The organism is Arthrobacter sp. MP_M4, from assembly GCF_035984855.1.
In the GTDB taxonomy this organism is placed as follows: Bacteria; Actinomycetota; Actinomycetes; order Actinomycetales; family Micrococcaceae; genus Arthrobacter.
In genome coordinates this window covers 1-57,671 of sequence record NZ_JAXCHX010000009.1, presented here as the reverse complement: position 1 = coordinate 57,671, position 57,671 = coordinate 1, and the positions used below count along the sequence as shown (strand labels likewise).

Annotated in this window: 52 protein-coding genes, 1 other RNA gene and 1 riboswitch (1 of these 54 running past the window's edge); of the genes, 30 read left to right on the top strand and 23 right to left on the bottom strand. The window is 64.9% G+C overall.

Annotated features, from left to right (window positions below):
- The 5 genes from RCH15_RS09170 to RCH15_RS09150 all read left to right on the top strand — a co-directional run.
- Positions 1–22, top strand: the end of a protein-coding gene (locus RCH15_RS09170; RefSeq protein WP_326960235.1) for an ABC transporter permease. The gene continues 848 nt to the left of window position 1, outside the view; 22 of the gene's 870 nt are visible here — the last part of the coding sequence; its start codon lies off the left edge, out of view; the stop codon is at positions 20–22.
- Between the two features lies 1 nt (position 23).
- Complete coding sequence (locus RCH15_RS09165) at positions 24–779, top strand: ABC transporter ATP-binding protein (RefSeq protein ID WP_326960233.1); 756 nt, start codon at positions 24–26, stop codon at positions 777–779.
- Between the two features lie 111 nt (positions 780–890).
- On the top strand, positions 891–2,840 hold the full coding sequence (locus tag RCH15_RS09160) for a DUF6541 family protein (RefSeq protein ID WP_326960231.1): 1,950 nt from the start codon (positions 891–893) through the stop codon (positions 2,838–2,840).
- A gap of 163 nt (positions 2,841–3,003) precedes the next feature.
- Positions 3,004–4,080, top strand: a complete 1,077-nt coding sequence (locus tag RCH15_RS09155; protein ID WP_326960229.1) for an ABC transporter substrate-binding protein — start codon at positions 3,004–3,006, stop codon at positions 4,078–4,080.
- Between the two features lie 36 nt (positions 4,081–4,116).
- The gene (locus RCH15_RS09150) at positions 4,117–6,267 is read left to right on the top strand and encodes an acyltransferase family protein (RefSeq protein WP_326960227.1); all 2,151 of its coding nucleotides are present in this window, start codon (positions 4,117–4,119) and stop codon (positions 6,265–6,267) included.
- On the opposite strand, the gene RCH15_RS09145 is transcribed toward RCH15_RS09150, so the two are convergent.
- The 4 genes from RCH15_RS09145 to RCH15_RS09130 form a co-directional block, all read right to left on the bottom strand.
- On the bottom strand, positions 6,248–7,846 hold the full coding sequence (locus RCH15_RS09145) for a glycosyltransferase family 39 protein (protein WP_326960225.1): 1,599 nt from the start codon (positions 7,844–7,846) through the stop codon (positions 6,248–6,250). The genes RCH15_RS09150 and RCH15_RS09145 overlap by 20 nt on opposite strands.
- 295 nt (positions 7,847–8,141) lie before the next feature.
- The gene (locus tag RCH15_RS09140; RefSeq protein ID WP_326960223.1) at positions 8,142–8,504 is read right to left on the bottom strand and encodes a GtrA family protein; all 363 of its coding nucleotides are present in this window, start codon (positions 8,502–8,504) and stop codon (positions 8,142–8,144) included.
- A 71-nt stretch (positions 8,505–8,575) separates the two neighbouring features.
- Positions 8,576–9,535 (bottom strand): glycosyltransferase family 2 protein, encoded by a 960-nt coding sequence (locus RCH15_RS09135; RefSeq protein ID WP_326960221.1) that lies wholly within the window; start codon positions 9,533–9,535, stop codon positions 8,576–8,578.
- A 135-nt stretch (positions 9,536–9,670) separates the two neighbouring features.
- The gene (locus RCH15_RS09130) at positions 9,671–11,728 is read right to left on the bottom strand and encodes a DUF6541 family protein (RefSeq protein ID WP_326960219.1); all 2,058 of its coding nucleotides are present in this window, start codon (positions 11,726–11,728) and stop codon (positions 9,671–9,673) included.
- Positions 11,729–11,854: 126 nt separating this feature from the next.
- Between RCH15_RS09130 and RCH15_RS09125 the strand changes: the two genes are divergently transcribed.
- From RCH15_RS09125 to RCH15_RS09110, 4 genes are read left to right on the top strand one after another with little or no spacing between them, the layout of a single operon-like run.
- Complete coding sequence (locus RCH15_RS09125) at positions 11,855–12,625, top strand: glycosyltransferase family 2 protein (RefSeq protein ID WP_326960217.1); 771 nt, start codon at positions 11,855–11,857, stop codon at positions 12,623–12,625.
- 2 nt (positions 12,626–12,627) lie between these two features.
- Positions 12,628–13,053 carry a DUF2304 domain-containing protein gene (locus tag RCH15_RS09120; protein ID WP_326960215.1) on the top strand — a complete coding sequence of 142 codons (426 nt, stop codon included), beginning with the start codon at positions 12,628–12,630 and terminating at the stop codon, positions 13,051–13,053.
- Positions 13,043–13,939, top strand: coding sequence for a glycosyltransferase family 2 protein (locus RCH15_RS09115; protein WP_326960213.1), 897 nt, complete (start codon positions 13,043–13,045; stop codon positions 13,937–13,939). The genes RCH15_RS09120 and RCH15_RS09115 overlap by 11 nt, the downstream gene beginning before the upstream one ends.
- Before the next feature lie 8 nt (positions 13,940–13,947).
- The gene (locus RCH15_RS09110; protein ID WP_326960211.1) at positions 13,948–15,354 is read left to right on the top strand and encodes a lipopolysaccharide biosynthesis protein; all 1,407 of its coding nucleotides are present in this window, start codon (positions 13,948–13,950) and stop codon (positions 15,352–15,354) included.
- A 212-nt stretch (positions 15,355–15,566) separates the two neighbouring features.
- Here the strand turns inward: RCH15_RS09110 and RCH15_RS09105 are convergent, their stop codons facing one another.
- Together RCH15_RS09105 and RCH15_RS09100 are read right to left on the bottom strand one after the other, a co-directional pair.
- Positions 15,567–17,984 carry a M43 family zinc metalloprotease gene (locus RCH15_RS09105; RefSeq protein WP_326960209.1) on the bottom strand — a complete coding sequence of 806 codons (2,418 nt, stop codon included), beginning with the start codon at positions 17,982–17,984 and terminating at the stop codon, positions 15,567–15,569.
- A gap of 643 nt (positions 17,985–18,627) precedes the next feature.
- Positions 18,628–21,177 (bottom strand): GH25 family lysozyme, encoded by a 2,550-nt coding sequence (locus tag RCH15_RS09100; RefSeq protein ID WP_326960207.1) that lies wholly within the window; start codon positions 21,175–21,177, stop codon positions 18,628–18,630.
- Positions 21,178–21,521: 344 nt separating this feature from the next.
- Between RCH15_RS09100 and RCH15_RS09095 the strand changes: the two genes are divergently transcribed.
- From RCH15_RS09095 to ssrA, 13 genes are all read left to right on the top strand, one after another.
- Positions 21,522–22,745: a CpaF family protein gene (locus RCH15_RS09095; protein WP_326960205.1), complete on the top strand. Its 1,224-nt coding sequence runs from the start codon at positions 21,522–21,524 to the stop codon at positions 22,743–22,745.
- Positions 22,745–23,599, top strand: a complete 855-nt coding sequence (locus RCH15_RS09090) for a type II secretion system F family protein (RefSeq protein ID WP_326960203.1) — start codon at positions 22,745–22,747, stop codon at positions 23,597–23,599. Before RCH15_RS09095 ends, RCH15_RS09090 begins: the two co-directional genes overlap by 1 nt.
- On the top strand, positions 23,596–24,537 hold the full coding sequence (locus RCH15_RS09085; protein WP_326960201.1) for a type II secretion system F family protein: 942 nt from the start codon (positions 23,596–23,598) through the stop codon (positions 24,535–24,537). The genes RCH15_RS09090 and RCH15_RS09085 overlap by 4 nt, the downstream gene beginning before the upstream one ends.
- Before the next feature lie 120 nt (positions 24,538–24,657).
- Positions 24,658–24,915: a hypothetical protein gene (locus RCH15_RS09080; RefSeq protein ID WP_326960199.1), complete on the top strand. Its 258-nt coding sequence runs from the start codon at positions 24,658–24,660 to the stop codon at positions 24,913–24,915.
- A gap of 3 nt (positions 24,916–24,918) precedes the next feature.
- Positions 24,919–25,317 (top strand): TadE family protein, encoded by a 399-nt coding sequence (locus RCH15_RS09075; protein WP_326960197.1) that lies wholly within the window; start codon positions 24,919–24,921, stop codon positions 25,315–25,317.
- 40 nt (positions 25,318–25,357) lie between these two features.
- Positions 25,358–25,837, top strand: a complete 480-nt coding sequence (locus tag RCH15_RS09070; protein WP_326960195.1) for a hypothetical protein — start codon at positions 25,358–25,360, stop codon at positions 25,835–25,837.
- A 77-nt stretch (positions 25,838–25,914) separates the two neighbouring features.
- A complete protein-coding gene (locus RCH15_RS09065; protein WP_409016962.1) occupies positions 25,915–26,328 on the top strand; it encodes a hypothetical protein in 414 nt (137 codons plus the stop codon).
- A gap of 152 nt (positions 26,329–26,480) precedes the next feature.
- Positions 26,481–27,596 carry a peptide chain release factor 2 gene (gene prfB, locus RCH15_RS09060; protein WP_326960191.1) on the top strand — a complete coding sequence of 372 codons (1,116 nt, stop codon included), beginning with the start codon at positions 26,481–26,483 and terminating at the stop codon, positions 27,594–27,596.
- Positions 27,597–27,792: 196 nt separating this feature from the next.
- Positions 27,793–28,575 carry a cell division ATP-binding protein FtsE gene (ftsE, locus tag RCH15_RS09055; protein WP_326960189.1) on the top strand — a complete coding sequence of 261 codons (783 nt, stop codon included), beginning with the start codon at positions 27,793–27,795 and terminating at the stop codon, positions 28,573–28,575.
- Positions 28,572–29,486 carry a permease-like cell division protein FtsX gene (gene ftsX / locus RCH15_RS09050; protein ID WP_326960187.1) on the top strand — a complete coding sequence of 305 codons (915 nt, stop codon included), beginning with the start codon at positions 28,572–28,574 and terminating at the stop codon, positions 29,484–29,486. The genes ftsE and ftsX overlap by 4 nt, the downstream gene beginning before the upstream one ends.
- A gap of 34 nt (positions 29,487–29,520) precedes the next feature.
- A complete protein-coding gene (locus tag RCH15_RS09045; protein WP_326960326.1) occupies positions 29,521–30,936 on the top strand; it encodes a peptidoglycan DD-metalloendopeptidase family protein in 1,416 nt (471 codons plus the stop codon).
- 108 nt (positions 30,937–31,044) lie between these two features.
- Complete coding sequence (gene smpB / locus RCH15_RS09040; protein WP_326960185.1) at positions 31,045–31,515, top strand: SsrA-binding protein SmpB; 471 nt, start codon at positions 31,045–31,047, stop codon at positions 31,513–31,515.
- Positions 31,516–31,622: 107 nt separating this feature from the next.
- Positions 31,623–31,991: a transfer-messenger RNA gene (gene ssrA / locus RCH15_RS09035) on the top strand.
- A gap of 122 nt (positions 31,992–32,113) precedes the next feature.
- Here the strand turns inward: ssrA and RCH15_RS09030 are convergent.
- The 12 genes from RCH15_RS09030 to RCH15_RS08975 all read right to left on the bottom strand — a co-directional run bounded on the left by RCH15_RS09030 (position 32,114) and on the right by RCH15_RS08975 (position 42,307).
- On the bottom strand, positions 32,114–32,248 hold the full coding sequence (locus RCH15_RS09030) for a hypothetical protein (RefSeq protein WP_326960183.1): 135 nt from the start codon (positions 32,246–32,248) through the stop codon (positions 32,114–32,116).
- A 49-nt stretch (positions 32,249–32,297) separates the two neighbouring features.
- Positions 32,298–32,669, bottom strand: a complete 372-nt coding sequence (locus RCH15_RS09025; RefSeq protein WP_326960181.1) for a hypothetical protein — start codon at positions 32,667–32,669, stop codon at positions 32,298–32,300.
- Positions 32,670–32,731: 62 nt separating this feature from the next.
- Complete coding sequence (locus RCH15_RS09020) at positions 32,732–33,106, bottom strand: fluoride efflux transporter FluC (protein WP_326960179.1); 375 nt, start codon at positions 33,104–33,106, stop codon at positions 32,732–32,734.
- Complete coding sequence (locus RCH15_RS09015; protein WP_326960177.1) at positions 33,103–33,552, bottom strand: fluoride efflux transporter FluC; 450 nt, start codon at positions 33,550–33,552, stop codon at positions 33,103–33,105. Before RCH15_RS09015 ends, RCH15_RS09020 begins: the two co-directional genes overlap by 4 nt.
- 38 nt (positions 33,553–33,590) lie before the next feature.
- Positions 33,591–34,304 (bottom strand): metal-dependent transcriptional regulator, encoded by a 714-nt coding sequence (locus tag RCH15_RS09010; RefSeq protein ID WP_326960175.1) that lies wholly within the window; start codon positions 34,302–34,304, stop codon positions 33,591–33,593.
- Positions 34,305–34,320: 16 nt separating this feature from the next.
- Complete coding sequence (locus RCH15_RS09005) at positions 34,321–35,532, bottom strand: Nramp family divalent metal transporter (RefSeq protein ID WP_326960323.1); 1,212 nt, start codon at positions 35,530–35,532, stop codon at positions 34,321–34,323.
- A gap of 256 nt (positions 35,533–35,788) precedes the next feature.
- On the bottom strand, positions 35,789–36,565 hold the full coding sequence (locus RCH15_RS09000; RefSeq protein ID WP_326960173.1) for a class I SAM-dependent methyltransferase: 777 nt from the start codon (positions 36,563–36,565) through the stop codon (positions 35,789–35,791).
- An 87-nt stretch (positions 36,566–36,652) separates the two neighbouring features.
- The gene (locus RCH15_RS08995) at positions 36,653–38,119 is read right to left on the bottom strand and encodes an aminotransferase class V-fold PLP-dependent enzyme (RefSeq protein ID WP_326960171.1); all 1,467 of its coding nucleotides are present in this window, start codon (positions 38,117–38,119) and stop codon (positions 36,653–36,655) included.
- 34 nt (positions 38,120–38,153) lie between these two features.
- Positions 38,154–38,267, bottom strand: a riboswitch (SAM riboswitch).
- Between the two features lie 98 nt (positions 38,268–38,365).
- A complete protein-coding gene (gene hisN / locus RCH15_RS08990) occupies positions 38,366–39,178 on the bottom strand; it encodes a histidinol-phosphatase (protein ID WP_326960170.1) in 813 nt (270 codons plus the stop codon).
- Between the two features lie 55 nt (positions 39,179–39,233).
- On the bottom strand, positions 39,234–40,349 hold the full coding sequence (gene rsgA / locus RCH15_RS08985) for a ribosome small subunit-dependent GTPase A (protein WP_326960168.1): 1,116 nt from the start codon (positions 40,347–40,349) through the stop codon (positions 39,234–39,236).
- Positions 40,333–41,751: a 3-phosphoshikimate 1-carboxyvinyltransferase gene (gene aroA / locus RCH15_RS08980; protein WP_326960166.1), complete on the bottom strand. Its 1,419-nt coding sequence runs from the start codon at positions 41,749–41,751 to the stop codon at positions 40,333–40,335. The genes rsgA and aroA overlap by 17 nt, the downstream gene beginning before the upstream one ends.
- A gap of 7 nt (positions 41,752–41,758) precedes the next feature.
- Positions 41,759–42,307, bottom strand: a complete 549-nt coding sequence (locus RCH15_RS08975) for a DoxX family protein (protein ID WP_326960164.1) — start codon at positions 42,305–42,307, stop codon at positions 41,759–41,761.
- Positions 42,308–42,658: 351 nt separating this feature from the next.
- Between RCH15_RS08975 and RCH15_RS08970 the strand changes: the two genes are divergently transcribed.
- On the top strand, positions 42,659–43,387 hold the full coding sequence (locus RCH15_RS08970) for a sigma-70 family RNA polymerase sigma factor (protein WP_409016893.1): 729 nt from the start codon (positions 42,659–42,661) through the stop codon (positions 43,385–43,387).
- A complete protein-coding gene (gene rsrA, locus RCH15_RS08965; protein WP_326960162.1) occupies positions 43,384–43,644 on the top strand; it encodes a mycothiol system anti-sigma-R factor in 261 nt (86 codons plus the stop codon). Before RCH15_RS08970 ends, rsrA begins: the two co-directional genes overlap by 4 nt.
- 99 nt (positions 43,645–43,743) lie before the next feature.
- On the opposite strand, the gene RCH15_RS19085 is transcribed toward rsrA, so the two are convergent.
- The 5 genes from RCH15_RS19085 to RCH15_RS08945 form a co-directional block, all read right to left on the bottom strand.
- A complete protein-coding gene (locus tag RCH15_RS19085) occupies positions 43,744–43,818 on the bottom strand; it encodes a 50S ribosomal protein bL37 (RefSeq protein ID WP_104061284.1) in 75 nt (24 codons plus the stop codon).
- 117 nt (positions 43,819–43,935) lie between these two features.
- Positions 43,936–44,556 (bottom strand): PadR family transcriptional regulator, encoded by a 621-nt coding sequence (locus RCH15_RS08960; protein ID WP_326960160.1) that lies wholly within the window; start codon positions 44,554–44,556, stop codon positions 43,936–43,938.
- Positions 44,556–45,383 (bottom strand): DUF4097 family beta strand repeat-containing protein, encoded by an 828-nt coding sequence (locus RCH15_RS08955; protein ID WP_326960158.1) that lies wholly within the window; start codon positions 45,381–45,383, stop codon positions 44,556–44,558. The genes RCH15_RS08960 and RCH15_RS08955 overlap by 1 nt, the downstream gene beginning before the upstream one ends.
- 133 nt (positions 45,384–45,516) lie before the next feature.
- Positions 45,517–46,116, bottom strand: coding sequence for a GDSL-type esterase/lipase family protein (locus tag RCH15_RS08950; protein ID WP_326960156.1), 600 nt, complete (start codon positions 46,114–46,116; stop codon positions 45,517–45,519).
- Positions 46,117–46,248: 132 nt separating this feature from the next.
- Positions 46,249–50,040, bottom strand: a complete 3,792-nt coding sequence (locus tag RCH15_RS08945; protein ID WP_326960155.1) for a multifunctional oxoglutarate decarboxylase/oxoglutarate dehydrogenase thiamine pyrophosphate-binding subunit/dihydrolipoyllysine-residue succinyltransferase subunit — start codon at positions 50,038–50,040, stop codon at positions 46,249–46,251.
- Between the two features lie 386 nt (positions 50,041–50,426).
- Here RCH15_RS08945 and RCH15_RS08940 point away from each other — a divergent pair, with 386 nt between their 5' ends.
- The 6 genes from RCH15_RS08940 to RCH15_RS08915 all read left to right on the top strand — a co-directional run bounded on the left by RCH15_RS08940 (position 50,427) and on the right by RCH15_RS08915 (position 57,496).
- Entirely contained in the window at positions 50,427–51,890 is a 1,464-nt protein-coding gene (locus RCH15_RS08940; protein ID WP_326960153.1) for a GuaB1 family IMP dehydrogenase-related protein, read from the top strand.
- A 258-nt stretch (positions 51,891–52,148) separates the two neighbouring features.
- Complete coding sequence (locus RCH15_RS08935; RefSeq protein WP_326960152.1) at positions 52,149–53,486, top strand: hemolysin family protein; 1,338 nt, start codon at positions 52,149–52,151, stop codon at positions 53,484–53,486.
- Complete coding sequence (locus tag RCH15_RS08930) at positions 53,483–54,550, top strand: hemolysin family protein (protein ID WP_326960149.1); 1,068 nt, start codon at positions 53,483–53,485, stop codon at positions 54,548–54,550. Before RCH15_RS08935 ends, RCH15_RS08930 begins: the two co-directional genes overlap by 4 nt.
- A 152-nt stretch (positions 54,551–54,702) precedes the next feature.
- Positions 54,703–55,701, top strand: coding sequence for a metal ABC transporter solute-binding protein, Zn/Mn family (locus tag RCH15_RS08925; protein WP_326960319.1), 999 nt, complete (start codon positions 54,703–54,705; stop codon positions 55,699–55,701).
- 88 nt (positions 55,702–55,789) lie between these two features.
- Entirely contained in the window at positions 55,790–56,605 is an 816-nt protein-coding gene (locus RCH15_RS08920; RefSeq protein WP_326960317.1) for a metal ABC transporter ATP-binding protein, read from the top strand.
- The gene (locus RCH15_RS08915) at positions 56,606–57,496 is read left to right on the top strand and encodes a metal ABC transporter permease (protein ID WP_326960148.1); all 891 of its coding nucleotides are present in this window, start codon (positions 56,606–56,608) and stop codon (positions 57,494–57,496) included. It begins immediately after the preceding gene.
- The last annotated feature ends 175 nt before the right edge of the window (positions 57,497–57,671 follow it).

Here is a 57,671-nt window from a genome sequence, read left to right as displayed (position 1 = left end):
CCACTTCGCACAGGAGCTCTGACATGACGAACCAAGGCCACGTGGCCATCAGCTGCGTTGGTGTTCGCAAGCAGTTTGTGCTGCGGCACACCCGCTCCCTGAAGGAGGCTCTGGTCTGGCTCGTCAGGGGTCGCAAAGGCGACCTGTCAAAGAAGTTCCAGGCGCTGAATCATGTGTCGCTCGAGGTCAAGCAAGGCGAAACCGTGGCCCTGTTGGGGCTCAACGGGTCCGGAAAGTCCACCCTTTTGAAGCTGATCTCCGGTGTTTTGCAGCCCGACGGCGGCACGGTTCGGACGCGGGGGCGGGTGGCAGGGCTCATCGAGGTCGGCGCCGGCTTCCACCACGATCTCAGCGGACGGGACAACGTCTATCTCAACGGCGCCATCCTCGGCATGTCGGAAAAGCAGATCGATGAGATGTTCGATTCCATCGTCGAATTTTCCGAGATCGGCGAATTCATTGACACCGAAGTGAAGTTCTACTCGTCGGGAATGTACCTGCGGTTGGCGTTTTCCATCGCCGTCCACACTGATCCTGAGGTCTTCCTCATTGACGAAATTCTTGCTGTGGGCGACGAACCGTTCCAGCGCAAATGCATCGCCAAGATCAAGGAATTGGCCGAAAACGGCAAAACACTTTTTGTGGTCAGCCACGACCTTGATCTGGTCGCTACCGTGTGTGAGCGCGGCGTGCTGCTGGAACACGGGGAGATCGTCATGGACGGCGACGTACACGATGTCGTCGGGGAACTGCGGGAACGGTCCGCGAAACTAAGCTAACGTCCGCGCGAGCGGTGCTGCTTCCTTGCGCGGACGTGCAGCCGGACAAGCCGCTGTGCAAACAATAGGGAGTTAAAACGAGTGCAGTGGCTGAGTGCTGGGCCTGCGATTTTGGCGGCAATTGGGGTCCTGATAGTGCCGGGCCTGCTTCTTGGATGGTTCCTGCGCCTCCGGGGTTTCGCCCTGCTGGCATTGGCGCCGGTGTTTTCGGTGTCACTGATATCCGTGGCAGCCATCATCTGCCCGGTCATAGGAGTCCCGTGGTCTGCGCTGCCGGTTCTGGTACTGGCGCTGGCGGCCTCGGCCGTCGCGGGCGTTCTATCCCGCCACACGCGCGCGGCTCTGCGTTCTCCGCGGGCTTTTGACGACCGCTTCGTCTTTGCCGTCCTGGGAACACTCCTCGCCGCGGTGATCATTGGTGCCCGGCTGGTCTACGCCTTCGGTGCGCCGGACAACATTTCCCAGACCTACGACAACATCTTCCACCTCAACGCCATCCAGTACATCCTTCACACGCAGCAGGCGTCGTCCTTCACAGTCGGCGGCATGACCGGGATCCCGTTCTACCCGGCCGGCTGGCACGCTGTGGTGTCGCTGACCGTCCAACTTTCCGGCACCGGCATCCCTGTGGCCGTGAACGCCACCAACCTCGTCATTGGAGCCCTCGTGTGGCCAATGGCATGCATTTTCTTATGCCAGCAGGTCCTCGGCCAATCCAGGATGGCTGCCCTGCTGGCCGGCACCCTGTCCGCGGCGTTCGGCGCCTTTCCCCTCATGATGGTGGACTTCGGGGTGCTGTACCCGAATCTGCTTTCCATCTCCCTGCTCCCGGCCGTCCTCGCGTTGGGCATCCAGGTTCTGCACTTGTCCGCGGTCCCGGACATGCCGCCCGTCCTGCGATACCTCGCCGTGATCGTCGCCGTACCAGGGCTGGCGCTGGCGCACCCGAGCACGCTGATGGCTTTCCTGGCTTTCCTGAGTCCTGCCGTCGTGTTCGTTTTCGTAAAGTCCTGGCGCAAGTGGCAAAGGAACTGGCCGGCGTCGAGGAGCCGGGCGCTGGCATGGTCGGGCGCTTTGGTCGTGGGTGCAGCGGCGGTCCTGCTGACCTGGCAGGCCGTGCGCCCCATCGCGGAAGCAGCCTTCTGGCCTCCCATCCACTCTCCGCTGGGTTCCCTCTGGGAGCTAGCGACCAATTCCCTCATGAACCGCCCTCCGGCAATTGTGGTGTCCATCCTGGTGGCTGCGGGTGTTGTTGCGATGGCGCGGCAACGCAACCTTTGGTGGGTGCTGGGGATGTTCGGCATGGCCTGTGCGCTTTTCCTCGTCGTCTCATCGTTCAGCCCCGGACGGCTGCGGGATTTTGTGACCGCAATCTGGTACAACGACAGCTACCGTCTGGCGGCCCTTGTGCCCGCCGTTGCCGTCCTGGTGGCGGCGTACGGAGCAGCCTGGCTAATGGGCCTGCTCAGGCGCCGCCTCGACGACCGGGCCTCCCAGGGGCGAGGTGGTGCCGCACCCGCCGACGCAGGAACGCCACCGCCGTCGTCCGCCCCGGCGGCCCGGCTCGGGGCTATGGCGATCGTGGTCCTGGTGCTGCTCACGCAACTCGGCGGCGTTCAGTACGCGGCGGACAAAGCCCGCAGCAATTACCAACTGACCGCCGACTCCCAGCTCATCACCCGCGATGAAATGGCAGTGCTGCAGGACATGGTCAGTCTGGTCCCCGAAGACGCCGTGGTGGCAGCGAACGCCTGGAACGGAAGCGCCCTTGCCTACGCATTGTCCAACCGGCGCACGATTCAACTTCACGTGCTCAGCAGCAGCTTCACCCTCGACGACAAGATCGTGCTTGACAGTCTCCGGGAAGCAAAGACCAATCCGACCGTCTGTCCGGCCGTCCGAGCGCTGGACGTCAACTATGTCTTGGACTTCGGTGGGCAGGAGATCAACGGTGGTTCCCACCCGGCGCCGGGCCTGGACAATCTTGAGGGGAGCGGAGTGGCAACGCTGCTTTCCCGGCACGGGGATGCCAAGCTGTTCAAGTTCAACGGGTGCGATTAGCCGGAGCCCGGTGCAGCCGGAGTCGGTGAGACGCGGCTGACCTAGGTAAAGTATGAGTCGGCCCTCACTCCGCAGAGCCGGATCTGACCAGCGTCTCAACCGGTTGCGGCGGCGGTCCTTTACGCTCCACGTAGCGATCTCAACCAGATTGGAAATGGCAAGAATGGCTGAAACCGAAGGCGGCGGCAAACGGCTGAGCGGGAGGCGGCAGTTTCTGGCTGGGCTGGTTGTGCTCCCTTTCGGTTTGGCCGGGTGCACGTTCCTCAAGTCGGAGTCAGCATCCCCGATGACGGCGGCAGATGCGAAGTCGTTCCCGGTGAGCGTCACGCACGCCTTCGGGACGACGGTCATCAACAGCGAGCCGCAACGGATCGCGACGCTTGGGCTGGGCAGCAATGACATCTGCCTCGCCCTTGGGGTTGTGCCAGTGGCTATGCCGCTCTCAAGAGCACAGCCCAACGGCTCCACCCCTTGGTTCGATTCAGCTTTCCGTCCGTTCGGGCTGGAGTCACCATTGCTCCTGGATGAGGAGAAGGGCCTCCCGGTTGACGACCTCACGGGCATGGGCCCGGACTTGATCCTTGCCGTCCACTCCAGCCTGACCCGCAGCGAGTACGATGAGCTCTCTAAAATCGCTCCTGTGGTGGCCTACCCGGACGGACCCATGGCCACGGACTGGCGTACCTCGCTGGCCCTGGTGGGGACTGCCCTGGGTCGAGCCGACGTGGCTGCCACCGTCCTGGCGGAAACAGAGACGAGCATACGGTCGGAACTGGGCAATTACCCCGACCTCGCCGGTACGGGATTCCTCGTTACCAGAGTCAGGTCGGCACTCGGCGCAGATTTTGAGGTGTTCGGCGAGAACTCCAATCCGGTCCGGATCCTGCAGGAATTCGGGTTGGATCCCTCCCCGTCCCTCCGCCTGGTCAAAGAATTAGGCCGGCCGGTGAATCCTGCGGCCAACGGGGCCGAGAACTACGCGTGGCCGGCGGGGAGGGCGGCCGAGCTCGGCAGTGACATTGCCGTTTTTTCGGTTGTCCACGACGAGGCGCCCGCGATTAAGAACGGCGGCCTCCTGGATCCCGTACCTGCGCACGAAACCGGGAACTTCATTCTGGCAGACTCGAACGGTGAAGGGCTGGCCCTTGACACGGCGTCCTGCCTTTCGGTCAGGTGGCTGTCCCGCACTATGGTGCCGGAACTCGCGCGGGCTGCCTACGGAGCCAAGCGTGGCGGATGAGACCAGCCGGCTGACACCTCATGACCCGGAGATGGCATGACAGGGCAGGTCCTGACTCCACGAGCTGAGAGGCGAGGGTCCGAAACCGTCCCCAGCGCCACGCGCAGGGACATCCAGGCACTGCGCGCCTTGGCCGTGGGGCTCGTCGTTCTCAACCACTTGTGGCCCGAATGGCTTCCCGGCGGCTACGTCGGCGTAGACGTCTTCTTCGCGATCTCCGGCTATTTGATCTCCAAGCATCTACTCGGAGAGCTGGAGCGTACTGGACGGATCAAGCTCGGCCAGTTCTACGCACGCCGGATCAAACGGCTGCTGCCCGCCGCCACCTTCGTTGCTGCGGTCTCGCTGGCCGCCGCATGGGCCGTGTTGCCGTTTTCCCGCTGGCTCGCCATCGCCCAAGAAACGATGGCCTCCGTTCTGTACGTGGAGAACTGGGTGCTGGCCGTAAAATCGGTCGACTATTCGGCCCACAACGATGCCGCATCGACAGTGCAGCATTACTGGTCACTCTCCGTCGAAGAGCAGTTTTACTTGGCGTGGCCCCTTCTTTTACTCGTTCTCTTCATGGCCGCCGCCAAGTTCCGCGTCTCCCGGAGGGCGTTCCTTGCGGTAGGCGTTGCGATTGTCAGCGTTTTGACGCTGGCGTTTTGTATTTGGTTCACCTACGCCAACAAGAGCCAGGCCTACTTCGTCACACCGGCGCGGGTCTGGGAATTTGGTGCCGGCGCCCTGGTGGCGATTGCCGGACCGCACCTCGTTGCTTCGCGGCGGCTGGCTGAGCCGGCCAGGCAGTTGGCGATGTCAGGGATCGCGCAGTGGCTTGGCTACGGGATGGTCCTCTACTCCGCCCTCTCCTACGATGAGCGGACGTTTTTTCCCGGCGTTGCCGCCATGGTGCCAGTCGTAGGCACACTCCTTGTTATTGCGTCAGGGCCCAGCGGACCCTCCTGGTCGCCTAATCAGCTGCTTGCCGTCCGGCCCGTGCAGTTCCTGGGTGACGTGTCATATTCGCTGTACCTCTGGCACTGGCCCCTCATCGTTCTGGCACCAGCAGTCCTGAGCCGTACTTTGGGGACCCCGGACAGGATAGTCATTTTGGTCCTGGCTGTCGGGCTCTCCTATCTGTCCAAAAAGTTCATCGAGGATCCGGGCCGCACGAAACTTTTGAAAGGGGCTAAGCCCCGCCGCGTCTTCCTCGCCATGGCTGCAACAGCGGCCGTCATTGCCGGTTTGTGCGGGGGACTGCTGCTGAGCCTCGGCGCGGCCCAGGACGCCGAAGCCGCCAAGCTGCAGAGCCTTTCCGGCCAGCCCTGCTACGGTGCCCGCAGCCTCGACCCGCGTAACAACTGCGAGGACCCCTTCGGGGCCCCGAAAGTTGCCAATGTAGGTCCCAACGAAGCCCCCTGGTTTGAGGCGCCGGAATGTGGGCCGCCCGGGGATCCCTTCGTGGTGCGGGGCCGCAAAGTCCTCACCGAGTGCGACTTCACCCGGGGAGCTAGCCCCGCCGCCACGGTCTGGCTCGTCGGTGATTCGCACGCTGAACAGTGGAAGACCGCCATCTATGAGATCGCCCGGCTCCATAAATGGAAGGTCAAGGAATCCTTGCTTGGAGGGTGTCCCATTATCGACGCAAAGCGTGTGGCATTCATGGGTGCGCCGAGCAGTGAGCCGGAAATCCAGCAACGGTGCCTCGAATGGGGAGCGGAACTGACAGAGCGACTAGTCCGGGACAAACCAGACATGATTTTCACGTCGACTTTCGGCGCCGGAGAATCGGTCGACGACGGCACAGGCCGGTCTCAAATGGAACAGTACAAGGCCGGAGTGACCAAGCGCTTCGCGGAATGGACCGGCACTGGTGCGCGCATTTATGTGCTCCGCGACACGCCCCTGACCCTGCGCCGCAGCAGCCCGGACTGCGTAGCACTCAACCAGCAAAGTCCCCTGACATGCGCCAACCCGCGATCCGCGGCGCTCGTGCCGGACCCCGTCGCGGACGCCGCCCTCGATCTGCGCAGTCCCAGGGTCAAAGTGCTTGATCTAACCGACCAGTTCTGCACCGAGGAGATCTGCCCGGCAGTCATTGGCGGGCTTCAGGTCTACTATGACACGGACCACGCCTCCCGGAGCTACATGCATTCGCTCGTACCTGTTCTGGCCCAGCGGTTCAATGAGGCGCGGCAGTAAAAGCACCCTCATCCGGACGCGCATGCGGGCCCGCAGCTCGCCCGGGGGACGTCCCCGCCCCGCCCCGCACGTCCGACGCTGCGGCCTCCTCACCAGAGGTGTGCGCCGGCCCTGCTGGGCGGCCTGCGAAGCGCCGGGCCACTGTCCCGACCGTCAGCGCCGCGAGAAGTATGAAAAACGGCACATACATGTACAGGTAACGTGAACGGCCTTCGAAGAGAAGCAGGAAAAGCAAGAGTGCAAACAGAGCCAGGCGCATAACAACTGCTGCCGGCTGGACCAGGGACCGGCCCCGGATGAGAAGCGGAGCAGCTACCAGCAGCAGCGTCGCGAACCACAGAGACTGCCAAAACGCCCGGAGGAACGCGAAGTGCGGTCCTTCGTAGTAAAAATAGTCCTGAACCGCTTTGCTGAGCGGATCCCGGGCCATCAGTTCCACGGGCTGGCGTGCCATGCCCTCACCCCACGTGAAGAACGTTCCGTCGCCCAGGATGGTCTCCCCCTTAGTATCCAGGAAGGCCAGGTACCCCCACGGGCCCATCGCGGAAACACGCTCCCGGTAAACGTCCAACCCGTTTTGGAACCGTCCCTCGACGGAATTGATGGACTTCGTTTCGACAACGTCCGGCCCGTTAAAGCCGCCGAATCCCACTGCACCCATCTTCAGGAAATGGGTTATCGGAAATTCCCTATCATTGGTGTTCACATCGAAACTGAGGGTTCCGCTTCCAGCGACCGCCGCCTTGATCGTGGCGCTTCCGACGCCGAACGCCCCGAAAGCCAGAAGCAGGCAACCGATGACCACGGACGCGTGCCTGCTCCTGCTCAATGCGTTCTTCTTCGTGAAGACCAGCACCGCGGCGGCGGCAATGAGCACGAAGACAACGGTCGGCTTGATGGAGAAGCCAACGGCGGACACGAGGCCCATCGCCACCCACAACCCGTAGACATGGACCGGCCTCTTCTCTTCCCGGCTCTGCAGGAAGAGAAGAAGCAACAGAACCGGGAAAACCATGCCCAGGGTGTCCGAATAGGGCACCGCGATCCATGGGCTCAGGGCGATGAACGCGGTACAGGGAAGCACCGCAAAGACCGCCGTCGCGGTCCCGGCCATTTTGCGTGCCGCGACGAGGGTCAGGAAGACCGCCGTCGTCATAGCAAGTGCGTTTAACGCGATCCCGCCGAGGTAGAGGTCCGTGGCGCCGAGCTGATGGAGGATGGACAAGTACCCGGCCAACAACAAGGTGAGCAAGATGTTGTTCGGGTACATCGAGTAATAGTCAGCGTCAATGGTACGCATCGATCCGGTGGCCAGGCCTGCGGCATTGCTGTAAATTGTGCCGGCGTCCCAGTCGGGGAGAACCCTGACGGCATAACCGATCAGAAACTCAACGGCGAAAAAACAGCCCAGTCCCACCACCACGACAAGGCCCCGGTGCCACGCGGTTCGACGGTCAAACCAGACCGCGGCAGCGGCGCAGAGCCTGAACAAAGTCGGCAAAACTACCACGATGGTGGCGGTCGCCAGAACGACAGGCCCGAGCGGGAAGCCCCAAAGCAGGATGACTGGACTGACCATGCTCCCAAGGACGAACCAGGCGACGAGGCCGCAGAACAAAGTCTGGGCTATGCGCAGTAGCCACGGCTCGGGCATCCGCCGTCGGGCCGGACCCGCAAGGACCCGGGTCCAAAAGCCGCGAAGATACGGATGGTCGCCGACAAGAATCACAACGGCGGCAACAAAGAGCAGCCGGAATGCATCATTGGGTACGACCGACGGGGCAACGAACCACGCAACAATACCCAGGGCCGCGGCGAAGGCGGGACGGAGCCAACGGCGAGCCCTTGAGCGCCACGAGCCGCCGGGAACAGCCCTACTCACCGGCGTCCCCCCGGCCGGTACGAAAAACCCACAACCGCATCGCCAGGAACGTGCAGACCGCAACGCACGCGGTGGCAAAAAGCTGCACCGGAATTTGGGCTAAGCCCAACTGGGTCACGAAGATCCAGAGGATGGCCAGGTTGACCCCGTAGCCCACGGCGTTGGCGGTGAGAAACCGAAAAACTGCCGGGACGAAGCTCGCCCGGTGGCTGAACGTCCAGCTCCGATTGCCGACAAAGCTGATGACCATCCCTATCCCGTAAGACACGGTCATCGCCGGGATCGCCGCCGACCCCAGCAGGGACAGCAGGACGAAGATCCCGTAGCCCGTCAGGTTGTTGATGAGGCCGACCACGACGAATTTGGCCATGCTATGTCGCAGAAGCCGGTGCATCAGCGGCGGTGCCGGAGCCTCAAGATCCGGCTTCAACTGCTGACACCGCGGGAGGCACGTTTTTTGGAAAACACATCCCGGACCCCGTAAAGAGGCCTGCTCTGGACCTGTTTGTAAATGCGGCCGACATACCCGCCCAGAATGCCGAGCATGATCAGCTGGAGGCCGCCCATGAAGAGCACGGAAATGACGATAAAGGTCCACCCCTCAATGACGGCGTCGGGCACAAAGAGCTTCATGAACAGGGCGTACAGGACACCGATAACGCTCAGACCGGCCGCGGCGTAGCCGATGCGGGAAATGATCGTCAGCGGAAAGGTGGAGAACCCCAAAATGCCGTCAGCGGCTAACTTGATCATCTTGCCCAGCGGGTAACCCGAAACTCCAGCGAACCGCTCATCGCGGTCAAACTGCACCGCGACTTGTCTGAAACCCACGTAGCTGACCATGCCGCGGATGAAACGGTCGTGTTCGCGGAACTTATTGATCTCCTCCACAACGCGGCGGTCAAGCAACCTGAAGTCCCCGGTATTTGGGGGAATGTCGATTTCCGAGACCTTCTGCAAAACTTTATAAAACGCCGCCGCCGTCGCCTTCTTGAAGGCGGTGTCACGGCGGGTGCGGCGCTGGGCATAGACGACGTCGAACCCCGCTTCCCACTGCTCAAGCAGCTCCAGGCTTACGGCAGGAGGATCCTGAAGGTCGCTGTCCATGATGATGACCGCGTCACCTGACGCTTCGTCCAGCCCTGCGGTGACCGCCAGCTGGTGCCCGTAATTCCGGGCGAGGTCAATCACAACGACGCGCTCATCATGGTCACGTAGCGCCAGGAGGTGGGCCAAGGACGAATCTGTGCTCCCGTCATTGACGAACAGGAGTTCGACTTTGTACGGCGTTCCGGCGACCGCATCACAGACACGTTCGTAGAGCAGGGGAATGTTCCCGGCCTCGTTAAAGACCGGAAAAACGAACGAAATGCTACTTCCACGCACTGAACTACCCCCATTGTTCTCCAGTCCTTCGCCGGCGGATCCGGGCCGCGTCAGGCCCGCACCCGTGGGCCCACCTCCGGACCTATCTGCCTTGGAATAGCACTCTACCGTTCCGCAGGCAGCCCACCCGCGGCGCTAACCGCAGGCGGTGACGCGGTATAGGTGGGTCTTGCCTATTGTTTTGACGAGCTCCATCCCCGGGACGGAGCCGTTTGGCAAGTCCCGGAGACCGATAAACGACTCGTCGCCTGGAACCACTTCAAAGTCACCGAAATCCAGTGCCCAGTACGCATTGAGCTCCCTGACAATCGGGCAGACTTTGTCGTTGAACGCCGCCTCATCCCAGTGGTCGAGCAGATACTGCTCATCAGGGGTCCTGTCGCCAAAGATGTGCGGCGCAAGTGTCCGACGGTTGGAGATTGCGTAGACCAGGGATCCGCCAGTCCGCGGGTTGGCCACAACAAGGTCGGATTCCGGCACGAACCCGGGCACGGAGTTAAGCAACGCCGTCTCGTCGGTGGTCAAAAGGTAGGAGTTCGGCGTAGTCGCAAAGATGGTGTTGAGGCGCTGCTGGACATTGGACAGCGTGCCGCCTTGGGCGGCGACGCCGAGGGCGAGCACCAGGCCGGCCGACGCGACGAGGCCGGTGACCGCCGGCAGTCGGGCCGCGATGGGACGCACGACCGGAGCAAGCTTGCCCGGGTTGGACCGGCCGTTGAGCACCAGATAGTCGCACAGGGCCCGGACCCGCCAGGTCAGCCACTGTGCGCCTATGACTGCGACAGGAAGGGTAACCACCGGAAGCAGTGCAGCGAGCCGGAAGCTGTCGTTGTACCAGACGCCTGTCCAGAATGTGCGGAAGCCGCCCAACGACCACGAGGAGACGATCAGGTAGAGGGCTCCGCCAACAGCAAACATTCCAAGAACCCACCAATACTGGCCCGGGCGCCGGGCGATGACATAAATGCCAATAAGGGTCAGGACGAGCATGACCCAGGCTGCAGTGGTTCCCATCGGTGCGCTGGCAATGATTTCTCCGAGGGCCCGCGCGTTTGACTGGAAAGGCGTCCAGGGAGCTGAGGCCAGGCTTGGCCTGATGAAGATCCAGACGATCAGACCTCCAACGGAGAAGGCGACGGTGAACAGCGCCCACAGCACCATTGACCGCCCCGTCTCCTTGCCGCGGCGGTAGCCTCTCCACGCCAGGATCAGCCGGGCGAACACCGGGGGCGCGCTGAATGCGATGAGTGCTACAAAGGCGCTCGGATGGGCCAGCACCAAGCCAGGCCCAACGAGGGCAAGGGCCAGCAGCGGTGGCCAGAATGAAGACGGTCTGCATCGGGCGAGACCCAGCACCTCGATGACAAGACCGAGTACCACGGGGAGGATGGCAATGGCTGCGTGGTTGGGGTACAGCACGCCGAAAGCGACCATCAGGTAAGGGAATGCGCTGAACCCGGCGGACAGGACACCTGCCCACAGCACCGCCGTCGCCTGGTTGCCGACGATTCGCGTTACCAGGAAAATGCACGACAGGGGCCACACTACGGCGCCCAGGACGATGGTGCCCACGTTGACCACTTCCATCACGGAGGAGCCGCCGAACATGAAGACAAGGGCCATGAGGTCGTGCATCGCCGCAGGGTAGAAGCCCGTCGACGATTCCGTCAGGTTGCCCAGCGTCAGTGAGGAGCCGTTTTGCAGGTTGGCGATATGCCGGATCGCGTTCAGATGGTAGACGTTGTCAAATGTCTGCGACAGATTCCCTGGTTGTCCGAATCCCCGGACGTAGCGGGCCGTGATGATCAGGGCCGGTACTGTCACGGCGGCGCCCAGAACCAAGGGCCACCACTTACTGCGCGGGGAGGCGAGCGGAATGGCGCCGTTCGCGCCGAGGACCCCGGCAGGGCCGACGGCACCCGCGTGCGTGTAGCGGCGCACCAGGGTCCGGCGCAGGACAAATGCCAGAACGGCAGCTACGGCACTTGTTAAGAGGTACGTGGCGGGGTTGAAGGGGAGCTTGGCGATTCCCAGGACAATGCCCAACACCGACGCCACGGAGAATGACACGGGAACTGCAAGGCAGACAAGGTTTAGCCGGCGCACTCCGGCGGCGGCCAGGATGGCGAGGCCCGGAACGAAAAAGATCAGGATAGTTCCCGCGAGCGTAGGGCCGGTTTGCCACCAGGTCATGTATCAGTTCTCCTCTTAAGGCCAATCGAACGGTTCAAGTATGCCTTGTTCAGAGGACGGGACCCTCGCTCGCGGCCCCATGCCGTGCAGTTACTGGCCAGTGTGCTGTTGATATAGTTGAACATCATGGGCAACTCAACGACTTCCGGCGTCCTCATCATCATGCCAGCTTGGAACGAGGCCGAAGCCATCGGGGACACCATCCGTGAGGTCCGACGCACTGTACCGCACGATGTCCTGGTCGTTGATGACGGCTCCAGGGATGACACCGTCCGGGTGGCCCAAGAAGCGGGGGCGACCGTTCTGAAGCTGCCCTTCAACCTGGGAGTCGGGGGAGCCATGCGGACCGGCTTCAAGTATGCGATCCGCCATGGCTACAAAGCTGCGATTCAGGTCGACTCTGACGGACAGCACGATCCGCTCGATATCGACCGGGTGCTGGCCGGGCTGCAGGTTGCGGACATCTCGATCGGCGCACGGTTTGCCGGCCGCGGTACTTACGACGTCAAAGGCCCCAGGCGGTGGGCGATGTCCGTCCTCGCCAAGGTGATCTCCGGTGTTGCGCACACGGAACTCACCGACGTCACGTCGGGTTTCCGCGCGGCCAACGAACGCGCCCTCCATCAGTACATTGACCATTTTCCGGCTGAATACCTCGGTGATACGATCGATTCTCTGGTGGTTGCCATCAAGTCCGGCTGCCGGGTCACCCAGGTGCCGGTGGAGATGAAGGTGCGGCAGGCGGGAACGCCGAGTACCGGTCCGTTGAAGTCAGCGATCTACCTGGCGCGCTCCGGACTGGTTTTGTGCTTTGCTTTGGCACGCCGCAAGACACCGTCCCCGGAATCAATACACACCCCGCAACTGGGTTCAATAGCGGGCGAAAGCAGCATCTGATCATGAACGTCGCATCCGCACTTGTCATCGCCATTGTGATGGTCCTCGCCGTGCTCCAAATGCTGCGGCGGGGCAAGCTCCGCGAGAAGTACACGGTCCTGTGGCTCATCGTCGGCGGCCTGACGATCGTTCTGGGCCTCTTTCCCCAACTGCTGGACTGGGCTGCGTCCCTGGTGGGGATCCGTGTCCCGGCCAACCTCCTCTTCGCCCTGGCAATTATGCTGTTGGTCGGCGTCAGTTTGCATGTTTCGCGTGAATTGACCATCCTCGAAGACGAGACCCGGATCCTGGCAGAGGAAGTCTCAATCCTCCGCGGATCGGTGGAGGCGCTGGAACGCGCTGCTGCTGTCTCCTCGTCCGGCAAACACCACCTCGACGATCCGGCCGCACTCGGCCAAACCATACGGAAAGAAACCAATGACCATTGATGTAATGCTGCCTTACTACGGCGACGTGGCCATGATGAAAGCGGCCGTTGATTCCATTCTCGGCCAGAACGACCGCGATTTCAGGCTGACGATCGTCGATGACGGGTACCCTGACGAGGACCTGCCGGCCTACTTCGCAGCGCTGACAGCCGGCGACAGCCGTGTCCAGTACATCCGGAACGAGGTCAACCTTGGCGCCAACGGAAATTACCGCAAATGCCTCGGACTGATCGAACACGAGTTCACGGTGATCATGGGGGCAGATGACATCATGCTTCCGAATTACATTGAAACCATCCGCAGGGGCTTCCAGAACCCCGACGTCGACATCGTCCAGCCCGGCGTTGAAGTCATTGACGAAAAGGGTGTGGTTTACGAACCTCTCGGCGACAAGGTCAAGGACTTCCTGCGGCGCCGTATCGTCGGAAAGAGCACCGACGCCGTCATCGCCGGAGAACCGGTGGCCAAGAGCCTCATCACCGGTGACTGGCTGTACTTCCCTTCTGTCGCCTGGCGCTCTGACGCGATCAAGAAGCACAGCTTCCGTGAACAGTACAACGTAGTCCAGGACCTCGGACTGGCGATGGACATCATCATGGATGGCGGCAAGATGATGGTTACGGACACCATCTGCTTCCAGTACCGCCGTCACCGCGAGTCGGATTCATCCGTCCAGGCCCTCGATGGCCGCCGCTTCGCCGAAGAGCGCGCGTTCTTTGACGAATGCGTGCGCGACTTCGCCAAGCTCGGCTGGAACGACGCCGCCACCGCCGCCCGGCTGCACCTTTCCTCCCGCCTGCATGCCGTCACCCTGGCGCCCAAAGTCGTCCAGAAGCGGATGTGGCCGGGCCTGAAGAAGCTTGCCGCGCACGTCGTTCGGCCGTAATACCTTCCATGGTCGCTGAACATACCCCGGAGACTAAGGGCGGGATCGCTAGTCCCCGGTCGGCGATACTTTATTTGATCGGCTCCCTGGTCCAAGGCCTGGGACTCCTGCTGATTCAGCCGTTCGCCATTCGGTTGCTCGACCCGGCACAGTGGGGTCTGGTGTCGACGTCGGTCGTTACCATCCAGGTAGTCGTCGTGCTGATCTCAGCGGGGCTCCCGCTGGCTATCAGCCGGCTGTGGTTTGACCGCACCAACGGCCAGGCGCGGTCGCGGGCCATGTATGGTTTCTTGGCACTCACAGCGTTGCTGCTCGGAGTGGCCGCGGCGCTTGTTGCTGCCTTGGTATCGCGCAACCCGGACGGTTCGGTGGCATGGCCAGCCGTCTTGTCGATGCTCGCCATTGGGTTGCTTGGCACCGTTCTGGGCGCTCAGGCAGTCCTGCGCGCCCAGAACCGGCCTCTCGCTTTTGTGGCTCTGAGCCTGGTGTCGTCGGTGGCGGCCAACCTTGCAGGCCTCGCCGCCATCCTCCTGACATCTGCCAGTGCCACGAATTACCTCGTTGCCTACACCGTCGCGGTCGCAAGCGCCGCCGCCCTGGCCCTGATTCTGGTCAAGCCCAAGGCGCCTTGGCGGGTGGAAGGCGTGCTGCGGGAATCGATCGGCATTGCGTTGCCGCTCCTGCCGCACACGGGTGCGCTTATGCTGCTGACCCAAGGCGCCGTGCTGATGCTGGCGTTCCTGTCCGGTGCGGTGGCAGCAGGGCAGTTCGGCGCTGTGCTGATTTTCGTCCTCGGTCCCTTGACGCTGCTCAATGCGCTCAATAATGCCTGGTCCACGCGGCTGATGGAGTCCAGGGCGGGGGAACTGCCCGCCCTGCTCCGCAAGGTCGCCACGGAAGCCCTCCTCGCTTCGGCCGCCATCGGGTTGCTCGCGTCCGCCGCGGCCTCCGCGGGAAGTATTGTGCTCACAGCGTCTCCGGAAGCGCTGGCCCCTGTGGCCCGGATCCTTCCCCTGGTTTCGGTGGGCTACGGGCTTTTCCTCATCGCGACCAACGTTGTCTATATCCTCGAGAAGACCCGTTCCATGGCCTACACGACGCCGCTGGTCCTCATCCTGATGGCGGCCATCGCCGCGCCTTTCGCCGCGTCCGGCTATTTGGAAGTTGTTGCGGCGATCCAGGCTGCCGGTTTCACCTTGCTCGGCGTGGCCTACTGGCTTGTGGTCAAAGGGAAGACCCCGGCGTCGTGGCCGGTGGGGCTTTTCATCATCCTCCTCGCCGTCCACCTCGGGGCGGTGGCCGTCTTGAGCACTCTTGCACCGAGTCTCGTGGGCGGAGCCATCGAGATCGCCGTGGTGGCACTGCTGATCCTGGCTGCCGGCTACATCAAGGTCAAAAGGTTCCAGCCAGCCTAAGCCGGCGTCCCCACCCACCCCCGCACCGGCGGGGGCATCCTGCTGCACTGCGCCGCGCACTGGCCGCCCCCGGGACATTGCCGTAGACGCTAAGGTGCTCCTGACAAACGAAACCCCGCTGCAGTGTCCGCCGGAAGGGCGGCTGCAACGGGGTTTCTTTATGGTCTGGCCGGCATCAGCTGAACGCAGCACTCACCGTCGGTGGGTGGTGGTTAGTTGATGTAGGCGCCGCGGGTGGTGGTCCAGGTGATTTTTCCGCCGGTGAATGGTTGGGTGCAGGTGGTTTTGGTGGTGTTGCAGGTTTGTGCTCCGGTGGGGTAGCCGAGGCGTCCTGTTTCGAAGCCGGTTTGTTGCCAGAGGGTGCGGATGGGTCCGTTGGGGCTGATTCGGGCTCCGGTGGTGGGGGACCAGATGATGGCGCCGCCTTGGTAGTTCTGGTAGCAGCCGCTTTTGACGAGGCCGCAGACGACTCCGGTGGTGGGGTAGGCGAGGGTGCCGGTTTCGTAGCGGGTGGCTGCCCAGGCGTTGCGGATGGGTCCGTTGGGGCTGAGTTGGGCTCCGGTGGCGGGGGACCAGATGATCGCGCCTTTTTGGTAGTTCTGGTAGCAGCCGCTGTTGACCAGGCTGCAGACCTCCGCGCTGGTGGGGTAGCCCAGGAGCCCGTTTTCGGCGGCGTTGTTCCGGTAGAGGGTCCGGATGGCTCCGGTGGTGGTGGGCTTGGCGCCGGAGGCGGTGGAGTAGAGGATTTCGCCGTGTTGGTAGGCCTGGTAGCAGCCGCCGTTGACCAGGCCGCAGGTGACGGCGCTGGTGGGGTAGCCCAGGGGCCCTGTTTCGTAGCGGGTCCCGGCCCAGGCGGTGCGGATGGGGCCGTTGAGGCTTAGCTGGGCGCCGGTGGCCGGGGACCAGAGGATGGCCCCTTTTTGGTAGGGCTGGTAGCAGCCGTCGTTGACCAGGCCGCAGGTGGTTTCTCCGGTGGGGTAGCCCAGGGGGCCGCCTTCGAAGCCGGAGTTCGCCCAGGCGGTGCGGATGGGTCCGTTGGGGCTGAGTTGGGCGCCGGTGGCGGGGGTCTGGATGATGGCGCCGGCTTGGAAGCCCTGGTAGCAGCCTGTTTGGGGGAGTCCACAGATTTTGCCGCTGGTGGGGAATCCGAGGGCGCTGTTTTCGGCGCCGGCTTTGCGGTAGGCGGTCCGGACGGGGCCTTCTTCGGAGAGCTGGGCGCCGGTGGCCTGGCTCCAGAGGATTTCTCCGCGCTGGTAGCTCTGGTAGCAGCCGGAGTTGCGGAGCCCGCAGACCTCGCCGCTGGTCGGGTAGCCGAGGGCGCTGTTTTCGGCGCCGGCTTTGCGGTAGGCGGTGCGGATCGCTCCGGCGGTGGAGGGCTGCGCGCCGGACGCGGCGGAGTAGAGGATTTCACCGTTTTCGTAGGCCTGGAAGCAGCCCTGGTCACGGATCCCGCAGATCAGTGCGCTGGTGGGGTAGCCCAGGGGCCCGTTTTCAAAGCCCGTGCGGGCCCACGCGTCCCGGACAGGTCCGTACAGGCTGGCCTGGGCGCCGGTGCCGGCGGACCAGATCACGGCCCCGTTGCCGAACAGCTGGAAACAGCCGCCGTTACGCAATCCGCAACTCACCCCCGACGTCGCGGCGCCCAACTGCGTCGTCGCCGACGCCAACTCCGCAATCGCCTTACCCCCCACGCCTGATGTGGATTCGATCGTCACGCCGGCAGCGGAGTCGGAGATCCAGTTGATGATGACCCGCGTTCCCGCGTGGGTGGTAAAAGTTTGCCCCGCCTGCCAGGCATGCCGGGCGCTGTAGTAGCCGGCGAACCGGTGCGAATCAGGCATCAGGACCAGGGATCCGGAGCCGAACTGTTGGACAATCTTTACGCCGCGGTTGCCGTTGACGGCCGTGCCTGCATCGAAACCCACAGGAAGCCGCAACTCCAGGTAATACACTTCGCCGCTGACCGGGTCCGTGAACTTGACGGCCCGGTTGTCCGCCGTTCCTGCCCAGGCCGTGAGCGTATAGCTCCCCACGTTGCTGACCTGGCCCAGGTTCCGTATTTCGCGTCCGGTGCCGAAGCCGCCGAAATCCCAGAGGCTGGAACTAATGGTGGGCTGTGTTGTCTGGGATACGCCCATCAAATCCATGCTGTCACCGTATTCCCGGATGCTGCAGGTGGGGTCCGCGAAGGAGCCGTCCGCATTGCTGGACACGTCCTGTGCGCCGCTGCCGCACTCCAGGCTGTTGGCGTGCATGAGCCCGAGGACGTGGCCAAACTCGTGGGTCAGTACGCTTCTGGTCAGTGACGCCGGGAGCGGCATGATGACCCGGCCACTGGTTCCGTTGTAGCTCCAGCCCGCACCATAGGCGCCGTCAGAGAGAGTGGGACTGGAAACAAACACCACCAGAGCCGTGTAGGGGCTCGGGACCCATCCGAGTTCATTCGCAATGGTGTTCATCATGTCGGGATACCGTTGCCACGACGTCGCCTTGCTGGTGAAGGTTTCCTTACTCGCAACACTCATCGAAAGCCTGTTACTGGACATGCGCTTCCAGTAGGCGCTGGTTCCCTCGACGGCCGCGACGGCACTGTCCATGGAGATGTTCGTCTTGACATTGGCGAGCTGCACGGTGACGAGACGTACCTTGATATCACCGCTTCGGGCCAGGGAGTACGCTTCCGTGCTTAATGCCCGGGGTGCCGCCCCCTTAATTCCGGGTAGGGGCGGAGTCTGAAAGGTATGGACGGACGTGGGTGCTCCGCCAGTGGGCTCAGCCGCCGGAGGCGCCTGTGTGGCCTTTTCGACCATCGGCGCAGGGGCGGTCGCCTGCGGCTTCGTTGCTGGCACCACGGGTGCTGGCGCAACGGAAGCGGAGGTGGTCGGCGATGGCAGGGGAGACGGCGTCGTCGACGCGGCCGGCGCGGTCGCCGGACCGCTGGCCGGGGGCTGGGACGTCGCCGAGGCCGGTGCCGCGGAAAGTCCGGTAAGGGACGCAGCCGATATGAGCGCGGCAGCGAGATACGTTGCCATCATCCGTTTGAGATTCATTGTTTCCTTCAAGAACGCGGTGCCGGGAGCCACAGGGAGAGGCCCCGGCCGAGAGACCGGGAAGTGTAGGCAGTCTAGGGAGCGGTCAGGGACCGTTCCGCGGAACGATGCTGAACCTGCCCATTACTTTTGCTGGGTCAAAAATTCCTGCGCTAACGGTGGATAATTCCTGCGCTGATCCAGCGGATTGGGCGTGGGGCAGTACGGCGTCGGTGGGTGGTGGTTAGTTGATGTAGGCGCCGCGGGTGGTGGTCCAGGTGATTTTTCCGCCGGTGAATGGTTGGGTGCAGGTGGTTTTGGTGGTGTTGCAGGTTTGTGCTCCGGTGGGGTAGCCGAGGCGTCCTGTTTCGAAGCCGGTTTGTTGCCAGAGGGTGCGGATGGGTCCGTTGGGGCTGATTCGGGCTCCGGTGGTGGGGGACCAGATGATGGCGCCGCCTTGGTAGTTCTGGTAGCAGCCGCTTTTGACGAGGCCGCAGACGACTCCGGTGGTGGGGTAGGCGAGGGTGCCGGTTTCGTAGCGGGTGGCTGCCCAGGCGTTGCGGATGGGTCCGTTGGGGCTGAGTTGGGCTCCGGTGGCGGGGGACCAGATGATCGCGCCTTTTTGGTAGTTCTGGTAGCAGCCGCTGTTGACCAGGCTGCAGACCTCCGCGCTGGTGGGGTAGCCCAGGAGCCCGTTTTCGGCGGCGTTGTTCCGGTAGAGGGTCCGGATGGCTCCGGTGGTGGTGGGCTTGGCGCCGGAGGCGGTGGAGTAGAGGATTTCGCCGTGTTGGTAGGCCTGGTAGCAGCCGCCGTTGACCAGGCCGCAGGTGACGGCGCTGGTGGGGTAGCCCAGGGGCCCTGTTTCGTAGCGGGTCCCGGCCCAGGCGGTGCGGATGGGGCCGTTGAGGCTTAGCTGGGCGCCGGTGGCCGGGGACCAGAGGATGGCCCCTTTTTGGTAGGGCTGGTAGCAGCCGTCGTTGACCAGGCCGCAGGTGGTTTCTCCGGTGGGGTAGCCCAGGGGGCCGCCTTCGAAGCCGGAGTTCGCCCAGGCGGTGCGGATGGGTCCGTTGGGGCTGAGTTGGGCGCCGGTGGCGGGGGTCTGGATGATGGCGCCGGCTTGGAAGCCCTGGTAGCAGCCTGTTTGGGGGAGTCCACAGATTTTGCCGCTGGTGGGGAATCCGAGGGCGCTGTTTTCGGCGCCGGCTTTGCGGTAGGCGGTCCGGACGGGGCCTTCTTCGGAGAGCTGGGCGCCGGTGGCCTGGCTCCAGAGGATTTCTCCGCGCTGGTAGCTCTGGTAGCAGCCGGAGTTGCGGAGCCCGCAGACCTCGCCGCTGGTCGGGTAGCCGAGGGCGCTGTTTTCGGCGCCGGCTTTGCGGTAGGCGGTGCGGATCGCTCCGGCGGTGGAGGGCTGCGCGCCGGACGCGGCGGAGTAGAGGATTTCACCGTTTTCGTAGGCCTGGAAGCAGCCCTGGTCACGGATCCCGCAGATCAGTGCGCTGGTGGGGTAGCCCAGGGGCCCGTTTTCAAAGCCCGTGCGGGCCCACGCGTCCCGGACAGGTCCGTACAGGCTGGCCTGGGCGCCGGTGCCGGCGGACCAGATCACGGCCCCGTTGCCGAACAGCTGGAAACAGCCGCCGTTACGCAATCCGCAACTCACCCCCGACGTCGCGGCGCCCAACTGCGTCGTCGCCGACGCCAACTCCGCAATCGCGAGGGAAGCGGCGCTCGAGACGCTGTTTCGCGCGAAGGCGCTCAGGCCGGCGTAGTTTCCGTTCCAGACGTTGGAGTCCCCGCCGTCGGCAAAAGGCCCCTTTTCGCTGTATTGCCAGACACTGAAGGTGTCCCAGCTGGAGGGCAGGGCGCCCGGGCTTTCGCTCTGGGACCCGGGGAACCGTGCGATCCACAGCGGCCAGTCGCCGAAACCGGAAGGGTCCCCCACGCAGTTGCTCCACCAAGAAGTGGTGGTGTACAGCATGGGAAGCCTGCCGGTAAGCGCCTGCATGGTCCTGCCGAAGTCACGGGCCCACGTCGTCAGCTGGGCGGGGGACATGTCGTAGCAGGTGTTGCCTTGGTAGTAGCCGCCGATGGTCTGGCCGGCGTACGGATTTCCCTCAAAGTCGAGCACGGGAGGCAGCGTATAGCCGTCGGCGGTCCATCCCCCGCCACCTTTGACGAAGATCCTCGCTTGATCAGCGCCCGAGGATGCGGCCGGATTGGCGTAGTGGTAGGCCCCGCGGATCATTCCGACGTCGCGCGCTCCCCGATACTGGGCCCCGAAGATGGCGTTGGAGTAGTAGTTCCCCTCGGTTGCCTTGATGTACGCAAAACGAGCGCCCATGTTCCATTGCTGCTGCCAGTTAACACCTGCCTGGTAATAGCTAACGTCAAGTCCCTGGATTCCGAACCTCGGCATCCACGTGCTTTCGGCCGTCAACGCTTCCGTCGTTGTCCTCAGGGTGGCACTGGCACCTGTACCGGCGGCGCTGCTCCCTTGCCCCATCTCCGCCCCGCCGGCGACGGTGGCTGCGGCCATCGCGGTGCGGTATGCCGCCGACGAGCGATCGGTTGATACTGCGGGACTGGCTGCCGTCGCGGGGACCTGCTTAGCGGCGGTCGGAGTGCTTGGTGGGGGTGCCGCCGGGGCCGAAGCGGGCAGGCCCGGGGACGTCGTCGCCAGAGCCGGGACGGTGGACGCAGGTGTCGCCGAGGCGCCCGGCGTGGGTTCGACGGCACCCGCCGGGGCCGCCAGGCCCGAACCAGCCAGCAGGCAGGCGGCCAAAAGTGTGGCTCCCACCCGGCTGCGGAGGTGACTGGGGGGAGGAAGTAGGGTCCGCATCATGTGCCGCTCCGGAACATCGACACGGTGGTAGCCGCGTCAAGGTAGTCTCGCGCCCGGACCTCGCAAGGCGAAGCTGTCCCGGATCTGAGAATGTTGTCTGACTTATCGCGCTCACCCTAACATCGCTGAATTTGGTTAATCAGAGTTTCCTGTGTTACCTGTGTGAAAATTGTTATAAAAATGCCGAAAGTTTTCCACATCCACTCATCCGGACCCTTGTCCTCAGGACCGGGCGCCCCTAGCTTTAACCCAGTTGCGGCGCCCGGGGACAGGGGCCGGCAGTCATATTGGGGGCCATTGTGGAGGCTGTACGCATAGTCGAGGACGAAGTCCGCGAATTGATCCGCCGGCGCGGGCTCGACCCCCTGAGGCAGACCGGAGAAGTCCGGCGCCTCGTCGAGGCGGCGGTTCTGGATTACGACGAGCGTGCCCTGTTGGCTCCCCTCCCGCCCATCGGCCCGCTTGAGACTGCCCGGCGGTTTGTCTTCGATGCCGTGGCCGGATTCGGCGCCCTTCAGCCCTTGCTCGATGATCCCGCCATCGAGGAAATCTGGCTCAACGCCCCGAACGAGATCTACGTCGCACGCAACGGCGAGTCCGAACTGACCTCGGTCTCGCTCACAGACCAGCAGGTCAAGGACCTCGTGGAACGGATGCTGAAAAGCTCCGGCCGCCGGCTGGATATGTCCTCGCCCTTTGTGGACGCCGCCCTCCCCGACGGATCCCGGCTACATGTCGTGATTCCGGACGTGACACGGCGGCACTGGGCCATCAACATCCGCAAATTCGTTGTGAAGGCCAGCAGGCTGGAGCACCTGGTGGAACTCGGCACCTTAACCCCGCAGGCGGCGCGGTTCCTTGGCGCGGCGGTAGCCAGCGGGCTGAACATCCTGGTTTCCGGAGCGACCCAGGCCGGCAAGACGACCATGCTCAACTGTCTGGCCGCGAGCATCGGAACCCGCGAGCGGGTCATCACTGTCGAGGAGATCTTCGAGCTGCAGTTTCCGCTGCGGGACGTCGTGGGGCTGCAGTGCAGGCAACCGAACCTTGAAGGCCAGGGCGAAATCCCCATGCGCAGGCTGGTCAAGGAGGCTTTGCGTATGCGTCCTGACCGGTTGGTGGTGGGCGAAGTCCGGGAGGCCGAAAGTCTGGACATGCTCATCGCACTGAACTCGGGCTTGCCGGGCATGTGCACCGTCCACGCCAACTCGGCCCACGACGCCGTCACCAAGATCTGCACACTGCCGTTGCTGGCTGGCGAGAACATCTCAAGTGCCTTCGTGGTGCCCACAGTAGCTTCCTGCATCGACCTTGTGGTCCACTGTGCCCGGCACGCCAGCGGACGCAGAGAGGTGACGGAGATCCTGTCGCTGGGCAGGCGGGTGGAAAACGGCATCATCGAATCCTCCATGGTCTTCGCCGTCGCGGAGGGCCAATTGCTGCCCAGCGCCAACTCAATGCCGGCAGCAGAGAAGTTCGCCCGGGCGGGCTTCGACGTCGCCGCATTGTTGGAGGCGGGCTGATGGCTGCACTGCTCGGCATGCTCGCCGGCGCCGGTCTCTTGCTCATCTGGTGGTCGGCCTGGGAACAGCCCAAGGCGGCCGGGCCGAGGAGGCGAAGGACCCGGCTGGAGGATCTGTTGCGCTCGGCAGGAATTGAGAAGGTCAGCGGCCCCGGTCTGGCGGCTACTTGCCTCGGCGTCGGAGCGGTGACGATGCTCGTCTTCTACGCCGCGGCCAGGTCGGCGCCGATCGCCGCCTGTTTCGGCCTGTTCGGCGGTTGGCTGCCCGTCGCCATCGTCAAGTGGCGTGCGCGCAAGCGGAGCGCTGCCCTGCGCCAGGTATGGCCTGACGTCGTCGACCACCTTCGGTCAGCGATCCGTGCCGGCCTCTCGCTGCCGGAGGCCCTCATCCAGTTGGGCGACAAAGGACCTGACGAGCTTCGACCGGTGTTCCGGGACTTCGGGTCCGACTACCGCTCGGGAGGGCAATTTGATTCCTCCCTGACCCGTTTGAAGGAACGCTTGGCTGATCCCGTGGCTGATCGGATTATCGAAGCGCTCCGGCTGACGAGGCAGGTCGGCGGTTCGGACCTTGGGCGGCTGCTGGGCACGCTCGCGGAATTCTTGCGCGAGAGCGCCCGTACCCGGAGCGAGCTGGAGGCGCGGCAGTCCTGGACCGTCAACGCTGCCCGCCTGGCCGTGGCGGCACCCTGGCTGGTCCTGGTGCTGCTGGCAAGCCGTCCGGAAGCGGTCGCTGCCTACAACACTCCCCTCGGGGCCGCGGTTTTGCTGGGCGGCCTCGCCGTTTCCCTTCTCTCGTACGCGGTCATGCTCCGCATCGGTGCGCTCCCGGCAGATGAGCGGGTCCTGCGATGACCGGGCAGCTGGCGCCTGCCCTTGTCTGGGGAGTCCTTCTTGGCAGCGGAGTCTCGTTGGTGCTGGCCCGACTGCCGTTTCTGCGGCCGACGACGTTCGTTGAACGCATCCGTCCCCAGCTGAAGGCGCACAACCTGGAATCCCGTCTCCTGCGAACCGTGCCGGGGAACATCACTCCGTTTGGGCCATTGGAACGAATCCTGCGTCCGGTCATCGGCGACGCCGTCACCTGGCTGGGAAAGCTGAACCCGGGGTCCTCAGCGCTGAACCGCCGCTTAGCAAGGGCCGGGAGCGCCAAATCACCGGCCGACTTCCGGGCAGAACAACTCCTCTGGGGTGCCGGCGGCTTTGTCGCCGCGGCCGGGGCGTGGGTGCTCTTCGGCGCCGCCGGACGTGTCAACCCCCTCCTGGCCGTGGTTTTGGTGCTTGGCAGCGCCGCCGGCGGCGTTGTGTTTCGGGATTATTTTCTGGGTGCCCGGATCAGGAAGCGCGAAGCGCGCATGATGGCGGAGTTCCCCAGCATTGCCGAACTCATGGCCCTCGCCGTCAGTGCAGGCGAGAGCGCCGCGGGCGCGCTCGACCGGGTGTGCCGCAGTGCGCGGGGAGAATTGTCCAAAGAATTCGGCCGCGTCCTGGCGGAAACCCGGGCTGGGAAGCCACTGGCGGAAGCCCTCCAGGAGTTTTCCTCCCGGACCGAGCTCGGTCCCCTGCTGAGGTTCGTCGACGGGCTGATTGTAGCCATCGAACGGGGCACCCCGCTCGCTGAGGTTTTGAGGGCGCAGGCCCAGGACGTCCGTGATACGGCCAAGCGCGAACTGATGGAATCAGCGGGAAAGAAGGAAATCGGAATGATGGTTCCCGTCGTCTTCGGCGTCCTCCCGCTCACCGTCGTGTTCGCCGTCTTTCCCGGTCTGGCTGCCATCAGCCTCGGGCTGTGACGGCACCGAGGGAGAAACAGCAGCATCGACACTCCAGCAGCACTGACAGGAACCCAGCAGAACCGAAGTAGAACACGCCAAGAAGAAAGACCAACGAACCGCCAATCCTAGGGGGAACCAATGAAGCAGATCCTGTACCGCATGGCGCTCTTGCTCTACACCACCAGCCTGATGCCCGGGCTGGTCCAAACCCGCAGGGCTGAGAAGGGAAGGGGAAAGCGTCCTGAATCTCCCGGCGACCACCGCGAGCGGGGTGACGTGCCGGGCTGGGTCATGATCACCCTCATGTCGGCAGTTTTGGTGGCCGCCCTCCTCGCCCTCGCGGGGCCGGCGCTCGAAGGACTGTTTAACCAGGCCATGGACAAAGTGGGGCAGTAGCACGTGCGTCCGGCAGGCGGCGGCCACGGCGGAACCGACGAACGAGGTTCGGCCGTGGTGGATTTCGTCCTCGTGGGTGGCCTGCTGACGCTGTTCTTTCTCGCCATTGTCCAGCTCACCCTTGTTCTTCACGTCCGGAATACTCTGATCGACGCCGCAGCGTCGGGTGCTAGGTATGGCACGCTCGCGGACCGCGGTTCCGCGGACGCACGGGACAGGACCGCCCAGCTGATCGGCGTGGCCTTGAACCAGGACTTCGCTACCGACGTGACCACGAGCGAAACCACTTACCAGGGCATCCGAACGCTGGAAATCACCGTCCGGGCACCCCTGCCCATCATCGGACTCATTGGGCCCCGGGCCGTACTGGAGGTGAAGGGGCATGCCGCTGTCCAGCCTTAAAAGGGCCGGCAGCCGGCAGGTACCGGAGGCCTGCTCCCGGATGAAAGTTCCGCGCGCCTGCGCTCAGGGCTGCACCGCTGAAGCTCAGGGCTGCACCGGTGAGGACGTAGCCGAACGGGGAAGCGCCGTCGTTGAATTCACGTTCCTGTCCCTGCTGCTGATGGTGCCGCTGGTCTATTTCATCATCACGATGGCCCAGCTCCAGGGCGGCTCCTTTGCAGTGGTGGGCGCGGCAGACCAGGCCGCCAAGGTCTTCGTCGCCCAGCCCGACGCCGCAGCCGGCCAGGCAGCCGCCGAGCAAGCTGTGCTGCTGGCGCTCGCGGACCATGGGCTCACAGCAACGGACGCCGAAGTCGAGACCAGCTGTGCACCGGCAGACTGCATGGCGGCAGGCTCCGCCGTGACAGTCACTGTCCATTTGACGGTGCCGCTGCCGTTCCTTCCGTTCAGCGGCGTGCTGGACCTGAACGCCGGCCGGCTCAGCGCCTCCGCGACACAGCTGGTTGGCCGGTTCCGATGACCGGGAGTGGGAAACGGGCCGGACCCCGGCGCCCGCTCCGGCCAGCACACGGCGGCCAGCAGCGCGACGCCGGGCAAATGATGGTGCTGATCATCGGCTACGTGCTTCTGGCGCTGCTGCTCACCACTGTGGTGGCCGCTGCGTCCAGCCTCTATATCGAGCACAAGAAGCTCCTTTCGATGGCCGACGGCGCTTCGGTGGCGGCCGCAGACAGCTTCACCCTGGGACAGCTTGAATCCGGAGGGGCCAGCCCCACCGCCATCCTGACCGGCGCCCGCGTGCGCGGGGCCGCCGCCGAGTTCCTGGACCGGAGCGGCGCCTTCTCCCGGTTCAGCGGGCTCACCGTCGGAGCGGGGACAGGAAGCCCGGACGGTTCCACCGCCGTCGTGGTCCTGAGCGCCGCGGTGCATCCGCCGGTAGTCAACTTTCTTGTCCCGGACGGCATCCGGATCGAAGCCAGCTCGACGGCGCGTTCCCGGCTCACACGGTAGGCCCGGGCCGGTTGTCCCGCGCCGGTCGCCCGGCCGGTCGCCCGGCGGGTCCTGCGGGGCGGGTCTTGCGGGGCGGGGCCGACCGGGAACGTCCGAGTGGGCGGGCGGCCCCGTGCGGGCCGCCCGCACGGATAGCGTAGGGTTAAAAAACCATGGCAAACATTGATTTTCCCGCAGAAATCCGAGCACTCCGCGCCACCTACGTCTCGATCGAAAACGTTTCGAATGTGGACGCGCTGAAGGAGGACATCGCCGAACTCAGCGAACGGGCCGGCGAACCCAACCTGTGGGATGATCCCGCGGCAGCGCAGGTGATCACCTCGCGGCTCTCGCACCGCCAGTCAGAACTGGCGCGCCTGGACTCTCTGGTGTCCCGGATCGACGATCTCGAGGTCCTCGTGGAGCTGGGCCAGGACGAGGACGACGCCGCTTCCATGGGCGAAGCCGCCACGGAACTGGACTCGATCCGCAAAGCACTCAAGGACCTTGAAGTTGTGACCCTCCTGTCCGGGGAATTCGACGAGCGCGAAGCCGTTGTGACCATCCGAGCCGGTGCCGGGGGAGTGGACGCGGCGGACTTCGCCGAGATGCTGCTGCGGATGTATTTGCGATGGGCCGAACGCCACGGTTACCCGACCACCATCATGGACACCTCCTATGCCGAAGAAGCCGGTCTCAAGTCCGCCACATTCGAGGTCAAGGCACCATATGCCTACGGAACGCTCAGCGTCGAAGCCGGAACGCACCGCCTGGTCCGGATCAGCCCCTTCGACAACCAGGGCCGCCGTCAGACCTCGTTCGCTGCCGTTGAAGTCATTCCACTGATCGAGCAGACCGACTCCATCGACATCCCGGACAACGAGATCCGTGTCGACGTCTTCCGTTCCTCCGGCCCCGGCGGACAGTCGGTCAACACCACCGACTCCGCCGTCCGCCTGACCCACATCCCCACCGGCACCGTGGTCTCGATGCAGAACGAGAAATCACAGCTGCAGAACCGGGCAGCCGCCCTTCGGGTGCTGCAGTCCAGGCTCCTGCTGCTGAAGAAGGAACAAGAGAACGCGGAGAAGAAAGCATTTGCAGGCGACGTCAAGGCCTCCTGGGGCGACCAGATGCGCTCCTACGTCCTGAACCCGTATCAAATGGTCAAAGACCTCCGCACGGAGTACGAGGTCGGCAATACCTCGGCCGTGTTTGACGGTGAGATCGATGACTTCATCGACGCCGGCATCCGTTGGCGCACCGACAACCGCAACGCAGAGAGCTAAAGTACGTACCAGTCGCCTCTTGTGTCACATGCGTCGCTCGGGTCTAATCCTGCGACACGCCCCGTGCGCGGGCGCATCCTCCGAAGCCCGTGCGTATAGTCGAGAAGCCGGAGCTCTACTTCCCCCACTAGAAAGCCCGCGCACCGGCGGCAGCTCTGGACCGTATCCGTCCATGTCCTGCAGGGTACTTAGGGCCATGATCCGTTTCGAAAATGTCACCAAGGTCTACGACCAGACGGCGCGACCAGCGCTGGACTCGATCAACCTTGAGATCGACCGTGGCGAATTCGCCTTCCTCGTCGGCGCCTCGGGTTCCGGTAAATCGACGTTCCTGCGGCTGGTCCTCAAAGAGGACCGCGCCTCCTCCGGCGCCGTCTATGTGGCCGGCCAAAACGTTGCGAACATCTCCAGCTGGCGGGTGCCCAGGCTCCGGCGCGGCATCGGCGTGGTGTTCCAGGACTTCCGCCTGCTGCCCCAGAAATCTGTCTTCGCCAACGTCGCGTTCGCCATGCAGGTAATCGGCAAGAGCCGCAGCGTCATCCGTGACACCGTCCCCGAGGTCCTGAAGACCGTCGGACTGGAAGGCAAGGAAAACCGTCTTCCGCACGAACTCTCCGGTGGCGAGCAACAGCGCGTGGCGATCGCCCGCGCCGTCGTCAACCGGCCGGGCATCCTGCTGGCCGATGAGCCCACCGGCAATCTGGACCCCACCACGTCCATGGGCATCATGGGGGTACTGGACAAGATCAACCAGAACGGCACCACCGTGGTCATGGCCACCCACGACGACGACATCGTCAATGAGATGCGCAAACGCGTCGTCGAACTCCATAACGGTGTCATCATCCGGGACGAGGCCAAGGCGCTCTATACGTCCATGATTCCGGTGGTGGGACAGTCCCGCCGCCTGCGGGATGCCAGTGGGCGGGACCCCGAGGCCGCCGCCGCAGCGCCGGCCGCAGGGGAGGGCCAGCTGTGAGGCTCCAATTCGTTCTCGCCGAAATCGGCAGCGGCCTGCGCCGCAACCTTTCCATGGTGGTTTCGGTCATCCTGGTGACGTTCGTGTCGCTGACGTTCGTCGGCGCAGCCGGCATGCTGCAGTTGCAGATCAACCAGATGAAGGGCTACTGGTACGACAAGGTCCAGGTCGCCATCTTCCTCTGCAGTGACGGCTCGGCGGCGGCCAGCTGTGCCAGCGGCCCCGCCACCCCTGAACAGCAGGACAACGTGGCCAAGCTCCTTCAATCGCCCGCGGTGGCCCAGTACGTCAACGACTTCCAGTTCGAGTCCAAGGACGATGCCTACAAGCACTTCAAGGAACAGTTCTCCAACTCGCCGATCGTCGACTCGGTAACGCCCGACCAGCTCCCGGCATCCTTCCGGATCAACATGAAGGATCCGGAGAAATACCAGATTATCAGCGAGACCTTCTCCTCCCAGAGCGGCGTCGAAACGGTGATCGACCAGCGCCAGCTCCTGGAGCGGCTGTTCTCCGTCATGAACGCCGCGTCCCTCGTGGCCGTCAGTGTCGCTGGCGTGATGATCATCTGCGCCATTTTGCTCATAGCCACCACCATCCGGTTATCAGCGTTCAGCCGGCGGCGGGAAACAGGCATCATGCGTTTGGTCGGGGCCTCAAAGATGGTGATCCAGCTCCCGTTCATCCTCGAAGGCGTGATCGCCGCCGTAATCGGCGCGGCCCTCGCCTCGGGAACGTTGTGGGCGGTGGCGCACTTCTTCCTGGGCGGCTACCTGTCCCAGCAGTATCCGGACACCCCTTTTATCTCCGCAGGTCAGACCCTTGTCCTGGCGCCGGCACTGATCGGCCTTGGCGTACTGCTGGCAGGCGTATCATCTCTCCTGACCCTTCGTCGATACTTGAGGGTCTAGCGTGCAAAACGAAAAAGGACACCCCATGACAGCGATGCGCCGGACCGCCCCGCGGTCGGTTCCGATCCGCCCCTGCCAGGCGGGTCGCCGCAGCCGCATCGTAAGCGCGGTGCTGGCGCTCGTCCTGGCGGCGAGCATGGGGGCCTCGACGCCGGTGGCCTTCGCCGACACCCTGGAGGACCAGCAGGCAGCCCTCCGGGAAGAAGCAGCCCGCGTTCAGCATTCCCTCGAATTTGTGGACTCCCGGATCGCCCAGGCCGCCTCGGACCTCGTCCTGTACCAGGGCCAGCTCCCCGGTGCGCAGCAGGCCCTGCTCGAAGCCCAGGGACGCGTGGCCGGCGCCGTCAAGGAATCCGAAGCCCTCGCCGCCCGGGTGGATCTGGCTCAGCAGAACAAAGCCAAGCTCACCCAGCAGCTTGAGACGGACAAGCAGAAAATCGCCGACACGAAGAAGCTGATCGGGCAGATCGCCACCCAGGCTTACAAGTCCGGCGGGGTTCCCTCCAACCTTTCACTTTTCTTCGGCTCCAACAACGGCGGCAGCCTCACGGAGACGATCGACCTTGCCGACCAGGCGATGCGAAGCCAGAACTCCGCAATGGACAAGCTGACCCAGCAGAACGCCACCAACGTTAACTCCCAGGCCCGGCTCGAAGCGGTGGAAACCGAAATCAAGGACCTCAAGGCCAAAGCCGATGCCGCACTGGCCCGCGAACAGGCCGCCCGCGACGAGGCCGAAGCCAAGAAGTCCCAGGTGGACAAGCTCATCGCCGACACCACCCGGCTCGATGCCGAGCTCCAGGCCGCCAAACCGGCGATCCAGACCCAGCTGGCCCAGGTCAAGACCCAGCAAGACGCTGTGGCGGCGGACATCGCCGAGCGCGACCGCATGCTGCGTGAGGCCTATGAAGCCGAACAGCGCCGCATCGCGGAGGTCGCCGCTGCTGCGGCTGCCGCAGCCGCCCGCGCCCAGGGCCAGGCCCAGGCCAAGCCGGCGCCGTATGTGCCCGCCGCGCCAGGATCACCGTCGGCCTTCGGCCTGCAGCATCCCCTCAATGGTGTTCCGATCACCTCAGGCTTTGGCTGGCGGGCAACTCCGCCAGGCACCATCGACTTCTATGGCCAGGGTGGCTACATGCACACCGGTATTGATTTCGGCGCTGCCTGTGGCACCCCGGTGTTCGCGGCCGCGGCCGGAACCGTGTTCTCAGCCGGCTGGGCCAACGACGGCGGTGGCAACAACGTGAAGATTTCCCACGGTGTGGTCCAGGGCAACTCATTGACGACGATTTACTACCACAACACCTCCGTCGTGGTCTCGCCCGGCCAGCAGGTCAGCCGGGGCCAGCTGATCGCTTATTCCGGCACCACCGGCAACTCCACTGGCTGCCATTCGCACTTTGAAACCTGGCTCAACGGCCGCGCCGTTGACCCGATGAACCTGCTCTGATCCGCCTGCAGCGGAAGGCCGGGGGCCGGGCCGCGGCCCTGCCGTAAACTGGAAGAAGCCCGCGCTGTTCCGGCGCACGGCTTCCCCATCGATTCAAGGAGTTCCACCGTGCCGAAAGAAAGTGGCCGTAAGGTAGTGGCCACCAACCGCAAGGCCCGGCATGACTACCACGTCCTCGATACCTACGAGGCCGGGATTGCGCTGATGGGAACCGAAGTAAAGTCCCTTCGCGAAGGCCATGCCTCCATGGTCGACGGTTTCTGCACCTTCTATAACGATGAGCTGTGGATGGAAGGTATCCACATCCCCGAGTACCACCAGGGGAGCTGGACCAACCACGCCGCCCGCCGCCGTCGGAAGCTGCTGCTGCACCGCGACGAACTGACAAAAATCTCGCATAAGATCCGCGAATCAGGTTTCACGATCGTCCCGCTCCAGTTGTACTTCGTGGATGGCCGGGCGAAAGTGGAGATCGGCGTCGCCCGCGGCAAGAAAGAGTACGACAAACGCCAGACCCTGCGTGAGCAGCAGGACAAACGCGAGGCCCTGCGCGTCATGCGCGAGCGGAACCGGCGCTAGCGGTCCCCGCCGCGCATGCCGCGGGAATCAAACGGCGGACATGTGCGTTATGCTTGGTAGTCCGGGAGGGATCCGCAAGATCCTTAACGGGTTTGATAAAAAAATACGGGGATGATCGGTTTCGACGATGTTAGTCGCGACAGGTGAAGCGGGCCGAGGATGCAGAATTATCTCGTAAACGCTGTCTGCAAACCAATAAGTGCCGAATCAAAACGCACTGACTTCGCTCTCGCTGCCTAAGCAGTAAGACAGTCCGTCAGCCCGAGGTTGCTATTGCCCCGGATCCTGGCGTCATTTAGATAGCCACTGCTGTTTACCCCCGTCATCGGGGTGAACGGGACTCTTAGATGACTGGGCCCGGATCAGCCAGCTGTTTGTAGCATGGCTGGGGCCGAGAAAATCCACCGCAAACTGCGCCCGGAGAAGCCCTGACAACACGACATCGGACGGGGGTTCAATTCCCCCCATCTCCACCATGGGTGCGCCGGGAACGGCGTTCCACCCCGTATAGTTCCAGACAAAAGGCCGGAAGCCTCAGCTTCCGGCCTTTTGCTTTGCCGGAATGGTCGCAGGAGCGGTGCCCCGGCCAGGAACCCGCTCAGCGCTTCTTGATGTGGGCAACCGGGTCGGCGTGGGTCTCCGCGACGTTTTTGGACTTCTTCTCGGCGCGCTTTTCCTTGATGGTTTTCACCGGCTTCTTGGTCAGGTGCCGGTGCGGTGATTTGTCAGGCATTCAGGCTCTCCCTAACAGCAGGGGACCGGTTTGGCCCCGTGCTAATAAGTTACGCCTCGGGCACCGCAACGTCCACGATGCCAACGAAGCGGCTGCCCACACCTTCGTACTCGCTGCGGACCAAGCCGGCGCCGGTGCCGGGGATCTCGACCGACGAATGGTGCGCGCAGCACACGTACGTAAAGTCCGGCCACCACTTCTTGGGGCGGGCCGCCTCGGAGAAGCCGCACACGGCACAGGTGAGCTGGACCCACACCGGGCGTTTGCCGGTCCGGTTTTCTTTGGACTGGATCAGCCACTGCGGGGGATTGTCGAGAAGTTCACTGAGCTCGTCGTCGCTCAGGCGGGACGGAATACCGTGACGGTGCGCCATCTCCAGCGGAATGTCGAGGATCTGGGCTGCAACACGACGGGTAACCATTCTTCAACGATACGCGATGGCAGAGGCCCCGGACCGCCTCCGCCGGGCAGGGGTAAGGCTTGTCACAGGGCGCTGACGGCCAGGCCAAGTCCGGCTGCGGCCAAGCCAGCGATCAGGTTAACACCGATGTTGAGAGCGGCGGCGCGGTACCGCGCCTCACTCATCAGGCGCACCGTCGCGGTGGTCCAGGAGCTGAAGGTGGTAAGCCCGCCGGCCAGCCCGGTGGAGAGACCGGCCTGCCATTCGGGCCCCAGCCCCAGCTGCGCGGTGGCCCCGAGGGCAGCGCCAATGATGAAGGAGCCGGCCACGTTCACGGCCAGTGTCGCCCAGGGCCAGTGGGGATGGGGTCCCCTGTGGTGCGCAAACCAGGAGTCGACGGCGAACCGCAGCAAGGCGCCTGCGATCCCGAAAGCCCCGACGAGGACGGCGGTGATCATGACGCCCCGCCGGCCAGATCGGCCACGGCTTTTCCGGTCTTCCAACCGGCGGCGGCAGCGGCGAGCCCCAGGACAAGCGAGAGCCCGAGGTAGGCCAGCCAGCTGGCATGGAAGCCGCCCCGAAATTGCTGGTCGATGACGAAGACCACCGCCGAAAAGGTGGTGAAGGACCCCAGCAGCCCGGGGCCAAGCCCCGCCCGGAGCCAGAACGCGGTTTTGGGCCGTGCAATCCAGACTGTGGTGAGGGTGGCCAGGACAAAGCTCCCGAGGACATTTACCACCAGCGTGGTCCAGGGAATTGTCCCCGCTGCCTCAGGAAACATCAGTCCCGCTCCATACCGCAATTCCGTGCCGATCAGCCCGCCGACGGCCACCGCTGCCCACACGCTCCAGCCCGGGAGGGCAGGCCGCGCGGAGGGGGCCGCCGGAGAAGGTTCCTTCGCCATCCGTTTCACACCAGCGCTCCGGTCCACACGGCCCGCACTCAGAGCCGCTCGAGGCTGCAGCCGGGGTGGGCAGTGTCGCTGAAAACCCAGAGGGCGGAAGCGACTTCCTCGGCGAGGTCGACGTCCTGCCGGGCCGCACCGGATCCGATGCGCACCACGAGCGCGCCACCGAAAGGTTTGCGGCCCACCACCTCGACGTCGGCGTCAAGATCGATGTGTTCGGCGGAAAGGTAGCGCAGGAGCTCGGGGTTTTCGTCACTGATTCTGGTGATCCGGCCGGTGTGCCCGTCGTCGAGCTCGCTCATCCGGTGGGCGGCCGGCATCAGCACAGTACCGTCTGCCGCCGGGATCGGGTCGCCGTGCGGATCCCGGACAGGGTTTCCGAGCTTGGCTGCCATCCGCTCGATGAAGGTTTCCGAAACCGCATGTTCCAGGAGTTCGGCCTCGTCGTGGACTTCGTCCCAACGGTAGCCGAGCTCCTGCACCAGGAACGTCTCAATGAGCCGGTGCCGCCGGACCATGGACAGCGCCAGCCGGATACCCCCGGCCGTGAGTGTTACGGCACTGTAGGGCTGATGGTCCACCAGTCCCTGGTCTTTGAGTTTGCGGACCATCTCCGAGACCGAGGAATTGGCGACGCCGAGGCGTTGGGCCAGCTGGGTGGAGGTGATGGGCTTGTCCTGCCACTCCGTGAAGGAGTAGATGACCTTGACGTAGTCCTCGATCGAGGAGGAGGGCAGGCTGGTTTTCACAGCCACCAGCCTACCGTCAGGCGGCGCCGGAGAACGTGAGCCACAGCAGGACCAGATTGAGAGCCACCACCAGGACCACGCTGATGATGGCGGCAATGCGCAGTGGCATCCCATCCGCGAAGCGGCCCATCAGCGCCTTGTTACTGGTCAGGACGACCAGGGGGACGAGCACGAAGGGAATGCCAAAACTGAGGACGACCTGACTGAGAACCAGACCCCAGGTGGGATCGAAGCCGACACTCAAGAGCACCACGGCCGGGATGAGGGTGACCACCCGGCGGACCATCAGCGGGATCCGGATCTTGAGCAGCCCCTGCATAATGGATCCGCCCGCGTAGCAGCCGACGGACGTGGAGGCCAGGCCGGAGGCGAGCAGGCCAACGGCGAAGACGACGCCGACGACCGGGCCCAGGCTGGCGGTGATGGCTGCGTGGGCTCCCTCGATGGTGTCCGTGCCCTCTTCGCCACCCAGCGTCGAGGCGGCCAGCAGCAGCATCCCGACGTTGACGATGCCGGCGACTGCGAGGGCTGCCACCACGTCCCAGCGGGTGGCCCGGACAAGCCGGGCCAGTGCCGTCGGCGGCACATGGAGATGGGGGTTGGGACGGTGCCGGTCCCGGGACAGGGCTGAGTGGACGTAGATTGCGTGGGGCATCACCGTGGCGCCGAGCATGCTGGCCGCCAGCAGCACGGTGTCCGGTCCTTGGAAGCCTGGTATCAGGCCGGCCGCGACTCCCGCGGGATCGGGGGGGCTGATGAAGAGGCCGGCAAGGAACCCTATGGTGATGATGCCCAGCAGGAACATAATGATGAACTCGAAGGGCCGTTGCCTGTTCCGGGCCTGCACGGCGAGCAGGGCCATGGAGACGCCGCCGACAATGACGGCGCCCAGGGGCAGCGGCAACCCGAACAGCAGATAGAGCGCGATCGCTCCGCCCACCACCTCGGCCAGGTCCGTGGCAGCGGCGACGATCTCGGCCTGCACCCAGAACGCCCGGCGCCAAAAGGGCTTGAGTCGCTCACCGAGGATCTCGGGAAGGCTCTTTCCGGTAACGATGCCGAGCTTGGCGGACTGGTACTGCACCAGCACGGCCATGATGTTGGCGGCCACCAGTACCCAGACCAGGAGGTAGCCGTACTGGGCGCCGGCCGTCAGATTGGCGGCGACGTTGCCGGGGTCCACGTAGGCTATCGCGGCAACGAACGCCGGGCCGAGCAGGCCGATCATGGCCCGGCGGCCGCCCGGTAGCCGCCGTGGCGGCAGGTCCGGAGCCGCGAATTCGTGTCCTGTTACATCCAGCACGGCAAGGCTCCCTGGGTAGGTGCGTCGGCAGTGACGCGGCCGGTGGCGGGATAGGTGCCGGCACCGGAGTTCCATCTGCCTATAAATAACTTTTAGGCGTACCGAAACCATAAGCCAGGGCGGCGGGTCAGGGCAACGTGAGGGTCCTCACCGCCACCGGGAAGGTCCGGCTGCACCGGCCTCAGGCCCGGATGGCCCGCCAGCTCTGCGTGAGGTAGGGCAGTGCGATGACGTCCCCGGGGCCATGCCCCAGATGTTCGTGCAGATACCAGTCAAGGTTGCCCAGCACCCTGGCGCGGGCGGTCGCTCCGGCGGCCAGGTAGTAGCTGCGGGACTTGGTCAGTTCCAGGATGTCCGCCGTCCGCAGCGGATCGTCCCACCGGGTGAGGTGGCTTTCCAACCCCGTGAATTCCGGGCCAAGCGGCGGGATGAAGTCCGGTTTGTGAACATCTCCCGCGTGCATGATGCGTGAGAGCCGGTGCACCCAGGGAACAGACGTGTCCAGCTGGTTCCATATCAGCCCCAGGGTGCCGTGCGGACGGAGGATCCGGGCGATTTCCGTGCTGGCTCGCAGCGGATCGCACCAGTGCCAGGCCTGGGCGACGGTCACGACGTCGAACGCGCCGCCGGGCAGGCCGGTGTGCTCAGCGGTGCCCTCGACGGCGGACACGCCGGGCAGTGCCTGCCGGAGTTGTTCAAGCATGCCGGCGGAGGGGTCGACGGCCACGGTGTGCAGGCCGCGCCCGGCGAGCAGCGCCGTGAACTTCCCGGTCCCGGCGCCGAGGTCCGCGGCGTCCACGGCGCCGGCGGGGATCAGCCAGTCGGCCGACTCGGCCGTGTACCCGGGACGGACACGGTCATAGTGTTCCCCGCCGTCCTGGAAGCTTTGCCCCAGCTCCCGGCGCCGTTCCTGATCGAGCTGGGGGCCGCCGTGAGCTTTGGGTCCGCCGCTTGCCACGTGCGATCTCCTTCGGCAGATCCGGATGGGTACCTGTCGAATTTACCGCACGTGGCAGCGCCCGTGTTTCCTGCTCCGTCCGCTCTGTCAGTCCAGGGTGCAGGGGGCCGCGCCGGCGGTGCCGGGGGTGTTGGGGGCCCAGTGCGGGTAACTGCGGGTGTCATTGGACGGCACCCAGCGTCCCGTGTCCACGACATAGTCCCACCCGAGACCGTTCCGGCGGAGTTCCTCAATGCCGGAAATCAGCCGCTGGGCGTCCTCCAGCCGGGAGCCAAGGCCGAAGCTTGCCCGCAGCGAGCCCGAGGGCAGGCCAAGCCGGCGGAGCAGCGGATGCGCGCAGAACCGGCCGTCGCGCAGCCCGATGCCGTGTTCGGCCGACAGGTACGCCGCCACCAGACCCGCGTCGTAGCCTTCCAGAGAGAAGTTGACGACGCCGATCGTGCCGGTGCCGGACACGGAGCCCGCGGCAGCGTCGAATGAAGCGCTGTCCGAGAAGATCTGGTGGACCGTGACACCATCGATTCCGGCCAGGCCTTCGACGAGGAACGCGCGGATGGCGTCTTCGTGGCCCCGCCACTGCTCCGCGTCCAGGCCGGCGATGACCTGGGTGGCCCGGGCCAGGGCGGCAGCGCCGAGGACGTTGGGGGAGCCGCCTTCATGCCGTGCGGGGCCGGTGGTCCAGCTGACTGTATCGATCCGGGCATCCTGCACGGCTCCGCCGCCGGCCAGATGGGGCGTTCCGGCGTCGAGCCAGTCGGTGCGGCCGATCAGCACACCTGCTCCGAACGGGGCGTAAAGCTTATGGCCGGAAAAGGCAAGGTAGTCGATGCCGTCAGCGGCCATATCGATCCGCCGGTGCGGCGCCAGCTGCGCGGCATCGACGACGATCCGGGCGCCATACTCGTGCGCCAGGGCGGCGAGGGCCCGGACCGGCAGGATCTCACCGGTGACGTTGGAGGCGCCAGTGACGGCGAGCAGATTCACTCCGCCGTAGGCGAGTTCCCCGCCGAGCAGTTCCAGGGTGCCGGCGAGAGTCGGTGCAGCGATGACGCTGCGGTGCGGCACACGCTGCCACGGCAGGAGGTTGGCATGGTGCTCGATGTCGAGGTAGAGCACCTCACCGGCGGAAACGCCGTCGACGACGGGCAGGCACCCCGCCAGCAGGTTCAGGGAATCAGTGGTGTTGCGGGTAAAAATCACCGCATCATCCGGCCGGCCGCCGACGAAATCCCGGACTACGTTGCGGGCGTTTTCGTAGACGGAGGTGCTGATCTGGGAGGCGTAACCGGCACCGCGGTGAACGCTTGCGTAGAACGGCAGGATCTCGTTGAGGTAGGCCGAGACGACGGAGAGGGCCGGAGCCGAAGCGCCGTAATCCAGGTTGGCGTAACGCACATGCCCCCCTTGGATCAGCGGCGCCTGGATCTCCGCGCCGGTCACCGCGGCCAGCGGCCGGCGGGCGACGGCAAGTCGCGCCCGGGTAGCGGCCGGTCCGGTCCTGGCCGGACGTCCAGGAGCCGCGGGACGGGGTACGGGAATGGTGGCAGTTGGCATGGGACCTCGCTCGAAAATGGACCCCCGTGCCGGGAATCCGCGCTTGCCGGGTCCATTCAGGACCGGCCAGGTCGTCACCCGGGGCACCCCGCCGCGAATGGAGGGTTGCCGGCCAGCAAACCGGGGTTTCGCGCTGGCACTCGTGACCTTTTTCGAGCGTAGGCCATGCCTGCTGCCGCAGAAAAGGCAGGGCAGGATTGTGAAGTGCTTTGTTACGGAGCGGCCGTGATGGCCGGCCGCCGGATCCTAGAGCAGGTCGTCGAGCCCCGGGTTGAGGCGCTTGAGGACCTCGGAGTGCAGGATGGAGTTGGTCGCAAGGGCGTTGCCGCCGAAGGGACCGTCCTCGCCCTCGAGGGACGTGAAGCGGCCGCCGGCTTCCGTGACAATCGGGACCAGTGCGGCCATGTCGTAGAGGTTAAGTTCCGGCTCGCAGGCGATGTCGACGGCGCCTTCGGCCACCATGCAATAGGACCAGAAGTCACCGTACGCGCGGGTGCGCCAGACCTCCTCGGTGAGGCCGAGGAATTCATCGAAGTTGCCGCGCTGCTTCCAGCCGCCCAGGGACGAGTAGGAGAGCGAGGCGTCCGTGAGCTTGGAGACATTGGAGACCTTCAGCCGGGTGGCCGCCGCCAGCGACCGTCCCATGTACGCTCCACCATCCTTGGCGGCCCACCAGCGTTTGCCCAGGGCCGGGGCGCTTACGACGCCGACGACCGGCTCGCCCTCGTCAACGAGGGCGATCAGGGTGGCCCAGACGGGGACGCCGCGGACGAAGTTCTTGGTCCCGTCGATCGGGTCGATGATCCAGCGGCGCGAGCCGTGGCCGGAGCTGCCGAATTCCTCTCCGAGGACGGCGTCGCGCGGCCGGGAGCGGGACAGCTGGCCGCGGATGGCTTCCTCGGCGGACTTGTCAGCGTCGGTCACCGGCGTCAGGTCCGGCTTCGTCTCGATCCGAAGATCCAGCGCCTTGAAGCGGCTCATGGTCTGGGAATCCACGGAATCTGCCAGTACATGGGCGAGGCGGAGGTCATCGTTGTAACTCGAAGCGGGTTGGCTCATGGATCCAAACTACCGGCAAACCGGGCGGGGGAGCGGTAGGCTGCGCCGCATCCTGCTAGGAGACGGTGCCGAGTTCCTTGACGTCCTGGGCTTCCATCCGGGGGTCTGTCCCAAGCAGGCGGCGGAGTGAGGCGAGCCGGGCCGGTCCGGAGTCGCCCGCATGGCCGGCGGCCACCCAGGCGTCCACGCCGCAGTTGACGGCATTGGAGTCATGTTTGCAGCCCCGCTCGCAGTCGTCAGTGCCGGGCTCAAGATCCGGGAAGGACCGCAGAATCCGGTCCGGGTCGACGTGGGCCAGGCCGAAGGAACGGATACCGGGGGTGTCGATGATCCAACTGCCCGCAGGCGCCGCGTTGACTTTGAGGGCGAGCGCGGAGGATGAGGTGTGGCGGCCGCGCCCGGTCACGGCGTTCACCCCGCCGGTGGCGCGCTCGGCGCCGGTCAAAGCGTTGACCATGGTGGACTTGCCGACGCCGGAATGGCCCAGCATGACGGTGACTTTCCCGTCGAGGTAGGCACGCAACTGGGAGACGGCGTCCTTGTCGAGGCGGGCGGACAGTCCGTCGTCGGAGCGGGCGTCGATACCGGATGCCGCGGAGTCTGCCGTCTTGGAAATGATCACCGGAAAGGCAAGGTGCTGGTAGTTGGAAAGGAGCTCAGCAGGGTCTTTGACGTCGGCCTTGGTGACCAGCAGCAACGGCTCGATGCCGGCGTCGTACGCGGCCACGAGGGCACGGTCGATAAACCCCGTCCTCGGCTCGGGATTGGCAGCTGCCACGACCACCACCAGCTGGTCGGCGTTGGCGACGACGGCGCGCTCGATCGGATCCGTGTCATCTGCGCTGCGCCGCAGCAGTGTCCTGCGGTCCTGAATCCGCACGAGCCGGGCCAGTGTGTCGGCTTCCCCGGTGACGTCCCCGACGAGGGAGACGAAGTCGCCTGCCACGACGGGGTTGCGGCGCAGTTCCCGGGCCCGGGCGGCAATGATCTTGCGTTCCTCGGGGGTTCCTTCGGCGACGACGGCGGTGTACCTCCCGCGGTCAACGGTGATGATGCGGCCCGTGACGGCTTCCTCGTAGCTGGGTCGGTCCTTGGTGCGGGGCCGGGTGCCTTTCTTATTGGGACGGATGCGGACGTCGGATTCGTCCCACGAATCAGTGCTGCGTGCCACCGTGGGCGTCCCTGTCTGTGCGGCTGGATTCAGCGGTGGAGCCCTGGACGAGCATGGCGGCCCACAGTGCCGGGAAGTCCGGCATGGTCTTGGCCGTAGCGCCGATGTCCTCGACCTGAACGCCCGGTACGGCCAGGCCCAGGATGGCGCCGGCGGTGGCCATGCGGTGGTCGGCGTAGCTGTGGACCACGCCGCCATGCAGCGGCGCGGGCCGGATTACCAGGCCGTCGGCCGTCTCCTCGGCGTCCCCGCCCAGACGGTTGATCTCTGCGACAAGCGCGGCCAGCCGGTCAGTCTCGTGCCCGCGGAGGTGGGCAATGCCGGTCAGCTGCGAAGATCCGCTGGCGAGGGCGCAGAGGGCGGCGACCGTCGGGGCGAGTTCGCTGGTCCCGTCGAAGTCCGCGCCCTTGATCTCCGGTCCGCCGGTGACGGCCAGAGTGCCGCCGGAGAGGGTCACGGTGGCACCCATCCTCGTGAGGATGCTGCGCCACTGGTCGCCGACCTGGGTGGTTTCCAGCGGCCAGTTGGGGATCCGGACGGTGCCGCGGGTGGCGAGAGCTGCTGCCAGGAAGGGGCCGGCATTGGAAAGATCCTGTTCGATCCGGACGTCGAAGGCGCGGATCGGCCCCGGTGAGATAACCCAGTGGTTTGGGCGGGAATCATCAACGGCCACACCGGCCCCGCGCAGCACCGCGACGGTCATATTGATGTGGTCCAGGCTGGGGACGGGTTCACTGGGCCTATCCGTGCTGCGGTGCTCAAGGTGCAGTCCCTCACCGAAGCGTGCGCCGGCGAGGAGCAGGGCCGAGACAAACTGCGAGGACGCGGTGGCATCGATGACAAGCTGTCCGCCGCGCACGTCGCCGGTGCCGGCGACGGCAAACGGCAGGGAGGAGGCCTGGCCGCCGGCTGGCGCGGCGACGTGCACGCCCAGGCCGGTGAGGGCCTCGATAATCGGGCCCATGGGTCGCTTGCGCGCGTGCGGATCGCCGTCGAATACGGTCACACCGCGGCGCAGGGCCGCGACGGGCGGGACGAACCGCATGACGGTCCCGGCGAGCCCGCAGTCAACCTCGGCCGGACCCGCGGACGCGTCCTGGCTGATGGGCTTGATGGTGAGATCCGGACCGAAGCCGCCGTCGCCTGGCACCTCCGTGATGGTGGCCCCGAGCCGCCGCAGTGCCTCGATCATGAGGGCGGAGTCCCGGGAGTGCAGGGGCGCCCGCAGCCGTGACGGGCCGTCGGCGAGGGCCGCCAGCACGAGGTACCGGTTGGTCAGCGACTTTGAGCCGGGAACGGTGAGCGTGGCGTCCACCGGCCGGCCGGCCAGGGGAGCCTGCCAGGGGGCGGCGTCGTCCGGGTGAACAGGGACGCCAGCCGTGTGGGGGGTGGTGCCTGCCATTGCCGCTTTAGGCTCCGACGGTGTGGTCTACGGCTTTGCGGACTGCCTTGTCGGCCTTCTTCAGCCGCTTGCCGGTGGTCTTCCTGACGTCAGCGGCGAGGTGGCCGGCGCCCTTCTTGGCATCAGCGGCGAGGTGCTCGGCGCGCCAGGCCAGGCTAGGGCGGCCGTTGGTGTCGACGGCGGCCAGCAGCACGCCTCCGGTCAGCGAGACGTTTTTGAGTAACTGCTTCCGGCGGGCATCGCGGCCCTCCTTGGACGTGATGTCCGCGCTGCGCCATTCGACGTAGCTGTTGAGTGCGGAGATGAGCGCCAGGACGGTGGCAGCAAGCCGTGCCGACTTACCCAGTGCGAACAGGACGCCGGCTCCCACCTGGGTACCGCCGATGACTCGCGCGAGCACCTTCTCGTTGGTCTGGAACGGGAGGGATTCGGCCGCGCGGCGCAGAAGGGGGGAGAGCTGTGCCGCAGTGTCGTCCGCGTTCTTGAGCTTGTCCATGCCTGCGAGGACAAAACTGGAGGCGAGCATGGGCCGGGCGAGAATGCGGACAAACGTCATGAATTTCCTCCTGGAGAAACGAACCGCGGGTTTGATGCGGGAGAGTCGGTTCTAGTCTTGCATCTTTGTGGAATATTTGCCTGCCGGGCGGGGTTGGAAAAGGCAGGAACCAGCTGCTGAAAGCTGTCTGGATAGCGAGCGTAAGACGTGGGACGGGCCCGGGCAACGGGCCGGAACACAGCGGCGCGGCCCGAGCGGTCCGTCGTGGTGCAGGGAGGGGAAAATTTGGTTCTGGTGAAGGACGATTTACGGCCAACGGAGCCGGCTGGAACATGGGCTACAGCACTGCGCGGCGGGGCCACCCCCGCGCCTTCAGGTGACCGCCGAAGGGTGACAGTAGACTTGAAGGCAATGAGCACCATGGATCCGGCCGTTGCGGCCACGCACGAGGCCGTCGAAGAGACCAGCGCGAAGCAGGATGCTGCCGCCCGCGAGACGATAGTGGACGGGCAAGCACTGGACGTCACGACAGAAACCACCGAGGAACGGCGGGTTCGGTTCGAACGCGACGCCATGCAGTATGTGGACCAGCTGTACTCCGCGGCCATGAGAATGGCCCGGAATCCCGCTGATGCCGAGGACCTGGTCCAGGAGGCGTATACCAAGGCGTTCTCCGCGTTCCACCAGTACAAGCCCGGCACCAACTTGAAGGCATGGCTGTACCGCATCCTGACGAACACGTACATCAACCTCTACCGCAAGCGTCAGCGCGAGCCGCTGCAGTCGAATTCGGACACCATCGAGGACTGGCAATTGGCCCGGGCCGAATCGCATACCTCCGCCGGGTTGCGCTCGGCGGAAGCCGAGGCGCTGGATCATCTGCCGGACTCGGACGTGAAGCGGGCCCTGCAGTCCATTCCGGAGGAATTCCGGCTGGCGGTCTACTTTGCCGACGTTGAGGGCTTCGCGTACAAGGAAATTTCAGAGATTATGAACACCCCGATCGGGACCGTCATGTCCCGGCTCCACCGTGGCCGGAAAATGCTGCGGGACATGCTCGCCGACTACGCCGCCGAGCGCGGATTCAAGGCCGCAGACGCCACCGCGGCCGGAAGTAACAAACAGGAGAACAGGAAATGAGCGACTGCCAGGGACTGGGCGACTGCGACGACACCCGGATGCAACGTATCTACGAGTACCTCGACGGTGCCCTCACCCGTGAGGACATTGCCGAGATCAAGGACCACCTGGACGGCTGTCCCGAGTGCTTCGAGCAGTACGACCTCGAATGCGTCATCCGGGTCATGGTGAAGCGTTCGTGCACCGAGGCCGCCCCGGAAAACCTGAAGAACTCAATCCTGGACCGCATCCACTCCAGCAATCCGGTCGAGGCCTGACGCCGCGGAACCACCGGGGCGGTGCCCCCCAACAACAAATGACCCCGGAACCGTGAAGTTCCGGGGTCATTTGTCTCAAACTGTCATTCCAAGCTTTGCTTAGGCGTTGGGGCGCTTGCCGTGGTTCGCGCCGCCACGCTTACGGTCACGACGTTTACGTGCACGCTTGCTCATAGCTGGCCTCCTTAATTTCTGGTACTCAAAAGAGCTGCCCTCAAGTCTCCCACATCGGGACACCGGCTGCGAACTGGCGGGGCGGCGGCGGTCCGAAGGCGTGCATCAAACGCCGGACTAGTCCAGGGAATTCCGGATGGAGATCCTGGCCTGGTCCAACACCGTCTTGACGGTCTCCAGGGTCACGGCCGTGATCGGGCGCTGGCCGCCATGGCGCCGCAGCTCCACCCGGACGTCGTCGCGGAAAGCCTGCACCAGCATCTCCGCCTCCCGAAGCCGGTTATCGCCCTCCTGCGAATACCGCTGGCCGGCGAGGGAGGCGACAGTTGAGCCGGCAGCCCGGGCCGAGGACCGTGCCGCCTCGGCCGTCGCGGCCAGGTCAGCGCGCAGGCCGCGCATATTGACCTTGATGTCCTGCCGCAGGTTGTCAGCGAGGCGGCGGACCGACGCGGAGATGTCATTTTCCACACCGGCCAGGTCATCGCGTCGGCGCTCGAGCTCCACGAGTCCCCGCGGCGTGATGCTGTAGTAAGTCCGGCGCCCCTCCGAGTGGGTGGCGACGAGACCTTCCTCCTCAAGCTTGGCCAGCCGCGGATAGATGGTGCCTGCGCTGGGGGAGTAGGTGCCACCGAAGCGTTCGCTGAGTGCTTTGATGAGTTCGTAGCCATGCTTGGGACCCGGCTCCAGCAGGGCGAGCAGATAGAGCCGCAGCGCCCCGTGGGCGAAGACCGGAGGCATCAGAGTCCTTCGGTGGTATTCGCGTCAGACGGACCGTGGAAGATCGACGTCTTCCCTGACACGGAATTTGTCCGGACCAGCATGAGCTGGGCGTCCGGGCCCGTAATGGTTTGGACGGTGCCCCCGGTCTGTTTGTAGCTCTGGTTGTCCAGGACGACGGCACCGCTGGCGGACTTTGCGATGATGTCCACGCCGACGTCGTGCGGCAGGCGGACGGTGACATCCCCTGATACTGAGTTGGCGCCGAAGTCCTGGGTGAAGCCGTGCAGGTCGAAGCTGAGGTCGCCACTGACGGTGTTGGCGCGGATATTGCTGAAATCACCGGAGGCCGTGACCTCGCCAGAGACGCTTTTGGCTGTCAGGACACCGTGGTGGTTGCGGGCGATCACTTCGCCGCTGACGGTGTTGACGGACAGGTTGCCGGAGGTGTTGTCGGCCAGGACGGAACCGGAAACTGTGTTGAGGCGGATGTAACCGCCCAGCCCGGACACCATGCCGTCGCCGCTGACAGTGCCCGCCTCGACCTCGACGCCGGCGGGCAAGGCGATGCTGATGATCACCGAGTTGCTGCTGCTGTTGTTGACGGTACCCATGAGGTTCTTGAACCAGCCCTGCGGCCCGTGCAGCTGGTGCCGCACCTCAAGGCGTCCGTTGACCAGGCTGATCGCCAGCGGATCACCGTGGACCTCGGACACCTCGATCCGGGCGACGGCGTCATCGTGGCTGACGATGTCGAAGCGGCCCCTGACGATGCCAAGCTTGAGCGAACTGACGCCGTCCACGTCGATGGTCTGCGGACCGGTGACGGTCCAGGTGTTCTCTTCCATGGTTCCTCCAGGAGGCGGTGCGCTCTGTGCACCTTTGCGATATAGCGTGACTATGCAGTCACGCTATATCGTCCAACCCGAGCGGTCAAGATATATCGCGTATTTGCCGGATCTCCTGGTGCGCCGGACCGGCTTACTCCGGGGCGTCGACCTTCAACCATTGGAACCAGCCGCGGTGGAGCACGAGCCAGGCCATCAAACCGTAGCCGGCCTGGCCAGGGGTGCCGCCATTGGCGGCGAGGTCCTGGCGCCACTGCTCGTGGTTCAGCAGCGGTGAGAAGGTGTCGACGTAGAGATGCTTGCGCCGGGTGGTGACGTCAGCGAAAGCGGTGTTGAGCTCTCCGAGCCGCCGGTTGTGGGCGGGGTCAAGCGTCGGGGGCGGGCCCACGACAAACACTTCAATCCTGTTTTGCGACGCGGAATCCAGGATGTTGGCGAGGTTGAGCCGGCTGCGGGCCGTGGAAAGGCCAAACTCGACGTCGCGGCCGGAGAGGCCGACCACCAGGCGGTTCTCGCTGTGATCGCTGAAGCGCCGTCCGGCTTCCTCGAACCAGCGGGCGGCCAGGCCCTCGGTGCCTTCCTGCGGGCAGGGCAGGGGGTAGCACTCCAGGGACAGGGCGTCCTGCGGGGTGCGGGCCAGGACGCGGCCCAGCCAGCCCAGCGCACGGGGGTCCCCCAGCCCGGCCAGTACCTCATCGCCCACGGCTACGATCCGCAGCTTCCGATCTTCCACAACTACCTCTTCACTTCTAAGCGTTTCAATAAACCGTTCCCGCAACGATCAACAATGGGGGAACTCTGCCGGTTAAACAACGGTGCCCGGCCGGAGTCGCATGTTTCCATCTCCGGCCGGGCACCGTAGGCCCTACTTACGTGCGAACGCCTGCTTGAGCAGCGTGTCCTGCTCCGCTGCGTGGCGTTTCATCGACCCCGCCGCGGTGGACGCCGAGGCGGAACGGGAAACGAGGCGGACACGGCGGTCCAGGGCGTCCGGGAGGTTGAGGCCGATAAACGGCCACGGACCCTGGTTCGCGGGCTCGTCCTGCGCCCAGACAACGTCCGCATTCGGGTACTTGGCCAGCTCTGCGGCGATCTCGGCAGCCGGCAGCGGGTACAGCTGCTCGACCCGGACGATTGCCGTCGTCTTGTCCCCGGTCTTCTGCCGGGTGGACAGCAGGTCGTAGTACAGGCGGCCCGAAACCAGCAGGACCCGTTCCACCGCTTCGGACTGCAGCTGCTCGTGCTCGGGGATGACGGGCAGGAAGGTGCCGGTGGTGAAGTCCTCAACAGACGACGCCGCTGCCTTCAACCGGAGCAGCTGCTTGGGCGTGAACACGATGAGCGGCTTCCGCGGCCGGTTGTGCGCCTGGCGGCGCAGCAAGTGGAAGTGCGACGCCGAGGTGGTGGGGTTCGCCACGATCATGTTCTCTTCGGCGCACATCTGCAGGAAGCGTTCGATCCGGGCGGAGGAGTGGTCCGGGCCCTGGCCTTCGTAGCCGTGCGGCAGCATGAGTACCAGCGAGGACCGCTGGCCCCACTTCTGCTCGGCGGAGGAGATGAACTCATCGATGATGGTCTGCGCGCCGTTGACGAAGTCACCGAACTGCGCTTCCCACAGCACCAGGGCATCCGGGCGCTCCACCGAGTAGCCGTATTCAAAGCCCATGGCCGCGTATTCGGAGAGCAGGGAATCGTAAATCGACAGCTTGGCCTGGTCGTCGGAGAGGTGTTCCAAGGGCAGCCACTCGTCGCCGTTGGCGCGGTCGTGGAAGACGGCATGGCGCTGCACGAAGGTGCCGCGGCGCGAGTCCTGGCCGGCAAGCCGGACAGGGACGCCTTCCATGACGAGCGAACCGAAGGCCGCGAGCTCACCGAAGCCCCAGTCAATGCCGCCTTCACGGGACATGACTTCGCGCTTTTCCAGCAGCTGCTTGAGCTTGGCGTGGACCGTGAAACCATCCGGGATGTCGATGTGGGCCTTGCCGATGCGGGCGAGGGTCTCGGCCGAAATTGCAGTGGACACGGGAGCGCCGATCATTGAATCGGTCTGCTGGGACTTGGGGCGCTCCAGATCGGAGACGGCCGCAGAGTCCGCCGTGATGACCGGGATCGGGGAGGTCTGCGCGGCATGGGTTTCCGCAAAGACCCGTTCCAGCCGTTCCTGGTAGTCGCGCAGCAGCTGTTCGGCTTCTTCTTCGGTGATGTCGCCGCGGCCGATCAACGATTCTGTGTACAGCTTGCGGACTGATCGCTTGGCTTCGATCAGGTTGTACATCAGCGGCTGGGTCATCGAGGGGTCATCGCCCTCGTTGTGGCCCCGGCGGCGGTAGCAGACCATGTCGATGACGACGTCCTTATGGAACCGCTGGCGGAACTCGTAGGCAAGTTGCCCGATGCGGACCACGGCTTCGGGGTCATCGCCGTTGACGTGGAACACCGGTGCCTGGATCATCTTCGCGACGTCCGTGGAGTAAGTGGAGGAACGCGACGATGACGGGGCGGTGGTGAAACCGACCTGGTTGTTGACGACGACGTGGATGGTGCCGCCAGTTCGGTAGCCACGCAGCTGGGAGAGGTTAAGCGTTTCGGCTACCACGCCTTGTCCGGCGAAGGCGGCGTCGCCGTGGACCATAATCGGAAGTACGGGGAACGCTTCGCCCTGGTTCAGGAGGTCCTGCTTGGCGCGGACGATGCCTTCAAGCACGGAGTCCACGGCCTCGAGGTGGGACGGGTTGGCGGCGAGGTAGACCTTGGTCTGCTTGCCGTTGTCCGAGGTAAACGTCCCCTCGGTGCCGAGGTGGTACTTCACGTCACCGGAGCCCTGGACGGAGCGCGGATCCTGGGTGCCCTCAAATTCGCGGAAGACCTGAGCGTAGGTCTTGCCGGCGATGTTGGTGAGCACGTTCAGCCGGCCGCGGTGGGCCATGCCAATCGCCACTTCGTCCAGTTCGTCGTCGGCCGCGTCGGAGATGATGGCGTCCAGCAACGGAATCAGGGACTCGCCGCCCTCCAGCGAGAATCGCTTCTGGCCGACGAACTTCGTCTGCAGGAAGGTCTCGAAAGCTTCGGCGGCGTTCAGCTTGGAGACAATGCGGAGCTGCTCGTCGCGGCTCGGCTTGGAGTACGGGTGCTCCAGCTGGTCCTGGAACCATTTGCGCTCTCCGGGGTCCTGGATGTGCATGTACTCGATGCCGGTGGTGCGGCAGTAGGCATCGCGGAGAACACCGAGGATGTCGCGGAAAGCGAGCATGGGCTTGCCGCCAAAACCGCCGGTGGGCCATTCGCGGTCCAGGTCCCACAGTGTCAGGCCGTAGGTCAGGACGTCGAGGTCCGGGTGCTTGCGTTGGACGTACTCCAGCGGATCGGTGTCCGCCATGAGGTGGCCGCGGACGCGGTAGGCGTGGATCAGTTGCTGGATCCGGGCGACCTTGTTGATTTCGTCGGCCGGATCCACCTGCAGGTCCGGGCTCCAGCGCACGGGCTCGTACGGGATGCGCAGGGACTCGAAGATCTCATCGTAGAAGTTTTGTGCGCCCAACAGGAGCTGGTGCACCAGCTTGAGGAACTCACCGCTGCCGGCGCCCTGGATGACCCGGTGGTCATAGGTGGAGGTCAGCGTGAGCACCTTGCTGATGGCGTTCTGGGCGATGATCTTGGCGCTGGCACCCTGGAATTCCGCCGGGTAGTCCAGTGCGCCGACGCCGATGATGGCGGCCTGGCCCTTGGACAGGCGGGGCACCGAGTGCACGGTGCCGATGCCGCCGGGGTTGGTCAACGACACCGTAGTGCCGGAGTGGTCATCAGCGGTCAGCTTGCCGGCGCGGGCACGCTTGATCAGGTCCTCGTAGGTGTGCCAGAACTCGGAGAAGTTCAGCGTCTCCGCCTTCTTGATGTTCGGCACCATGAGCAGGCGGCTGCCGTCGGGCTTGGGCATGTCAATGGCGATGCCGAAGTTCACGTGCGCCGGCTGGACAGCGACAGGTTTGCCATCGACCTCGTCGTAGTAAACGTTCATCGAAGGGAACTGGGCCAGGGCACGGATGACGGCGTAGCCGATCAGGTGCGTAAAGGAAACTTTGCCGCCGCGGGCGCGGGCCAGGTTGGAGTTGATGACCACCCGGTTGTCGATCAGGAGCTTGGCGGGAATGGCCCGCACGCTGGTGGCGGTGGGCACCTCCAGGCTGGTGATCATGTTGGTGGCGATTGCCTTGGCCGGGCCGCGAAGGACGGATACGACGTCTTCTTCGGGGGCCGTGGGGGCCTTGATGTTCTTGGGCAGCTGGGCTGGAATCGGCGCTGCACCGGGTCCGGCTTCGGAAGTCTTGGAGCCGTCGCGGGCAACAGTGGCCGGGGCCTTCTTGGCAGCGGGAGCAGGCGGGGCCGCGGGAGCCGCAGCGGGGGTTGGTGCGGGCGCGGGCGGCTGCGCTGCCGCCGGAGGGATAACAGGGAGTTCGCGGGTGGAGGGCTGCGCAACTGTCGCTGCGCCTGAGGCTCCGTTGGACGAGGAATTGTCGTCGGCGCCGAAGGATTCGAACAGGGGCCACCACTTGGCGTCCACCGTGTTCTTGTCCTGCTGGTACCGCTCGTACAGTTCGTCCACGAGCCACTCGTTTCCGCCAAATTCCTCGGGTAGACGGTGGCTAGGCTGCTCTGGCACTTGAATTACGCCTCTTCCATGAGTTTGATTCCCACTGGTGTTCCGGTGCCTCAGCACAACGATCTGACCAGTCTCCGCGTCCAGTGAACCCAGACCTCTGCCAGTCTAGTGACGATTCTTGCCAAACCGCCAATAAGGGTGACTCAAATCATCGAGTCGCCTCCACACGCCCCGGCAGCGCCGGAGCGGGTGCCGCCGCGGTGCCGCCGCGGTGCCGACCGGGTGCCGCCGGGAGGCTGCCGGGGGCGCGCCAGGCGGCGTTCGGAACTGCCGCCGGGTGCGCGGCCGGGCCTGTCCGGCGGCGGGCGGAAGCGTGGTTAGACTCGCACTGAGAACCCGTGGGCACCGCAGTGCCCGTTTCTCAGTGCCAACCCAAAGGAGCAGCCGTGCGTTTCCTGACCGAGCCCACCACAGACCTGACCTACTCGGACCTCTTCCTTGTACCGTCCCGTTCCGACGTCACCTCGCGGCTGGATGTGGATCTGTCGGCCGACGACGGGACAGGCTCGGCAATTCCCCTGGTTGCGGCGAACATGACGGCGGTGACCGGCAAGCGCATGGCGGAGACGATGGCACGCCGCGGGGGCCTGGCGGTCCTGCCGCAGGACGTGCCGCTGAATGTGATCCGCGACGTGACGGCGTGGATCAAGACCCGCCACCCCGTGCTGGAAACGCCGGTCACCCTCTCGCCGGCCAGTACGGTCATTGACGCCCTGCACCTGATGGGCAAGCGTCCGCACGGGGCGGTCATGGTCGTGGATGACACGGGAGCTGTGGCCGGTATCGTTCGGGCTGCGGACTGCGAAGGCCAGGACCGGTTCGCGTCCCTGGCCGCCGTGATGCGCGTCCAGCCACTGGTACTGGATGCCGAATTGCTCGACGCCGCCAACGACGGCGGTTCCGGCACCGGCTTGCGCCGTGCCTTTGAAGCGATGGACGCTGCCGGGACCGACTTTGTGCCGGTGCAGCGGGACGGGTCGCTGGCCGGAGTCCTGACCAGGAAGGGAGCCCTGCGGTCGACTCTTTACCGGCCGTCGCTGGATCCTGCCGGCCAGCTCAAGGTCGCCGCCGCCGTCGGGATCAATGGCGACGTTGCAGGACGTGCCGCGGAACTCCTGGCCGCCGGGGTGGACGTGCTGGTCCTCGACACTGCGCACGGCCACCAGCAAAAGATGTTCGATGCGCTGGCCGCCGTGAAGGGCCTCAACCCCGGCGTGCCCGTGGTGGCAGGGAACGTGGTGACTGCAGATGCAACCCGCGAACTCATCCAGGCCGGCGCGGACATCGTCAAGGTGGGCGTGGGGCCCGGTGCCATGTGCACCACGCGCATGATGACAGCCGTGGGGCGTCCGCAGTTCTCCGCGGTGCTGGAATGCTCGGCGGCGGCCAGGTCGGCCGGCGGGCGGGTCTGGGCCGACGGCGGCGTCCGCTACCCGCGCGATGTCGCGCTCGCCCTGGCGGCCGGAGCCAGCCAGGTGATGATCGGGTCCTGGTTTGCCGGGACACACGAGAGCCCGGGGGACTTGCAACAGGACGCCGGCGGTCGGCATTACAAGGAAAGCTTCGGCATGGCGTCCGCCCGGGCCGTACAAAACCGCAACCAGCGTGAGGGAGCCTTCGAAAAAGACCGCAAGGCGCTGTTCGAGGAAGGCATTTCCACGTCCCGGATGTTCATCGATCCGGTCCGCCCCGGTGTCGAGGATCTGTTGGACATGATCACCGCGGGCCTGCGCAGTTCCATGAGCTACGCAGGAGCGGCGGATCTCGCTTCGTTCCGGGAGCGCGCCGTGGCGGGTATCCAGTCCGCAGCCGGGTACGAGGAGGGCCGTCCTGTCCCGCAGAGCTGGTAGCCGGCGCTCCTGTAGACTGAGATTCTTATGGACAGTAATTCTAGGTGCCGGCCTGGGGGCTGTCAGCGGGGAATGGAAACACTTCCCGCGCAGTCCACCCGAAGAGCCGGCAAACCCCGTTCACGCGCCCATCGTTCTCCGGTAACCCGCCAGCAGACTGCCCCTGCGGGATCCGGAGCCTTCCAGGAACCGGGCTCGGCTCCTGCCGACCATCCTCCGCCGGGCCGCCGCCGCGCCGCCCCGGAAGCAGGCCGCTAAATGGAGTGGTTACTTCTCCTGGCGGGCCTGCTGCTCATTCTCGGAACGGGTTTTTTCGTAGCCGTCGAATTCTCCCTCGTTGCGCTTGACCAGGCCTCCGTCCAGCGGGCGGTGGACGACGGCGATACCGCTGCCGCGCCCCTCCTGAAATGCCTCAAGTCCCTGTCCACGCAACTCTCCAGTTGCCAGCTGGGCATCACTATCACCACCCTTCTCACGGGCTACGTCATGGAGCCCTCGGTCGGCAAGCTGCTCGAAGGTCCACTGGCCATCATCGGCGTGCCGGCCGCCGCGATCTCCTCCATCTCCCTGGTCCTCGCGATGGCCCTCGCGACGCTCCTGTCCATGCTGATCGGCGAACTGGTCCCGAAAAACATGGCCATCGCGCTGTCGTTCGAGGTGGGCAAGGCCCTGGCCCGCCCGCAACTGATGTTCACGGCGATCTTCCGGCCCGCCATCGTGGTCCTCAACGGCTTCTCCAACAAGGTGCTCAACATCTTCGGCCTGGAAGCCAAAGAGGAGATTTCCGGGGCGCGGACCCCGGCCGAACTTGCCTCCCTGGTGCGCCGTTCCGCCGCGATGGGAACCCTCGACGTCGGCACCGCCAACTTCATCGCCCGGACGCTCAAGTTTTCGGGACGGACAGCGGCGGACGTCATGACGCCCCGCATCCGGATCGAGACCATCGACGGCGACCAGCCGGTGTCTGACATTGTCGAGGCAGCACGGCGCACCGGATATTCGCGCTTTCCCGTCATTGGGGAATCCTCAGACGACATCCGTGGCGTGGTGCACATCAAGAAGGCAATCGCGGTTCCTTCGGAGCGGCGCGCCAAGCTCGAGGCCGGGGCCATCATGACCGATGTGCTTCGCGTGCCGGAAACCATCCATCTTGACGCCCTGCTGGCGGAACTGCGCGAGGGCAACCTTCAGCTTGCCGTCGTCCTGGACGAGTACGGCGGAACGGCCGGCATCGCCACCCTTGAGGATCTTGTGGAGGAAATCGTCGGGGAAGTGGCCGATGAACACGACAAGGTCCGGCCCGGGTTGCTGCAGAGCGCCTCGGGTGACTGGTACTTTCCGGGGCTTTTGCGCCCCGACGAACTCTCTGAACAGATCCCGGGCCTGACCGTGCCTGATGAGTCTACCTATGAAACGGTGGGAGGCTACGTCATGAGCAAATTAGGCCGGATCGCCACAGTGGGGGATACCGTCGACGTCGTCGGCGGCACCCTGGCCGTGACCCGCATGGATGGCCGGCGAATCGACAGGATCTGCTTCAAGCCGGTCGTCATGCATTCCGGCGAGCACGCCAACGGCCGGGTCGGTGCAGCATGAGCGACTGGGCAGGAATTCTCTGGCTTGTGGTGCTGCTGCTCGGCAACGCCTTCTTCGTCGGCGCGGAGTTCGCGGTCATGACCGCCCGGCGCAGCCAGATCGAGCCGCTCGCCGAGGCGGGATCCAAACGCGCGCAAACCACTTTGCGGGCCATGGAAAACGTTTCGTTGATGCTGGCCTGCGCGCAGCTTGGCATCACCGTTTGCTCCCTGCTGATCCTGCAGGTGGCCGAGCCGGCCATCCACCACCTGCTGGCTGTCCCGCTCGGGGCTGTGGGCATTCCGGTGGAGATCGCCGACATCGCCGCGTTCGCCGTCGCCCTGCTGGTGGTTACGTTCCTGCACGTCACCATCGGTGAAATGGTCCCCAAGAACATTTCGGTATCGGTTGCGGACAAGGCAGCCCTGCTGCTGGCGCCGCCGCTGATGTTCATCGCCCGTCTGGTGAAGCCGGTTATCGTGGCCCTCAACTGGGCCGCGAACCACATCCTGAAACTGATGCGGATCGAGCCGAAGGACGAAGTCACGTCGTCCTTCACCCTGGAGGAAGTGCAGTCGATCGTGCAGGAGTCCACCCGCCACGGGCTGGTGGACGACGACGCCGGACTGATCACCGGAGCCCTGGAGTTCTCCGAACACACCGCCTCCGAGGTCATGGTCCCGCTCGACAAACTCGTCATGCTGAAATCAAACACCTCACCAGTGGAATTCGAAAAAGCTGTGAGCCGCACCGGGTTTTCCCGCTTTCCAATGCTCGACGACGACGGCATGCTCTCCGGTTACCTGCACATCAAGGACGTGCTCTCCATTCCGGACGCCGCGTACCACCAGCCTGTCGCCGAGAGCCATATCCGCTCCCTGGCGAACCTGGCGATGGGTGATGAAATTGAGAAGGCCATGTCCGTCATGCAGCGGACCGGCTCACACCTGGCCCGCGTGATCGGCCCGGACGGCCTCACCCAGGGCGTTTTGTTCCTTGAGGATGTCATTGAACAACTTGTCGGAGAGATCCGCGACGCCACCCAGGCGACTGGCTACCGGAGGCTCGGCCAGGATCAGCAGTAGCAGGACCAGCAGTAACAGGATCAGCAGATGCCATGACCGGCGGAACCAGGTCCTGCAGTTGTGCGGATCGGCGCCAAAAGCACCAGGAACAGCTAAGGGGTAGCCCTAAATAGGAATCATTCCCATTTAGGGCTACACTCGAACTAGTGCTATTGCTCCTGATTCTCAATAACAGATCCGAGGTCCTCACCGTGCGTCGTCCTGCCTCCCGAGCCGTCGTTGCTGCCCTCGCCGGCGCCACCCTGCTGCTGTCGGCCTGCGCCCCGGTGCCGGGGAACTCCGCACGGGGCGCGGGTGACGGAATCGTCGACGTCGTTGCTTCCACCAGTGTCTACGGCGACATTGTGGCCACGGTCGGTGGGGACAAGGTGCGGGTCACCTCTATCATCACGCGCACCAGCCAGGACCCGCACAGCTACGAGGCCACCACCCAGGACAAACTCGCAGTCTCCAAGGCCGGGCTTGTGGTGGAAAACGGCGGCGGCTATGACGACTTTCTCCATAAGCTCGCAGACGACACCGGGATCGACCACGCGAACGTCCTGAATGCCGTCGAGCTCTCCGGACTGGCTCCGGAGGAGTCTGCGGGCGCGTCGGCCGAGGCCGACGCGCACGGGCACACCCATGCCGGATTCAACGAGCACGTCTGGTACAGCCTGCCCGCCATGGTGAGAATTGCTGACGCTGTGGCAGCCAAACTCGGCGATCTGGAACCGGCCTCCGCCGGAACTTTCCGCAGTAACGCTGCGGCATTCAAAGACTCCCTGGGCGGCCTTGAGTCGAAGCTGTCCGGCATGAAGGCGTCCGGCGGGGAAGCGCCCGTGGCTGTGACGGAACCCGTGCCGCTCTACCTGCTCGAGGCTGCCGGCCTGAAGAACGAGACGCCGGGCGAGTACACCGCCGCCATCGAAGAAGACGCAGATGTGCCGCCCGCCGCGCTCAAGGCCACCACCGACCTTATGCGCTCCGGCGGCATCAAGCTCCTGGCCTACAATCAGCAGACCGAGGGCCCGCAGACGCTGGCGGTGAAGGACGCGGCGGCCGCCGCCGGAGTTCCGGTCGTAAATTTCAGTGAGACCCTGCCGGAGGGCAAGTCCTACCAGCAGTGGATGACGGACAACGTCGAGAATATCGCCAAGGCCCTGGCCTAGGATTAGCAGACACCACCCACCCGCCCGGCCGGATGGCCCAGTGAGTAAGCGCAAGCCCAGGGCCTGCGAGGAATCCGAGGAACTCAAGTTGACGCCCGTAGTGAGCCTTCGTGGTGCCTCCCTCTCGTTCGGCAAGCGGACCCTGTGGGAGGGTCTGGATCTGGACATCAACCCGGGCGAATTCTTCGCCGTCCTCGGACCCAACGGCAGCGGCAAGACGACGTTCCTTAAAGTTCTGCTCGGATTGCAGGAGCTGAGTTCGGGTTCGGCGACGCTCGCGGGCCGGTCGGTGGAGCGGGGAAACCGGGGGATCGGCTACGTCCCCCAGCAGAAGTCCTTTGACCCCGACACGCCCCTGCGGGCCCGCGACCTCGTGGGGCTCGGCGTCGACGGCCACCGCTGGGGTCTGCGCCTCGGAACAGCAAGGGTGAACCGCCGAATCGATGAACTGCTGGACCTGGTGGGCGCCTCCGATTACGCGAAGGTACCCGTCGGTCAGCTTTCCGGCGGGGAGCAGCAGCGGCTGCGCGTGGCGCAGGCCCTTGCCACCGACCCCAAGGTGTTGCTTTGCGACGAGCCCTTGCTGTCCCTGGACCTCCAGCACCAGCAAGCGGTGAGCGCGCTCATCAACCAGCAGTGCCATGACCAGGGCAGCGCCGTGGTCTTCGTTACACACGAGATCAACCCGATCATGGACTATGTGGACCGCGTGCTGTACTTGGCGGGCGGGCGGTTCCGGGTGGGCCCGCCGGAGGAAGTCATGACCACCGAAGTTCTGTCTGATCTTTACAACAGCCACGTCGAAGTAATCCGGGCCAACGGCCGGTTGGTGGTGGTCGGACTGCCCGACGCCACGACACACCACCATGAGGACGCCCACGCGGTGGCGGGGGAGGTGGGCTAGATGGACCTGGACAGCCTGCTCCATGCAATTTTCAACTTTGAGAACTATGGCGAGCTGCTGGTACTTGTCCAGAACTCGCTCTGGGCCGGCGCCGTCCTGGGCCTGCTGGGCGGCCTGATGGGGACCTTTGTCATGAAGCGTGACCTGGCGTTCGCCGTCCACGGAATCTCCGAGCTCTCCTTCGCCGGCGCGGCCTTTGCCCTCCTCATCGGTGCGGACATAGTCCTGGGCTCGTTGGCGGGATCCGTCGTGGCGGCGCTGCTGCTGGGTCTGCTGGGCGTCCGCGCCCGGGACAAGAATTCGATTATCGGCGTCATCATGCCGTTCGGCCTGGGCCTGGGCATCCTGTTTTTGTCCCTGTACGAGGGGCGTGCCGCCAACAAATTCGGCCTGCTCACCGGACAGATTGTTTCGGTTGGAACCGTCCAGCTCCAGGTGCTGGCAGTGGCGGCCATCCTGGTGATGCTGGCCTTGGCTGCCATCTGGCGGCCGCTGACGTTCGCCAGTGTGGATCCCGACGTCGCTGCGGCCCGCGGGGTTCCCGTCCGGGCTCTCGCCATCGGATTCATGGTGCTGCTTGGCGTCAGCGTGGCGCTGTCCATCCAAATCGTGGGCGCCCTGCTGGTGCTGGCCTTGCTGATCACTCCTGCGGCAGCCGCGATGCGGGTCACGTCATCACCCCGGCTGGTGGTGATTCTCAGCGTGGTGTTCGCCGTAACGGCTACCGTCGGGGGCATCTTGCTGGCCCTCGGCGGCCGGATCCCCATAAGTCCTTACGTGACCACCTTGTCGTTTCTGATCTATGTTCTCTGCCGGATCGTCGGTGGCGTACGGGCCCGACGCGGCCTTACCGGACGGGTGTTGCGCGGCGCGGCGGTGGCTGCGGGCTGAGCGGCTTCCCGCCCCGGCCCCCGCTTTCCGCCCCCGCCCCCGCCCCAGCGTGACGATCGACCCGGCCTGCAGGGCGAGCGCTAGGTGTACTCGGCCAGGACGTTGGTTGCACGGTGAAAGGGTGAAGACCTCTTAGGTTGGTGGTTACCACACACACCGAACGACTAAGAGGTCT

Coding starts and splice junctions, on each gene's coding strand:
- RCH15_RS09070 (WP_326960195.1), top strand. CDS start 25,358: ATGAAAGTTCCGCGCGCCTGCGCTCAGGGCTGCACCGCTGAAGCTCAG.
- RCH15_RS09025 (WP_326960181.1), bottom strand. CDS start 32,669: ATGGTTACCCGTCGTGTTGCAGCCCAGATCCTCGACATTCCGCTGGAG.
- RCH15_RS09085 (WP_326960201.1), top strand. CDS start 23,596: ATGACCGGGCAGCTGGCGCCTGCCCTTGTCTGGGGAGTCCTTCTTGGC.
- RCH15_RS08955 (WP_326960158.1), bottom strand. CDS start 45,383: ATGGAAGAGAACACCTGGACCGTCACCGGTCCGCAGACCATCGACGTG.
- RCH15_RS09155 (WP_326960229.1), top strand. CDS start 3,004: ATGGCTGAAACCGAAGGCGGCGGCAAACGGCTGAGCGGGAGGCGGCAG.
- RCH15_RS08970 (WP_409016893.1), top strand. CDS start 42,659: ATGAGCACCATGGATCCGGCCGTTGCGGCCACGCACGAGGCCGTCGAA.
- RCH15_RS09165 (WP_326960233.1), top strand. CDS start 24: ATGACGAACCAAGGCCACGTGGCCATCAGCTGCGTTGGTGTTCGCAAG.
- RCH15_RS09015 (WP_326960177.1), bottom strand. CDS start 33,552: ATGGCGAAGGAACCTTCTCCGGCGGCCCCCTCCGCGCGGCCTGCCCTC.
- RCH15_RS08930 (WP_326960149.1), top strand. CDS start 53,483: ATGAGCGACTGGGCAGGAATTCTCTGGCTTGTGGTGCTGCTGCTCGGC.
- RCH15_RS09110 (WP_326960211.1), top strand. CDS start 13,948: ATGGTCGCTGAACATACCCCGGAGACTAAGGGCGGGATCGCTAGTCCC.
- RCH15_RS09120 (WP_326960215.1), top strand. CDS start 12,628: ATGAACGTCGCATCCGCACTTGTCATCGCCATTGTGATGGTCCTCGCC.
- RCH15_RS09115 (WP_326960213.1), top strand. CDS start 13,043: ATGACCATTGATGTAATGCTGCCTTACTACGGCGACGTGGCCATGATG.
- RCH15_RS09130 (WP_326960219.1), bottom strand. CDS start 11,728: ATGACCTGGTGGCAAACCGGCCCTACGCTCGCGGGAACTATCCTGATC.
- RCH15_RS08995 (WP_326960171.1), bottom strand. CDS start 38,119: ATGCCAACTGCCACCATTCCCGTACCCCGTCCCGCGGCTCCTGGACGT.
- rsrA (WP_326960162.1), top strand. CDS start 43,384: ATGAGCGACTGCCAGGGACTGGGCGACTGCGACGACACCCGGATGCAA.
- ftsE (WP_326960189.1), top strand. CDS start 27,793: ATGATCCGTTTCGAAAATGTCACCAAGGTCTACGACCAGACGGCGCGA.
- RCH15_RS09080 (WP_326960199.1), top strand. CDS start 24,658: ATGAAGCAGATCCTGTACCGCATGGCGCTCTTGCTCTACACCACCAGC.
- RCH15_RS09090 (WP_326960203.1), top strand. CDS start 22,745: ATGGCTGCACTGCTCGGCATGCTCGCCGGCGCCGGTCTCTTGCTCATC.
- RCH15_RS09030 (WP_326960183.1), bottom strand. CDS start 32,248: ATGCCTGACAAATCACCGCACCGGCACCTGACCAAGAAGCCGGTGAAA.
- hisN (WP_326960170.1), bottom strand. CDS start 39,178: ATGAGCCAACCCGCTTCGAGTTACAACGATGACCTCCGCCTCGCCCAT.
- RCH15_RS09045 (WP_326960326.1), top strand. CDS start 29,521: ATGCGCCGGACCGCCCCGCGGTCGGTTCCGATCCGCCCCTGCCAGGCG.
- RCH15_RS08975 (WP_326960164.1), bottom strand. CDS start 42,307: ATGACGTTTGTCCGCATTCTCGCCCGGCCCATGCTCGCCTCCAGTTTT.
- RCH15_RS09065 (WP_409016962.1), top strand. CDS start 25,915: ATGATGGTGCTGATCATCGGCTACGTGCTTCTGGCGCTGCTGCTCACC.
- aroA (WP_326960166.1), bottom strand. CDS start 41,751: ATGGCAGGCACCACCCCCCACACGGCTGGCGTCCCTGTTCACCCGGAC.
- prfB (WP_326960191.1), top strand. CDS start 26,481: ATGGCAAACATTGATTTTCCCGCAGAAATCCGAGCACTCCGCGCCACC.
- RCH15_RS08960 (WP_326960160.1), bottom strand. CDS start 44,556: ATGCCTCCGGTCTTCGCCCACGGGGCGCTGCGGCTCTATCTGCTCGCC.
- RCH15_RS09020 (WP_326960179.1), bottom strand. CDS start 33,106: ATGATCACCGCCGTCCTCGTCGGGGCTTTCGGGATCGCAGGCGCCTTG.
- RCH15_RS08935 (WP_326960152.1), top strand. CDS start 52,149: ATGGAGTGGTTACTTCTCCTGGCGGGCCTGCTGCTCATTCTCGGAACG.
- RCH15_RS09125 (WP_326960217.1), top strand. CDS start 11,855: ATGGGCAACTCAACGACTTCCGGCGTCCTCATCATCATGCCAGCTTGG.
- RCH15_RS09145 (WP_326960225.1), bottom strand. CDS start 7,846: ATGGTCAGTCCAGTCATCCTGCTTTGGGGCTTCCCGCTCGGGCCTGTC.
- RCH15_RS09005 (WP_326960323.1), bottom strand. CDS start 35,532: ATGATCGGCCTGCTCGGCCCGGCGTTCGTTGCCGCGATAGCCTACGTG.
- RCH15_RS08915 (WP_326960148.1), top strand. CDS start 56,606: ATGGACCTGGACAGCCTGCTCCATGCAATTTTCAACTTTGAGAACTAT.
- RCH15_RS09150 (WP_326960227.1), top strand. CDS start 4,117: ATGACAGGGCAGGTCCTGACTCCACGAGCTGAGAGGCGAGGGTCCGAA.